This is a genomic window from Pseudomonas sp. SIMBA_068 (assembly GCF_046534705.1).
Classification (GTDB): domain Bacteria; phylum Pseudomonadota; class Gammaproteobacteria; order Pseudomonadales; family Pseudomonadaceae; genus Aquipseudomonas; species Aquipseudomonas putida.
This window is the reverse complement of sequence record NZ_JAWRYI010000002.1, coordinates 341,028-397,945: the sequence shown is the minus strand read 5'-3', so window position 1 is coordinate 397,945 and position 56,918 is coordinate 341,028. Positions and strand designations below refer to the sequence as shown.

The 56,918-nt window shown below is 62.2% G+C and carries 57 protein-coding genes (2 of these 57 cut by a window edge); 12 read left to right on the top strand and 45 right to left on the bottom strand.

Annotated elements, in window-relative coordinates; all coding sequences use genetic code 11:
* The 10 genes from pnuC to SB756_RS07980 all read left to right on the top strand — a co-directional run.
* On the top strand, nt 1-295 hold the 3' portion of the coding sequence (gene pnuC, locus SB756_RS08025) for a nicotinamide riboside transporter PnuC (RefSeq protein ID WP_410910614.1). 272 nt of this gene lie to the left of the window's left edge; 295 of the gene's 567 nt are visible here — the last part of the coding sequence; its start codon lies beyond the left edge, outside the window; its stop codon occupies nt 293-295.
* A complete protein-coding gene (locus tag SB756_RS08020) occupies nt 292-861 on the top strand; it encodes an AAA family ATPase (protein WP_229609060.1) in 570 nt (189 codons plus the stop codon). The genes pnuC and SB756_RS08020 overlap by 4 nt, the downstream gene beginning before the upstream one ends.
* Nucleotides 862-1,158: 297 nt before the next feature.
* Nucleotides 1,159-1,596 (top strand): hypothetical protein, encoded by a 438-nt coding sequence (locus SB756_RS08015; RefSeq protein WP_410910613.1) that lies wholly within the window; start codon nt 1,159-1,161, stop codon nt 1,594-1,596.
* A 1-nt stretch (nt 1,597) separates the two neighbouring features.
* A complete protein-coding gene (locus tag SB756_RS08010; protein ID WP_410910612.1) occupies nt 1,598-2,176 on the top strand; it encodes an adhesin in 579 nt (192 codons plus the stop codon).
* Between the two features lie 50 nt (nt 2,177-2,226).
* Entirely contained in the window at nt 2,227-3,678 is a 1,452-nt protein-coding gene (locus SB756_RS08005) for a heme utilization protein (RefSeq protein WP_341795775.1), read from the top strand.
* A 61-nt stretch (nt 3,679-3,739) separates the two neighbouring features.
* Nucleotides 3,740-4,420: a C39 family peptidase gene (locus SB756_RS08000; protein ID WP_341795776.1), complete on the top strand. Its 681-nt coding sequence runs from the start codon at nt 3,740-3,742 to the stop codon at nt 4,418-4,420.
* Between the two features lie 45 nt (nt 4,421-4,465).
* Complete coding sequence (locus SB756_RS07995; RefSeq protein ID WP_016500030.1) at nt 4,466-5,218, top strand: hypothetical protein; 753 nt, start codon at nt 4,466-4,468, stop codon at nt 5,216-5,218.
* A 46-nt stretch (nt 5,219-5,264) separates the two neighbouring features.
* A complete protein-coding gene (locus SB756_RS07990) occupies nt 5,265-6,542 on the top strand; it encodes a hypothetical protein (RefSeq protein WP_410910611.1) in 1,278 nt (425 codons plus the stop codon).
* A gap of 136 nt (nt 6,543-6,678) precedes the next feature.
* Nucleotides 6,679-8,880 carry an LTA synthase family protein gene (locus tag SB756_RS07985; RefSeq protein WP_410910610.1) on the top strand — a complete coding sequence of 734 codons (2,202 nt, stop codon included), beginning with the start codon at nt 6,679-6,681 and terminating at the stop codon, nt 8,878-8,880.
* Between the two features lie 95 nt (nt 8,881-8,975).
* Nucleotides 8,976-9,704 carry a DUF899 domain-containing protein gene (locus tag SB756_RS07980; protein ID WP_410910609.1) on the top strand — a complete coding sequence of 243 codons (729 nt, stop codon included), beginning with the start codon at nt 8,976-8,978 and terminating at the stop codon, nt 9,702-9,704.
* Between the two features lie 160 nt (nt 9,705-9,864).
* Here the strand turns inward: SB756_RS07980 and ureG are convergent, their stop codons facing one another.
* The 29 genes from ureG to SB756_RS07835 all read right to left on the bottom strand — a co-directional run bounded on the left by ureG (nt 9,865) and on the right by SB756_RS07835 (nt 42,376).
* The gene (gene ureG / locus SB756_RS07975; protein WP_010953755.1) at nt 9,865-10,488 is read right to left on the bottom strand and encodes an urease accessory protein UreG; all 624 of its coding nucleotides are present in this window, start codon (nt 10,486-10,488) and stop codon (nt 9,865-9,867) included.
* A gap of 11 nt (nt 10,489-10,499) precedes the next feature.
* Nucleotides 10,500-11,174, bottom strand: coding sequence for an urease accessory protein UreF (locus SB756_RS07970; RefSeq protein ID WP_410910608.1), 675 nt, complete (start codon nt 11,172-11,174; stop codon nt 10,500-10,502).
* The gene (locus SB756_RS07965) at nt 11,174-11,719 is read right to left on the bottom strand and encodes a HupE/UreJ family protein (RefSeq protein WP_063423951.1); all 546 of its coding nucleotides are present in this window, start codon (nt 11,717-11,719) and stop codon (nt 11,174-11,176) included. Before SB756_RS07965 ends, SB756_RS07970 begins: the two co-directional genes overlap by 1 nt.
* Before the next feature lie 18 nt (nt 11,720-11,737).
* On the bottom strand, nt 11,738-12,235 hold the full coding sequence (ureE, locus tag SB756_RS07960; RefSeq protein WP_063423950.1) for an urease accessory protein UreE: 498 nt from the start codon (nt 12,233-12,235) through the stop codon (nt 11,738-11,740).
* 10 nt (nt 12,236-12,245) lie between these two features.
* The gene (ureC, locus tag SB756_RS07955) at nt 12,246-13,949 is read right to left on the bottom strand and encodes an urease subunit alpha (RefSeq protein WP_197864260.1); all 1,704 of its coding nucleotides are present in this window, start codon (nt 13,947-13,949) and stop codon (nt 12,246-12,248) included.
* Entirely contained in the window at nt 13,946-14,263 is a 318-nt protein-coding gene (locus SB756_RS07950; RefSeq protein WP_016500038.1) for an urease subunit beta, read from the bottom strand. The genes ureC and SB756_RS07950 overlap by 4 nt, the downstream gene beginning before the upstream one ends.
* A gap of 19 nt (nt 14,264-14,282) precedes the next feature.
* Nucleotides 14,283-14,585: an urease subunit gamma gene (locus SB756_RS07945; protein ID WP_016486440.1), complete on the bottom strand. Its 303-nt coding sequence runs from the start codon at nt 14,583-14,585 to the stop codon at nt 14,283-14,285.
* 9 nt (nt 14,586-14,594) lie between these two features.
* A complete protein-coding gene (locus SB756_RS07940) occupies nt 14,595-15,428 on the bottom strand; it encodes an urease accessory protein UreD (protein WP_341795782.1) in 834 nt (277 codons plus the stop codon).
* A gap of 278 nt (nt 15,429-15,706) precedes the next feature.
* The gene (xerC, locus tag SB756_RS07935; RefSeq protein WP_341795783.1) at nt 15,707-16,621 is read right to left on the bottom strand and encodes a tyrosine recombinase XerC; all 915 of its coding nucleotides are present in this window, start codon (nt 16,619-16,621) and stop codon (nt 15,707-15,709) included.
* A 306-nt stretch (nt 16,622-16,927) separates the two neighbouring features.
* On the bottom strand, nt 16,928-19,189 hold the full coding sequence (locus SB756_RS07930; protein ID WP_410910607.1) for an ATP-dependent DNA helicase: 2,262 nt from the start codon (nt 19,187-19,189) through the stop codon (nt 16,928-16,930).
* Nucleotides 19,186-20,835, bottom strand: coding sequence for a VRR-NUC domain-containing protein (locus SB756_RS07925; protein ID WP_410910606.1), 1,650 nt, complete (start codon nt 20,833-20,835; stop codon nt 19,186-19,188). The genes SB756_RS07930 and SB756_RS07925 overlap by 4 nt, the downstream gene beginning before the upstream one ends.
* Nucleotides 20,836-20,955: 120 nt before the next feature.
* Nucleotides 20,956-22,263, bottom strand: coding sequence for an MFS transporter (locus SB756_RS07920; protein WP_410910709.1), 1,308 nt, complete (start codon nt 22,261-22,263; stop codon nt 20,956-20,958).
* A 99-nt stretch (nt 22,264-22,362) separates the two neighbouring features.
* Nucleotides 22,363-23,580 (bottom strand): fumarylacetoacetate hydrolase family protein, encoded by a 1,218-nt coding sequence (locus tag SB756_RS07915; RefSeq protein WP_410910605.1) that lies wholly within the window; start codon nt 23,578-23,580, stop codon nt 22,363-22,365.
* A gap of 20 nt (nt 23,581-23,600) precedes the next feature.
* A complete protein-coding gene (locus SB756_RS07910) occupies nt 23,601-24,659 on the bottom strand; it encodes an Ldh family oxidoreductase (RefSeq protein ID WP_341795787.1) in 1,059 nt (352 codons plus the stop codon).
* Between the two features lie 35 nt (nt 24,660-24,694).
* Nucleotides 24,695-26,236: a UxaA family hydrolase gene (locus tag SB756_RS07905; protein ID WP_341795788.1), complete on the bottom strand. Its 1,542-nt coding sequence runs from the start codon at nt 26,234-26,236 to the stop codon at nt 24,695-24,697.
* A gap of 285 nt (nt 26,237-26,521) precedes the next feature.
* Nucleotides 26,522-27,505, bottom strand: coding sequence for a LysR family transcriptional regulator (locus SB756_RS07900; RefSeq protein WP_410910708.1), 984 nt, complete (start codon nt 27,503-27,505; stop codon nt 26,522-26,524).
* Between the two features lie 138 nt (nt 27,506-27,643).
* Entirely contained in the window at nt 27,644-28,003 is a 360-nt protein-coding gene (locus SB756_RS07895) for a LexA family protein (RefSeq protein WP_410910604.1), read from the bottom strand.
* Nucleotides 28,004-28,319: 316 nt separating this feature from the next.
* On the bottom strand, nt 28,320-28,928 hold the full coding sequence (locus SB756_RS07890; protein ID WP_410910603.1) for a hypothetical protein: 609 nt from the start codon (nt 28,926-28,928) through the stop codon (nt 28,320-28,322).
* A gap of 50 nt (nt 28,929-28,978) precedes the next feature.
* Nucleotides 28,979-29,641, bottom strand: a complete 663-nt coding sequence (locus SB756_RS07885; RefSeq protein WP_410910602.1) for a hypothetical protein — start codon at nt 29,639-29,641, stop codon at nt 28,979-28,981.
* Nucleotides 29,642-29,860: 219 nt separating this feature from the next.
* On the bottom strand, nt 29,861-30,085 hold the full coding sequence (locus SB756_RS07880) for a hypothetical protein (RefSeq protein WP_371039853.1): 225 nt from the start codon (nt 30,083-30,085) through the stop codon (nt 29,861-29,863).
* Nucleotides 30,086-30,098: 13 nt separating this feature from the next.
* Nucleotides 30,099-30,629, bottom strand: coding sequence for a DUF2514 family protein (locus SB756_RS07875; RefSeq protein WP_410910601.1), 531 nt, complete (start codon nt 30,627-30,629; stop codon nt 30,099-30,101).
* The gene (locus SB756_RS07870; RefSeq protein WP_410910600.1) at nt 30,626-31,072 is read right to left on the bottom strand and encodes a structural protein P5; all 447 of its coding nucleotides are present in this window, start codon (nt 31,070-31,072) and stop codon (nt 30,626-30,628) included. The genes SB756_RS07875 and SB756_RS07870 overlap by 4 nt, the downstream gene beginning before the upstream one ends.
* Nucleotides 31,073-31,130: 58 nt before the next feature.
* Complete coding sequence (locus tag SB756_RS07865) at nt 31,131-31,361, bottom strand: hypothetical protein (protein WP_410910599.1); 231 nt, start codon at nt 31,359-31,361, stop codon at nt 31,131-31,133.
* A 61-nt stretch (nt 31,362-31,422) separates the two neighbouring features.
* A complete protein-coding gene (locus SB756_RS07860) occupies nt 31,423-32,025 on the bottom strand; it encodes a tail fiber assembly protein (protein ID WP_410910598.1) in 603 nt (200 codons plus the stop codon).
* Nucleotides 32,025-32,546, bottom strand: coding sequence for a hypothetical protein (locus SB756_RS07855; RefSeq protein ID WP_410910597.1), 522 nt, complete (start codon nt 32,544-32,546; stop codon nt 32,025-32,027). Before SB756_RS07855 ends, SB756_RS07860 begins: the two co-directional genes overlap by 1 nt.
* Before the next feature lie 9 nt (nt 32,547-32,555).
* Nucleotides 32,556-33,611: a hypothetical protein gene (locus tag SB756_RS07850; RefSeq protein ID WP_410910596.1), complete on the bottom strand. Its 1,056-nt coding sequence runs from the start codon at nt 33,609-33,611 to the stop codon at nt 32,556-32,558.
* Nucleotides 33,611-41,323, bottom strand: a complete 7,713-nt coding sequence (locus SB756_RS07845) for a DUF1983 domain-containing protein (protein ID WP_410910595.1) — start codon at nt 41,321-41,323, stop codon at nt 33,611-33,613. Before SB756_RS07845 ends, SB756_RS07850 begins: the two co-directional genes overlap by 1 nt.
* A 56-nt stretch (nt 41,324-41,379) precedes the next feature.
* Entirely contained in the window at nt 41,380-41,976 is a 597-nt protein-coding gene (locus SB756_RS07840) for a tail assembly protein (protein WP_341796154.1), read from the bottom strand.
* Between the two features lie 55 nt (nt 41,977-42,031).
* Nucleotides 42,032-42,376: a hypothetical protein gene (locus SB756_RS07835; RefSeq protein ID WP_410910594.1), complete on the bottom strand. Its 345-nt coding sequence runs from the start codon at nt 42,374-42,376 to the stop codon at nt 42,032-42,034.
* 177 nt (nt 42,377-42,553) lie between these two features.
* Between SB756_RS07835 and SB756_RS07830 the strand changes: the two genes are divergently transcribed.
* Complete coding sequence (locus SB756_RS07830) at nt 42,554-43,027, top strand: hypothetical protein (RefSeq protein ID WP_410910593.1); 474 nt, start codon at nt 42,554-42,556, stop codon at nt 43,025-43,027.
* Nucleotides 43,028-43,286: 259 nt separating this feature from the next.
* Here the strand turns inward: SB756_RS07830 and SB756_RS07825 are convergent, their stop codons facing one another.
* The 14 genes from SB756_RS07825 to SB756_RS07760 all read right to left on the bottom strand — a co-directional run bounded on the left by SB756_RS07825 (nt 43,287) and on the right by SB756_RS07760 (nt 54,127).
* Nucleotides 43,287-44,042: a C40 family peptidase gene (locus SB756_RS07825; RefSeq protein ID WP_410910592.1), complete on the bottom strand. Its 756-nt coding sequence runs from the start codon at nt 44,040-44,042 to the stop codon at nt 43,287-43,289.
* A gap of 2 nt (nt 44,043-44,044) precedes the next feature.
* On the bottom strand, nt 44,045-44,794 hold the full coding sequence (locus tag SB756_RS07820; RefSeq protein WP_410910591.1) for a phage minor tail protein L: 750 nt from the start codon (nt 44,792-44,794) through the stop codon (nt 44,045-44,047).
* Between the two features lie 9 nt (nt 44,795-44,803).
* The gene (locus SB756_RS07815; RefSeq protein ID WP_410910590.1) at nt 44,804-45,142 is read right to left on the bottom strand and encodes a phage tail protein; all 339 of its coding nucleotides are present in this window, start codon (nt 45,140-45,142) and stop codon (nt 44,804-44,806) included.
* On the bottom strand, nt 45,142-48,597 hold the full coding sequence (locus SB756_RS07810) for a phage tail tape measure protein (protein WP_410910589.1): 3,456 nt from the start codon (nt 48,595-48,597) through the stop codon (nt 45,142-45,144). Before SB756_RS07810 ends, SB756_RS07815 begins: the two co-directional genes overlap by 1 nt.
* 3 nt (nt 48,598-48,600) lie before the next feature.
* Nucleotides 48,601-48,852, bottom strand: coding sequence for a DUF1799 domain-containing protein (locus SB756_RS07805; RefSeq protein ID WP_110160006.1), 252 nt, complete (start codon nt 48,850-48,852; stop codon nt 48,601-48,603).
* Nucleotides 48,853-48,914: 62 nt separating this feature from the next.
* A complete protein-coding gene (locus SB756_RS07800; protein WP_410910588.1) occupies nt 48,915-49,298 on the bottom strand; it encodes a phage tail assembly chaperone in 384 nt (127 codons plus the stop codon).
* Nucleotides 49,299-49,307: 9 nt separating this feature from the next.
* A complete protein-coding gene (locus tag SB756_RS07795; protein ID WP_084966431.1) occupies nt 49,308-49,967 on the bottom strand; it encodes a phage tail protein in 660 nt (219 codons plus the stop codon).
* A gap of 39 nt (nt 49,968-50,006) precedes the next feature.
* The gene (locus SB756_RS07790; protein ID WP_410910587.1) at nt 50,007-50,435 is read right to left on the bottom strand and encodes a phage tail terminator-like protein; all 429 of its coding nucleotides are present in this window, start codon (nt 50,433-50,435) and stop codon (nt 50,007-50,009) included.
* The gene (locus SB756_RS07785; RefSeq protein ID WP_410910586.1) at nt 50,432-51,106 is read right to left on the bottom strand and encodes a hypothetical protein; all 675 of its coding nucleotides are present in this window, start codon (nt 51,104-51,106) and stop codon (nt 50,432-50,434) included. The genes SB756_RS07790 and SB756_RS07785 overlap by 4 nt, the downstream gene beginning before the upstream one ends.
* A gap of 1 nt (nt 51,107) precedes the next feature.
* Nucleotides 51,108-51,500 carry a hypothetical protein gene (locus SB756_RS07780; RefSeq protein ID WP_410910585.1) on the bottom strand — a complete coding sequence of 131 codons (393 nt, stop codon included), beginning with the start codon at nt 51,498-51,500 and terminating at the stop codon, nt 51,108-51,110.
* Between the two features lie 3 nt (nt 51,501-51,503).
* On the bottom strand, nt 51,504-51,881 hold the full coding sequence (locus SB756_RS07775; RefSeq protein WP_410910584.1) for a hypothetical protein: 378 nt from the start codon (nt 51,879-51,881) through the stop codon (nt 51,504-51,506).
* Nucleotides 51,882-51,884: 3 nt separating this feature from the next.
* Entirely contained in the window at nt 51,885-52,325 is a 441-nt protein-coding gene (locus SB756_RS07770) for a hypothetical protein (protein WP_410910583.1), read from the bottom strand.
* Between the two features lie 47 nt (nt 52,326-52,372).
* Nucleotides 52,373-53,350, bottom strand: a complete 978-nt coding sequence (locus tag SB756_RS07765; protein ID WP_220633919.1) for a major capsid protein — start codon at nt 53,348-53,350, stop codon at nt 52,373-52,375.
* A gap of 3 nt (nt 53,351-53,353) precedes the next feature.
* Complete coding sequence (locus SB756_RS07760; RefSeq protein ID WP_410910582.1) at nt 53,354-54,127, bottom strand: hypothetical protein; 774 nt, start codon at nt 54,125-54,127, stop codon at nt 53,354-53,356.
* Nucleotides 54,128-54,220: 93 nt separating this feature from the next.
* On the opposite strand from SB756_RS07760, the gene SB756_RS07755 reads away from it, so the two are divergent.
* Nucleotides 54,221-54,691, top strand: coding sequence for a hypothetical protein (locus tag SB756_RS07755; RefSeq protein ID WP_410910581.1), 471 nt, complete (start codon nt 54,221-54,223; stop codon nt 54,689-54,691).
* On the opposite strand, the gene SB756_RS07750 is transcribed toward SB756_RS07755, so the two are convergent.
* Together SB756_RS07750 and SB756_RS07745 are read right to left on the bottom strand one after the other, a co-directional pair.
* Nucleotides 54,648-55,739 (bottom strand): minor capsid protein, encoded by a 1,092-nt coding sequence (locus SB756_RS07750; RefSeq protein WP_410910580.1) that lies wholly within the window; start codon nt 55,737-55,739, stop codon nt 54,648-54,650. The genes SB756_RS07755 and SB756_RS07750 overlap by 44 nt on opposite strands.
* A protein-coding gene (locus SB756_RS07745) for a DUF4055 domain-containing protein (RefSeq protein WP_410910579.1) crosses the window boundary here: on the bottom strand, nt 55,666-56,918 show its 3' portion. 199 nt of this gene lie beyond the right edge of the window; the window shows 1,253 of its 1,452 coding nt (coding positions 200-1,452); the start codon falls outside the window, past its right edge; it ends in the stop codon at nt 55,666-55,668. Before SB756_RS07745 ends, SB756_RS07750 begins: the two co-directional genes overlap by 74 nt.

Sequence of the window (56,918 nt, the reverse complement as noted above, 5' to 3'; positions counted from 1 at the left end):
GGTCGCCGGGCTGCTGCTGAGCGCGGCGCTGGGCGCGGCCATGGCCAACTGGACCGATGCCGCCCTGCCCTGGCTGGACGCCACCCTCACCGGCTTCAGCCTGGTAGCGCAACTGTGGATGGCCCATAAGCGCCTGCAATGCTGGCCGCTGTGGGTAGTGGTAGACATCGTCTATGTAGGCCAGTACCTGCACCAGCAGCTGTATTTCACCGCAGGTTTCTTCGCCGTGCTTACCCTGATTGCCGTGCGCGGCTGGCTGGAATGGCGCCGTGACCCGGCGTTGGTGCAGCCATGAGCGCAGAACAGGCCATGAAGGTACTGGTGCTGTGCGGCCCCGAATCCAGCGGCAAGAGCTGGCTCAGTGGCGTGATTCAGGCGCATTTCGGCGGCGTGGTGGTAGCCGAGTACGTGCGGCACTTTATCGACCAGGAGTGCCGCGATACCTGCTACGCGGATATCCCCACCATCGCCCGGGGCCAACTGGCCTGGGAGGACCGGGCCCGCGAGCAGGCCCCACCGCTGCTCATCCTCGACACCCACCTGCTCAGCAACATGCTCTGGAGCCACGCCTTGTTCGATGACTGTCCGCCCTGGCTGGAACAGGCATTGCTTGCAAGACGTTACGACCTGCACCTGCTGCTCAGCCCGCAAGGTGTGGACTGGGTTGCCGACGGCCAGCGCAGCCAGCCCGATCTCAACGATCGCCAACGCTTTTTCGACGACAGCCTGGCCTGGCTGAAGCGGTATGATCAGGCACACCAGATACTTGAGGGCAATTGGCCGCAGCGCCAATTGCGGGCACTGCAGGCGGTTGCTATGCTGCTTAATATCGATGCGCCATCATGCCCTACCGAGTGTTAAGCCACTGAGACAGACCAGTGGGGCAAAGCCCCCGAAAACGCGGGGGTTTCCCCCGCATCGGGGACAGTGTCAAGCCATTGAAACACCCCTGCAAAAACCCTTCCAGTCAAAGCCACTGCTGGCTTGCACAGCAATACCCACGGCTACCTGTATCAACCCTGAGACAGAATACGCCGCAGATTCTCATCCATTTGCCTTAACCCGTTGATCTGAAAACGATTCTCAAAAGCGGCACACCTTCTGCTCTGTTGTTCGCATCGCTGAACAGGGCCAGCGCTCAAAGAAGGAGTTGCCGTCGTGAGGAAAAGTGACAAACGCCTCTATCACCTCGTACTAGTGGGTTGTGTATTGGGGTCACTGAGCCTGGCGGCCCAGGCGGAAAACGGGATCATCATCATCAAGCGTGACGTGCAGGTGCGCAACGCGACGATCCCCCCCCTGATCCCTGACCCGAGCCCGACCACGGTCAACGCCAACCCTTCTGCCTACGTGCTCAAACAGACCAACGAGCTGAGCGATGGCGACTTTGCCAGCATCAGCAGCGGCGCGGGCATCAGCAACATGATCACCCAGCAGACCAACAACCTGGGCGGCAACCTCGGCAATCAGAACCAGCTGCCCAACCTGGCGGGTGGCCGGGGCACCGGTTCGGGCAACGGCATCTCGAATATGGTCAACTCAAGTGTTCAGCGCGGGCTCGCTCCGTTGCAGATCCTGACTGGCGGGGGCAAGTGAGATGAAGCACATGCTGCTGATTCTGGCCACCCTTTGCAGTGCGCCAGCCCTCGCCGATTCACTCGTTCCCGTCATCAATAACGCCAACATCGACAGCTCCGGCAGCCGCTACCAGGGCAACCTCTCTGTCAACCAGGCGGCTGGCGACAAACAGCAACAGGTCAATGCGCGCGCCATCGCCGTGGGGCCTGAAGCGAACGCCAGCACGCAGGTCCGGCAACGGCTGAACACGCCTGCCGACCCCACAATGGATGCCCGCTCGACCATTCAGGGCAGCGCCTTCAGCAACGGCAGTGGCGCACTGGGGGTCAACCAGAGCGCCGGTGCCAATACCCAGCAAGCCAACGCCTTGAGCATCACCCTCAGTGCTCAACCGCAAAGCATCGACGACAGCGTCCTCCTGCAACAGAACGTGGCGCTGATCAACAACTCCGGAGCAACTGACATTCCAGCCGGCTATCGCCAGGTCACCACCAGTGACCAGGCATTCACCGGTAGCCGTGGGGTGATTCAGTTGAACCAGAGTGCCGGGGTGGGAAACCGCATGGCCAACACCTTGAGCATCCGGGTCGCGGATTGACCCAATCAGTTAAGAACAACACTTAACCTAATAAAGTACGGAGAATCACCATGAAACCCTCGATGGCAATCAAGCCTCTGGTGTTCGCAATTGCTGCGGTCATGGCTGTTGCTGTACAAGCTGGGCAAAACGATCGGCGTAATGACCACCATAACGGCCACCATAACAATGGTCAGCACACGCCTCCACCCACCAAGATCCCTGTGTATGCAACGGCCAATGCCTGGGATACCCAAACCAGCACCGATAACCACATCACCAATCAGGGCACCATCAACGAAGCCGAAATGAACCAGTCGGGTGAAGGTTCGAGCGGCAACGTCGGCATCAACGTGGCGGCCGGTAACGGCAACCAGCAGGATAACGCAGCTGCCATCGCCAACGCCGGCTCCGAGTCGAGCCTGGACAACAGCTTCGTGTTCGGCATGGCCAATGCCACTGCCGATGTCGTTCAAACCAGCTCAGACAACCGTGTCGACAACTATTCGACCCAATCGTCGGCTGTGATGAGCGGCTCGGCCAGCGGGGCTGAGGGCAATATCGGCATCAACGTCGCCGGTGGGGACCTCAACCAACAAAAAAACACCATGGCGATCGCCAACACCGGTGCTCCGCTGGGTAATGCCACTGCCACCGCGTCCGCCGAGCAGGATGGCCCAGGCCTGACGGTGAACAACTCCGCCGACCGTACCTATCGGGTGGATACGATTACCATCACCACCTCGGCAAGCGGTTCGAGCTCGCGTGATGGCACGTTCAACTCCACCGATGACCGCAACTCGTCGTCGAGCTTCAGCGTGGCCGGCGCGCAAAGCGCCAGCTCCAGCGGCTCCAGTGGCTGGAATTCCAGCGGTTCGAAAACCAGCAACGCCAGCGGGTCCAACAGTTCGAGCGCAAGCGGCTCGAACAGCTGGGGTGCCAGCGGCTCGGCCAGCGGCAGCAACAGCTCGTCGAGCAGCGCCAACCTGAACGCATCGCTGGATGCAGCCGCCAACGCTACGCGTACGCTCACCACCGATGATGGCCGTCGCGAGCGCACCCGCTCCAGCACCTTCGACGGTTCGCTGAGTGCATCGCTGGATGTATCGGTCGACAAGTCGCACGAAAGTGCATACGACTCGTCGTTCGAAAAAGCATTCGACTCCAACTACGACAAGTCGCGTGAATCGTCGTACGACAAGTCCAAAGAGTCTTCGTACACCAAGTCTCACGACTCTTCGTACGAGAATGCTTCGGCGTCTGATTTCTCGAAGTCTGGCGAGAAATCAAAACAATCCTCGAACGACGTTTCGAAGAGCTACAGCGAAAGCAGCGCTTACGACTTGAGCAATACCGTGTCCTTCCAAGTGCTGACCCCGACCGGCTGGGCCAACCCTGTGACCAATACTGCAACCCTTAGCGGTTCGGTAAATGGTGGCAGCGGCAACCTGGGCGTGAACGTGGCGGCCGGTGTGGGCAACCAGCAGAGCAACTCGCTGGCCATCTCCAACACCTCGTTCTAAACGCTGCGCTTGAGGCCCCCTCCGGGGGGCCTTTCTTCAACACACCGGAAGGCAACCGATCATGCGTATTTTCGCCTTGGCGTTTTTGCTGTGCCTGGCCAGCGTGAGCGAAGCTGCACAAATGCCGCTGTCCGTACTGCCGGGCGGCGCCGTGGTGTTCAAACCCCTCCAGAGCCTGCGCGAACGCAAATTTGCCGACCTGGTGCAACAGAAAACCGACTTCAGCTGCGGCGCCGCCGCGCTGGCCACCATCCTGCGCCAAGCCTACTGGCTGGATGTGGACGAACATCAGATCATCGAAGGCATGCTGGCCCACGCCGACCAGGACCTGGTGCGCACGCAGGGCTTCTCGATGCTCGACATGAAACGCTACGTCGAAAGCCTGGGCATGCGTGCCCGCGGGTATCGCGTAGCACCCGACACCCTGCACAGCGTGCGTATCCCGGTCGTGGTGCTGATGGACGTGCGCGGCTACAAGCACTTCGTGGTCATGCAGAAGGTCGACAAAGGCTGGGTGTACATCGGTGACCCGGTACTGGGCCACAAACGCTACAAAGTCGAAGACTTCCTCAAGGGCTGGAACGGCATCATTTTCGCCGTGATCGGCCAGGGTTACGACAAGAACAACATCCTGCTCGACCCGCCCCTGCCGCTGACCGCCAAGGGCCGGGTGGACACCTTCACCCCCGTGAAGGACAACGAGCTGCTGGACTTCGGCTTCATCAAAAGCGACTTCTTCTAACGACTGTTCTAATGACAAGGAGCATGATGCTCCAGGGAGCATTTCATGAAGACTTCTTTGTGGCTGGCCATGGCCTGCCTGGCTGCCAGCCTGCCAAGCCACGCCGAGGCGTTGAAACCCATTGAGCTGAAGGACCAGGAGCTGGCGAATCTGCGTGGCCGCTACGTGATGCCGGGACGCATCGTCAGCTTCGGCATCGTCATGAGCAGCACCTGGCAAAACGCCAAGGGCGACGTGATTGGGGCGACGTCCACGCTGCAGGTTCAGCAGTCGACCATCAAGCCCCAGTTCTATGTATCGATGATTGATGAAAAAGGTACAGGTACGGCGCCGGGCAGTGCGCCTTCTGCCGGGACTGGCGTGGTGACGGGCGGCAATGGCCTTGCTACTACCGAGGGTGTGACCCAGGTGGTACGTGCGGCCGGTGACAACAACGCGGCCTACAACAACGTCGATATCAACGTCACCAAGGCCAACCAGGCCCCCGCCGTGCAACAGCAAGGCCAGGTGCTGGCCGCCGGCCAGACCCTGGTCGGGGAAAACGGCGCAGGCGCGCTCAGTGTGTCTTCCAGCGGTGTAGGTGTGCAGCTCAATATCAATGCCAGCAACAACCAGGGCAGCAGCGTGCAACGCCTGGCCCAGGGGGGCCTGATGCAGAACTCGACATTGCTCGGCAACGGCAACCGGGTCAGCAACATGACATCCTTGAATGTCGTCATGCGTGAGAACGTGCCGACAGCGGCTTCGCTCAACGGCAGCCTTGACCAGCTCAAAGGTCTTCGCACCTTCGGATACTGATCTACGCTCAGTCTCATCAAAAGTAGTTGGAAGGGACGGCAACTCCATGTACCGATCTTTTACGCTCAGAGCTTTTGTGTGTTTGACTACCTTGGCACCCACAGCACTCTACGCAGCCGCCGATCCACAGGTCGAAGCGCTGAAACAGGAACTGATCGAACTCAAACGCCGTTACGAGGCCCAGCAACAGGCGCTGATGGTACTTGAACAGCGCGTGCGTCAGGTCGAGGAGGCCCCCGCAGCAGCGCCGCCCAAACGCCTGGTCAAGTCCCCCGCCGAGGGGGTCAAAGGTGCGCAGACCGTCGCCTCAGGCGCGCCAGGCACCACAGGCAGCTCTTACGGCCAGGCGCTCACCGCCGATTCCGAGCCGGCGCAAAGTGTTTCCAACCTGTATGACGAAGCCAGCGGATTCTTTGGCGGCGGCAAGTTCAGCTTCGAAACGGGTGTCACCTATACCCATTACGATACCCGTGCCCTGACGCTCAATGGCTTCCTGGCACTGGATTCGATCTTCCTCGGCAGTATCAACCTTGACCGGATCAAGGCCGACAACTGGACCCTGGACATGACCGCGCGCTACAACCTGGCGCAGCGCTGGCAGTTCGACATCAACGTGCCCGTGGTGTACCGCGAATCAACGTATTCGTCCGGCGGTGCGGGAGGCGCCGGGGCGACCACCTCCGATGCGACCGTCACCCGCGACCCGGAAATCGGCGACATCAACGTGGGCGTGGCCTACAAGTTCCTGGACGAGGACGAGACCTGGCCTGACGCGGTTGCCACCCTGCGGGTCAAGGCGCCGACCGGCAAGGACCCATACGGCATCAAGCTGCGCGAGGTCGACGGCAACAGCAACCTGGCAGTCCCGGACAGCCTGCCGACCGGCAACGGCGTGTGGTCGATCACACCGGGCATCTCGCTGGTCAAGACCTTCGACCCAGCCGTGCTGTTCGGCAGCCTGTCGTACACCTACAACATGCAGGACTCGTTCAGCGATATCAGCCCACAGGTCAACAGCAAGGTGCCGGGTGACGTGAAGCTTGGCGACTCCTGGCAGATTGGCGGCGGTATTGCCTTTGCCCTGAACGAAAAGATGAGCATGTCGTTCTCGGTGTCTGACCAGTTCGCCCGCAAGAGCAAGATCAAACCCGATGGCGGCGACTGGCAATCGATCTCCAACAGTGATTACAACGCGGCCAACTTCAACGTCGGCTTGACCTTCGCAGCCACTGACAAACTGACCATCGTGCCCAACCTGTCCATTGGTCTGACCGATGATGCGCCAGACTTTTCCTTCAGCCTGAAATTCCCCTACTACTTCTGACACTTGCCCTCTGCCGGGCCCGCTAGCGCGGGCCCGGCTTTTGGTTAACAGCCTTGTAGCAAACCGCTTTCCCTTCCCCGGCCTGTTATCATCCAGCACAGATGCATGACGATTTAATGGCAAAAGGGAAGTTTTTGTGAAGAACCTGTCAGACCACTCACGTACCCGGCTTGCCGCGTTGGCAACCCTGGTACTGGTGATCCCACTGGGTACGCGCGCCATGCTGGGCTGGTCCAACCCGCTCGGTTACCTGTCCGACCTCGCTCTTGGCAGCCTGCTGATAGTGCTGCTGCACCGTCGGCCATGGTGGCTGGCCCTGCCTGTGCTGCTGGCCTGGGCAGCCCTGTGGGTGGCTTCAGCCGAGTTGGTAAGCGCTGTGGGCCGGTTACCCACCAGCGCCGACCTGACCTACCTGGTCGACCCGCAGTTCATGGAGAATTCAACCGGTGGCGGCCTGGCCCATGCCTGGCTGCCCTTGACCATGGGTGCCGGCCTGCTGGCGTGGCTGGCCACCGCCTGGCGCAGCCGCAGCCAGCGCAGCATGCCGCTGCCACGTACGGCCTGGGCCATTCCGGTACTGCTGTTTGGTGCCCATTGGGGTGGCCAGCAGCTGGCACCTACCGACGCCGACCAGTGGCGCCAATACAACCTCACCCACCAGCTGATGTCGGCCGGGGTCGGCAGCCTGGAGCGCACGGTCGAAGGCTGGATGGGCCATACGCAAACGTTCACACCGCTGGCCAGCAGTGGCCTGACCCAGTCCGACCTGCACGGGCAGCGGCTGCTGGCCGGGCCAGGCAGCGCTCGCAACCTGCTGGTCATTACCGTGGAGGGCATCCCCGGTGCCTACCTGCGGCCCAACCGCCAGGCCCTGCACAGCCGCTTTGACGAAGATCTGATGCCCAAGGTCAGTCAATGGGCCGAGCGGGGAATGAATACCCCGGATTATGTGCTGCATACCCACCAGACCATCCGCGGCCTGTACGCGATGCTGTGTGGTGATTACGACAAGCTGGCCAATGGCACGCCAAAGGGCGTAGAGCTGCTGACGCAGAACGAACGCAACCAGGCCTGCCTGCCAGCGCAACTGCGCCAGGCCGGCTTCACCACCCACTACCTGCAAGGTGCCGGCCTGCGCTTCATGGCCAAGGACCGCATCATGCCGCATATCGGCTTCGACTCGGTACATGGCCTGGAGTGGTTCCGCAACAAGAACTACCTGGATTTCCCCTGGGGCAAGGATGACCGCGCCTTCTTCGAAGGTGCCCTGGACTACGTCGGCCAGCTACAGAAACAAGACAAGCCGTGGATGCTGACCCTGCTCACCGTGGGTACCCACCAGCCCTACTCCGCGCCAGCCGAATACCTGGAGCGCTATGACACGCCAAAACAGGCAGCGGTCGCCTACCTGGATGACGCGCTCGGGGCCTTCCTCGACAACCTCGAACGCCAGGGCGTACTCAAGGACACTCTGGTGGTGGTGACCTCCGACGAGTCCCATGGTATCGACGGCGTGCGCCTGGCCTCATCCTGGGGCTTCAACCTCACCCTGGCGCCGGAGCAGGCGCAGCTGCCACGTATCAAACGCGGCACCTATGGCCATATCGACCTGGCCACCTCCGTGCTCGACTACTTTGCGCTGCCCATTCCCATGGCGCTTGGCGGCCGCTCGCTGTACCGCGACTACAACACCGGCCGCGAGATGATTTCCTACACCAACGGCATGCTGCGTTACCACAATGGCCAAGGCGTGTTCACAGAGTGTGACTTCCAGCAACGCTGCCGACGGTACGCCAGCGAAGGCTTCATTGCCGATCAGGCCCGCTACCTGGGCCCGGGCGACAGCCTGCTCGGCCAGCAGATCGGCGCCCTTGCCGGGGTGCTCGACCAGTCACTGCTGCAAACCCCGCTCAACCTGCGCTACCAGTTCGGCGGCCCTTCGCCGATCAAGTTGCGCAAGCGCATTCACGATGACTGGGCCGACAACCTGATCGGCGCCCAGTACCTGGAAATGCCGGAAGGCTCGCATACCCGCGTGCGGGTCAAGGTTCGCTCGCTGGACCCCAAGCGTGTGGCCTACATCCAGCTCAAGGCCAAGCAACTGGAGCAGGACGTACCGTTGGGCTTGCCTGCTGAAGTGAAGGTCACCGCCGACGAGCCGCTGGAAATGGAGTTCAGCTTTGACAACCCGACCGAGCGCAAAGCGTTTTCCTTCCACTTGCTGGGCTACGGCGGCGGCAAGGTGGAGGTCAGTGACTTCAGCGTGATCACCGCGCTGCCCGGCGAGGAAGACGCAGCGGATGAACTGACCGAGGGGCATATCGCCCATTCGGGCTGAGCGCCTTACCGCTCATCAGCCGGTCACCGGTGCCTGTCGATTCGACCTTAGCGTGCTCGACTAGTGTGTGAATCCCCCAGCGTGGAGACAGCACCATGAGCACAAGCGAAAGCAGGCACCCGGTGGTTTCACGTAGCCAGTGGCTGGCGGCCCGCCAGCAACTGTGGCTGCACGAAAAAGCCTTTACCCACCACCGCGATGCGCTGGCAGCAGCCCGCCGCGCCCTGCCCTGGGTCAAGGTCGAGCACGACTATCAGTTTCAGGGGCCGGACGGCGGGCTGAGCCTGGCCGACCTGTTTGCGGGGCGCAGCCAGTTGTTGCTTTACCATTTCATGTTCGTCGAGGGCTGGAGCGAGGGCTGCCCCGGCTGCTCGTTCCTGGCCGACCATTTTGACGGTGCCAACCTGCACCTGGCTCACCACGACGTGTCGCTGGTGGCGGTATCGCGGGCACCGTACGCCGAGTTCCAGGCGTTCCGCCGGCGCATGGGCTGGCAGTTCCCCTGGTACTCGTCACACGGCAGCGGGTTCAACGAAGACTTTGGCGTCAGTGTCGGCAGCGCGGGTGAGCGGCAGTACAACTATGAGCCGTATGAGGGCAGTGAAAGCGAATTGCCCGGTTTGAGTGCGTTCTACCGCGAAGCGGATGGCAGCGTGTACCACACCTACTCGACCTATGCCCGCGGGCTGGACATTCTGGTCAATACCTACAACTTCCTCGACATTGCGCCACTGGGGCGCAACGAAAGCGGAACCATGGACTGGGTGCGGCACCATGACCGCTATGAAGGGCAGCCAGACAAGCCACCCTGCTGCCACAGATGATCGAGGCAAGGCACGGTCGTTGTAGGAGCGGCCTTGCGCCGCGAAAGGGCCGCAAAGCGGCCCCGGCAGTCTGTGTTGAATTTGCGATCTTGGGGCTGCTCTGCAGCCCTTTCGCGGCGCAAGGCCGCTCCTACACAGACCGCGCATGGCTGTCAGCTCTTTAGCCGCGCACACCCAGCATCCCGCGCTCGACAATGAAATCAATCACTGCCTGCAACCCCTCACCCTTCTTCAGGTTGCTGAAGGTCCACGGCCGCTGCGGGCGCATGCGCTGGGTGTCGCGCTCCATCACTTCCAACGAAGCCCCTACATAGGGCGCCAGGTCGGTCTTGTTGATGACCAGGAAGTCCGACTTGGTAATGCCAGGGCCGCCCTTGCGCGGTATCTTCTCGCCTTCGGCCACGTCGATCACGTAGATGGTCAGGTCGGCAAGCTCCGGGCTGAACGTGGCGCTGAGGTTGTCACCGCCGCTTTCGACGAAGATCACCTCCAGGTTGCCAAACTTGCGCGCCAGCGCCTCGACGGCAGCCAGGTTCATCGAGGCGTCTTCGCGGATCGCCGTGTGCGGGCAACCGCCGGTTTCCACGCCCACAATGCGCTCGGGCTCCAGGGCGCCGGCCTCGGTGAGGATGCGCTGGTCTTCCTTGGTGTAGATGTCGTTGGTAACCACGGCGATCTGATAGTGGTCGCGCATGGCCTTGCACAGCGCTTCCAGCAGTGCAGTCTTGCCAGAGCCGACCGGGCCGCCGACCCCGACGCGCAGGGGTTGTTGATAGCTTTGCATGAAGGCAGTCCTCAGGAACGGAACAAACGGGTGTATTGGGTTTCGTGACGTGATGACGCAATGGCCAGCAATGGCAGGCCGCCACCGATCTGGTCGTCGCCCAGGGCCAATGCCTGGTCGAGGGCCGCAGGCAAGCCGGTGCTCAGGTCGCGCAGCAAGGTCTGGGCAGCCTGCTGGCCGAAAGGCACCAGCTTGACCCCGGCCATGACCGCGCCCTCCAACCAGGCAAAGGCATAGCCAAGGGCCAGCTGGCGCAGCGGAATTGCCCAGTGCACTGCCAACCAGGCCATACCGCCCAGCTGAGTCAGTTCAAGGCTGGCGCGCCAGGCCGGGGCCTGGCCCAGTTGCCAGCCATCAAGCAGTCGCGCAAACGCCGCGCCACGTTGTTGCTCTTCAAGGCGCAGCTCGGTGGTCTCGCGGTTGGCCAGCAGGAAGCGGCTCCAGTGGGCGAACGTCTGGGCATTTTCGGTCTGGCAAGCGTGGTACAGGCGCGCCAGCAGCGGCCAGTCGAGGCAGGCCAGGGTGTCGTCGACCTGCTCGCGCTGCCAGGCAGCGAAACCGTCCACGCCTTTTACCCAGCCCGCCTCCACTGCCCACTCCAGGCCCTGCGAGTAGGTGAAGCCCCCTACCGGCAGGCCGGGGCTGGCCAGCTGCAGCAGTCGCAGCAATGCCATGTCGCTGTCCATCAACCGGCCAGCACCAGCGCGGCGCTGGCCAGCAAGCCGCCGCCAAAGGCCTTCTGCAGGCCACTGTGACGGCGCAACAGGCAACCGACCGCAAAGCCCGCTGCCAGCAGCAGGCCGCTGACCGCGACAAAGCCGGCGCTGAATTGCCAGAACGCACTTGGCGTGGCTTCTACGCCATGGGCCCAGCCATGGAACAGAGCGAACACCGGCATGGCCATGGCCAGCAGCAACTGACGGCTCGGCAGCAATACCGCCCCGCCAGCCACCAGCAGCGACAGGGCGATCAAGGTTTCCATGCCCAGCACGTCGCCAAACAGGTGGCCACACACTGCCCCACCAAACATCGCCGCCAGGGTTGCCAGGGGCAGTGTCAGGCTGCGTCCGGTCAATGCAGCGAGTACCCCGGTGCCCAGCAGCATCAGCAGGTGATCAAGGCCGGTCAGCGGGTGCAACAGGCCGTCCTGCAGCGGGTTGCTGTCATGGCCAGGGTGGGCGAAGGCTGGGAGGGCCAGCATCAGCAGAAACAGGGCGAACGTCTTTTTCATAGGTTGCTCCGAGGCAGTTCAGGAATGGGCAGGCAGGCGCACGAACGGGTGATCGTGGCCGTGGGCATGGCTGTGGCCGTGCGGTGCGCTCTGGTACGCCCCCGCTTCAGGCTCGAATGGTGCCTGTTCCGCTTCTACCGTCAGGCCCAGGCCACGCAGCATGTCGTCCAGCACATGGTCATGCTGGAAGCGCAACAGGCCAGGCTCGATCTGCAGCGGCACGTGGCGGTTACCCAGGTGATAGGCCGCGCGGGCCAGCAGGTGCGGATCGGCGCAGCGCACCGTCGACACGGCCTCGGGCGCCGCCAGTACGCGAATCAGCTGGCTGCCTTCGGCATCGGCAAGCAGTTCACCGCCACGCAACAGGTGGCCGCGCTCGAGCATAAGCCCGGCTTCGCGCCCATCGTCCAGGGTTACCCGCAGGCGGCTCTTGATGCGGCTGTCCACGTCCAGGGTGACGGTGCCGCTTACAGCAAGCGTGCCGGTGTCGGTGATACGGCGGTTCAAGACAATCATTGGTGCTCCTTTAAAACAGGAAGTAACGCTGGGCCAGCGGCAGTTCGCTGGCAGGCTCGCATACCAGCAATTCGCCATCGGCGCGCACCTGGTAGGTCTGCGCATCAACCTCGATCAGCGGTTGCAGGGTGTTGTGGACCATGTCCGGCTTGCGCACCCGGCGGCAGCCGTTGACCACGCCAATCAAGCTGCGCAGGTTCAGCTCTTCGGCCAGGCCACGGTCCATTGCCGCCTGGGGCAGGAAGGTCATGCGCGTGGCATGTCGCGCGGCACCGAGGGCGCCGAACATCGGCCGGTAGTGCACCGGCTGCGGCGTGGGGATGGACCCGTTGATGTCGCCCATGGGCGCGGTGACGATCATGCCGCCTTTGATCACCAGGGCCGGCTTGACCGCGAAGAACGCTGGCGACCACAGCACCAGGTCGGCCAGCTTGCCCGCCTCTATCGAGCCCACTTCGTGGCCGATGCCGTGGGTCAGCGCCGGGTTGATGGTGTATTTGGCGATGTAGCGCTTGACCCGGAAGTTATCGCTGTAAGCCGTGTCTGGCGCCAAAGGCCCACGGCGCAGCTTCATCTGGTGGGCAACCTGCCAGGTGCGCAGCACCACTTCGCCAACCCGGCCCATGGCCTGGGAATCAGACGAGGTCATGGCAAAGGCGCCCATGTCGTGCAGTATGTCCTCGGCAGCAATGGTTTCGCGGCGGATGCGCGATTCGGCAAAGGCCACGTCCTCGGCGATGCTCGGGTCCAGGTGGTGGCAGACCATGAGCATGTCCAGGTGCTCGTCCACGGTGTTTACCGTGTACGGCAGGGTCGGGTTGGTCGAGGATGGCAGCACGTTGGCCTGCCCGGCAGCGCGGATGATGTCCGGCGCGTGACCACCACCGGCACCTTCGGTGTGGAAGGTATGGATGGTGCGGTCGCCGATGGCCGCCAGGGTGTCTTCGATACAACCGGACTCGTTGAGGGTGTCGGTATGGATCGCTACCTGGATGTCCATTTCCTCGGCCACGCCCAGGCAGCAGTCGATAGCCGCCGGGGTCGAGCCCCAGTCCTCATGCAGCTTCAGGCCCACCGCACCGGCCGCTATTTGCTCACGCAGCGCGTCTGGCCGCGAGGCATTGCCCTTGCCCAGCAGACCGATGTTGATCGGCAGGCTGTCAGCGGCTTGCAGCATGCGCGCCAGGTACCAGGGGCCGGGCGTGCAGGTGGTGGCATTGGTGCCGGTTGCCGGCCCGGTGCCGCCGCCGATAAAGGTAGTGACTCCGCTGTTCAGGGCCTCATCCACCTGCTGCGGGCAGATGAAGTGGATATGCGAGTCGACACCGCCGGCGGTGACGATCTTGCCCTCGGCCGCGATCACTTCGGTGCCGGGGCCCACCGGTACGTTGACGCCAGGCTGCACATCCGGGTTGCCGGCCTTGCCGATCACTGCGATTCGCCCGTGCTTGATGCCGATATCGGCCTTGACGATACCCCAGTGGTCGATGATCAGGGCGTTGGTCAGCACCAGGTCCATGGCCTGGGCGGCCAGCATCTGGCCCTGCCCCATGCCGTCGCGGATGACCTTGCCACCGCCAAACTTCACCTCTTCGCCGTAGATGGTGTAGTCCTTCTCCACCTCTACCCACAACGCTGTGTCGGCCAGCCGCACACGGTCGCCCACGGTGGGCCCGAACATGTCGGCATAGGCCTGACGGGAAATGCGGCTCATACCCTGCCCTCCAGCGGGCCCATCACCTTGCCCTGGAAGCCATAGACTTCACGCTTGCCGGCGTAGGCCACCAGGTGCACGGTGCGCGCCTGACCCGGCTCGAAACGCACGGCGGTGCCGGCCGGGATATCCAGGCGAAAACCCAGAGTTGGCGCACGGTCGAACACCAGCGCGTCGTTGACTTCGTAGAAGTGGTAGTGCGAGCCGACCTGCACCGGCCGGTCGCCGTGGTTGGCCACACTGACACTGACCGTTTCGCGGCCACTGTTCAGCTCGATATCGCCAGCGGCGACCTGGATTTCACCTGGGATCATGCGGGGCTCCTGGGCTGTTTCAGACGATGGGGTCATGCACGGTCACAAGCTTGGTGCCATCCGGGAAGGTCGCTTCGACCTGCACGTCGTGGAGCATTTCGGCGATGCCGGGCATCACTTGCTCGCGGGTCAGCACTTCGCGCCCCTGGCTCATCAGTTCGGCAACGGTGCGGCCATCGCGGGCGCCTTCCAGCACGGCAGCACTGATCAGCGCCACGGCCTCCGGGTAATTGAGCTTCAGGCCACGGGCCAGGCGCCGTTCCGCCAGCAATGCGGCGGTGAACAGCAGCAGTTTGTCTTTCTCTCTCGGGGTCAGCTCCATGGCGCTCTCTCAGGTAGCCCAGATACGCGGTGGGCAGGCTGGCAGGCCGAGGACGGCCGGGCGCAGCACATGCCACAGGCGTTGCAGGGTGCGTTGCAGGTGTTGGTTGTCATGGTCAAGCACACGGATAACCAGCAACGACCCCAGCAGGGTCGCGCCGGCCGGGTTGGCCAGTTCGTCGAGCAGTGGACGTACCTGCTCCAGCACCGCCTGGTCGGCCGGTGCCGCACAGAACGTAGCAAGCAGTGGGTGGCCGCCAAGCTTGTCCAGGCGCCCGCCTTCGATACGCAGGCGTTCATGCAGGCCGACTTCGTCGGGTAATTCGATGTGCAAACGACTGTCCAGAGCGCCCTGCTCGAAACGCTCGTTCATCACAGGGCGCCCCAGGCACAGGGTTTCCCAGGCCAGCAGGCGCGCCCCGGGCTCGAGGGTAAAACGGCTGTGCAGGCTGGCGCGGGCGCCGGAAAAGAAGATGCTGTCTTGCGGCAGCCATTCCAGGGTGCTGCCGGCGGCCAGCTGAAAACGTTGGGTCAGCCGCGCGGTGGGGCCGATGCTGCGGTAGAACTTGCTGGCACCGGGCATGGTCAGCAGCGCATGGCTGCCGGGATCCAGATGGATATCCAGGTCAAGACGGTCGCCGGCGACGATGCCACCCGGCGGGTGCAATACATAGACGTGGCACGGTGCACCTTCCGGGTAGAAAGGCCGCTGCACCAAAAGAGGTCCGAAATGCCTACGCGCACCAAGGCGGGTCACATCGTCGCGCCTGACAAAGCGCAACTGCAGGTGGGCGCTCCAGCCTGCATCGTCCTCTAGTTGTTCGATCTGCTCCGCGAGCGACATCCTGCGGCCCCTGAAATCCGTGGCCTGCTGGCCGTTTAGAGGGTCCGGCGCGGGCACCAGCTAGCACGCGCGGCCTGACCACTCGATCAAATTCGCAGGCTGGATATAGCAGGTTGCGGGCCAACTCCGCAGGTGAAGGCAAATGAAACTTTCGCCTCGGCCGCTCTGGCATCGGGCATACGAGGGGATGGCGCACAAAGCAGGGGCGTGGGTTGGCCCTGTTTCGGTGCCGGCAGAAGTGCAAAAAGGGCCGCAACGCGGCCCCAAAACATCAAACCTCAGTAATCGAAACGGTCAACCGCACGCCTACGTTCGTTGTCGTCACGCCGGTCATAGATCGCTGTGGTCTGGATGTTGACATGGTGCGCCAGCTTCTGCGCGATGGACAGGTCGTGCTCTTCGATCACCCGGGTAATGAACGCCCGGCGGAAGTCATGCGGCATGATTTTCACCCCCACTTGCGCACCGCGCTGGCGGGCAATGTAGTAAATCGCATGCTTGGTGATACGCGCCCGGGTAATGTGGCTACCGCGGCGGATGCGGTTGAACAGGAACAAGTCGTCTTCTGCCCCTGGTGGCAGGTCCTGACGGCGCAAATCCAGCCACGCCTGGAGCTTTTCGAACGCCCAAGGCGGGGCGTACTTGATCAGTTGGTGGTTGCCCTTGCCCACCACCTGCAGGCTGCGCGCCTCGAAATCAACCTGGGCCAGGTCGATGTCCACCGACTCCGACTTGCGCATGCCGGTGCCGTACAGCAAGGCGATGATCGCCGCGTCGCGTACCCCCTGCGGCCGCGGGTCGGATGCGCACACATCCATCAGTTCGCGAATCAGGCTGCGGCGCAGGTTGCGCCCTGGCGGCAGGCGGCTGCCAGTGGCCGGTTTGACCTCGCGAATGCGCAACAGCTTCTCATGGTCGATCAGGCCCTGGCGCCAGGCCTCGTTCATCACCCCGCGAATGGCGTTGACGTACAGCGACGAGCTGTTGGGCGCGTAACCATCGGCACGCAGGGCCGACACCAAGGCGATCACGTGCCCGGGCTCTAGCCGATGCCAGGGCACGTCGACGACATTGCAGTCGACAAAGCCCAGCCGGTCGGCGGCGTCCTGAAGGATGTAGCGCATGGTTTGCTGGCTTGATGGGGCCAGACGGGCCATGTACTGCAGCAGCGGATTTTTCGAGAGATCGGACAAAACGTGAATCCTGTAGCGAAGCGGCCGCCGGCAGCGAACCGGCAAACGCTCAAGCGAGTCAAAACGACCTGCAAACAAGTCCCAATGACCGGCAAGCGCGCATGCCATCAGGACCCTGAACGGTGCCATCACCTTGATATTCAAGAGCTTTGCAACTGGCACGGTTCGTAATCTTACCCCAATTGAAGCCTACCGAACGAACCGAGGATCGCCCATGGCAAGTGCAACCCATCGTTCCTGCTGTAGCCCAGACAGACGGCATGCCCGGCTGACGCGTTCATTTGTGGCAGCGCGAGACAGGGATTGCTAGAGGATGGCTGCCGGCCACCATGTCGGAAACATCTGCTGCACGCGGGGTTCGGCAAAGCGTTCGTCTATCAATACCAGCACGCCTCGATCCTGGTCACCACGGATAACCCGGCCCGCCGCCTGGATCACCTTGCGCACTCCAGGGTACAGGTAGGCGTAATCGAAGCCCGCCCCAAACTGCTGCCCCAGCCGCTGTTTGAACTGTTCGTTGACCGGGTTGACCTGCGGTAAACCCAAGGTGGCGACAAAGGCGCCGATCAACCGGGTACCTGGTAAATCCACGCCTTCGCCGAACGCACCGCCCAATACGGCGAAGCCCACGCCTTTGCCATCGGCGACAAAGCGGTCAAGAAACCCTTGGCGGGCCGCCTCGTCCATCCCCGGTTCCTGGGCCCACAGGGGAATCTGCCCATGCCGCTCGGCCAGCAGACCGACCACTTGTTGCAAGTATTCGAAGCTGCTGAAGAACGCCAGGTAGTTGCCCGGCATGCGCTCGTACTGTTGGGCAATCAGCTCGACGATCGGCGCCAGGGAGGCGTGGCGCTGCTGGTAACGGGTGGACACCTGGCTAGCAATCCGTACCTCCAGCTGCTCTGCGCGAAACGGCGCAGCCACTTCCAGCCACGCGGTATCGGCCGGCATGCCCAGCAAGTCGCTGTAGAAATGCCGCGGGCTCAACGTGGCGGAAAACAGTGTCACGCTGCGCGCCGCCTGCATGCGCGGGGCCAACAGGCGTGCCGGGGTGACATTGCGTAGGCACAGGGTAGCCAGCCGACGCTTGCGCGGGGCCTGACGCTGGCTGATGTCGAACAGAAAGTGCTCATCGAACAACTCGGCAACCCGGCTGAACTGCAAGGCCTGGAAGAAGAACTGCAACACCTGCGGGTCCATTTGCGCAGGCGTCTGGTTGATCTGCTCCTGAATCAGCCCGATGCATTGCTGCAGGGCGCGCAGCAGGCCGTCTGGCAGCGACTCGCTGGCTTGATAAGGCGCGCGCTGTTCTTTATAGAGGGCGTTCCACTGCCGGTTAAGGCGGTCCAGCGCACTGACCAGCCCAGGCGGTTTGCTCTGACGCAGGGCCAGCAGCTGCCCTTGGTCAAGGGTGGCGCTGTACATGCTGCGCCCACGCTCGACAAGATTATGCGCTTCGTCCACCAGTACTGCCACGCGCCACTGGTTGAGCTGAGTGAGGCCGAACAGCAAGGCATGCGCATCGAAGTAGTAGTTGTAGTCAGCGACCAGCACGTCGACCCAGCGCGCCATCTCCTGCCCCAGGTAATACGGGCAAACCTGATGCGCCAAGGCCACTTCGCGCAGGTTGGCACGGTCAAGCAAAGGCAGTGCTGCCGCAGCCTCACGCGCTGCCGGCAAACGGTCGTAGAAGCCTGCGGCCAGTGGGCAGGATTCACCATGACAGGCCTTGTCCGGGTACTCACAGGCCTTGTCGCGGGCGATCAACTCCAGGGTGCGCAAGGCAGGTTGAGGCGTGGCATCGGTGATCTGGCTCATGGCATCGAGGGCCAGCGCCCGGCCCGGGGTCTTGGCAGTGAGGAAGAACAGCTTGTCCAGCTGCTGCGGCACCATGGCTTTGAGCAGCGGGAACAAGGTACCGAGGGTCTTGCCAATGCCGGTGCTGGCCTGGGCCATCAGGCAACGCCCGGTACTTACCGCCTTGTACAAGGTTTCGGCCAGCTGCCGTTGGCCCTGGCGGAACTGTGGATAGGGGAAACCCAGCGCCTGAAGCCCTTGGTCACGCTCGGCCAGACGCCGTTGCTGGAATTGGGCCCAGCCCAGAAAGCGCTGGCACTGGGTTTCGAAGAAGGCCCGCAATTCAGCAGCCGTGTAGTGCTCACTGAACAGCGTCTGGTCATCGCTGTCCACGTCCAGGTACACCAGCGCCACCTCGATGGCTGGCAATTGCCGTGCCTGGCACATCAACCAGCCATAGACCTTGGCCTGGGCCCAGTGCAACTGGCGGTGATTGGCCGGCTGACGCGCCAGATCGCCACGGTGCGTCTTGATCTCTTCCAGGCGATTGCTGCCAGGATCATAACCATCGGCGCGGCCTCGCACCTTGAGGGTTTCGAACTGGCCTTCAAGGGTGATTTCCGACTCGTAGCCCGCAGCACGCCGTGCCACTACCCGCTGGTGCCCTTCGATGCCCTCCTGGGCGGTGGGCGACGGCGTAAAGCGCAGGTCCAGGTCACCGACCTTGGCGCTGAACTCGCACAAGGCACGCACCGCCACGCTGTAGCTCAAGGCGTTTCGCTCCAGCGCACATGGCACACCGCAACGGGCAGGCCGTGTTGCCTGCAGAACTCCAGCCAGCGCAGCTGGTTGTCCTGCAAACGGTCACCGGGCCCCTTGACCTCGACCATGCGGTAACGGCCCTGCTCGGGCCAGAACTGGATCAGGTCGGGCATGCCGGCGCGGTTGCTGCGAATGTCCTGCAACAAGCGCAGGAAGCACTGTTTCAGCTGGGCAGCCGGCAAGCAAGCCAAGGCCTGTTCCAGCAGTTCCTCGCTGAGCATGGACCAGAACACGAACGGCGACTGCAGGCCTTGCTTGCCCTTGTAGCACTCGAGAATCGCCTGACGATGGCTGCCATCGTCGAGCCGCCCCAGGCAAAGATCGAATAGCGCACTGCGCCGCTGCTGGAAGTCACTGTCGTGCAGGTCCTGTGGCGCGGCCTGGAACGGGTTGAAGAATGCGCCAGGCACAGGGGCGAAGATGGCCTCCCAGCACAACAGGCCAAACAGGCTGTTGAAGAGGGTGTTCTCCACGTAATGCGCCTGCCCCCCCTCTTGCGCCAGGTGTTGACGCACAGCTTCCTCCACACCCAACGCAGCGTACTCGCGGGGCAGCTCGAGCTCGATCAGCTCCAGCGGTGTGGCACGCTGGCGTCGCTGTGGCGGGCCGCCGAGCTTGCGCGCGAGGCGTGGCAGCATCCGTTCCAGTGCCTGCACTTCCAGCGCGTTAGCCGGTGCCGCCGCGAGCTGTAGTGCCAGCGCATGGGCCTGGGGCCACTGCTCAGTGCGCTCAAGCACCCGCACCTGGCGAATGCGTGCCTGGGCATGGCTGCACTGGCCGTACACGGCCATGGCCTGGTCCCACTCCCCCAGGCGCTCGCATTGCTGGCCCAGGGCGAACTGCAGGCGCGCATGGCGGCGGGCCAGCCACGGGTTGTCACTGTGCAGGCCCTGCAGGGTACCCAGAATCGACACGGGTTCGTCGCCCTGCTCCAGCCGCTCGGCGCACTGGTGCAAGGCCATGGCCAGGTCGACTTCGGCACGTTGCTGCAGGGCTCGCGAGCCCGTGCTGAATGGCACCTGCTCGTAACGCAGCACACCGAGGTCGGCGAGGACGAACTCTGACCAGTCCTGGTACAGGTTGCCGAAGAACAACAGGCGCATGCGGTCGCACAAAGGTTGCAGGCACCACTGGAGGATGCGCACCTCGCTGTCGGGAAACCATTCGGCCAGTGACCGGGCCACCAGCCCCAGCGGTTGCAGCTGTGCCAACAGCTCATGCTTGGTGGCACGCGGGCGGCTCAGTTGCAGGGCGAAGCAGCGGGCCAGTTCGTCTTTGCGCAGCAAGGCGAACAGCTGTTCCAGGCCCAGTTGCTCGGGTTCCCGCACCCAGCCGAGTTTCTGCAAAGGCTGCAGCGCCAGCGCCGTATCGCCGATTTCGGCGTAGTCGAGCCGGTCGCTGCGAAACAGCTCGCCTTTGCGCATGACCATGCGCACCATCAAGGCCTGAGTTGGCGCTTGCAGTTGATTGAAGGCACGGATGAAGGCCAGTTCCTGGTCATCGAGCAGGTCCTGGTAGCGCTGTTCGACCCACAGCACTACCTGGCGGAAGTTATGCAGGTAGTAGAACGGGTCGTCGACGGAATGGGCGATCACTGGCGGAGGTCAGGTTGCGGTAACAGGCACTGTTTATACATACAGATAACCATGCCTGACAAGAGCCGTGGGTCGCGTCACGATCAACGATCCGCTTGGGGCGCAAAGCGCCCCCAGGATTTATGCCTGTTCAGTCGCTCCAGTAATCTCCCCTGCTTCGTCCTTGGCACTGCCAATCGGCGCCTGCAGCAACAGGAAGTACGCCACCGCCGAGCACAACGCCACCACCGCACTGATCATGAACGCCGTAGTGAACGAGCCCGAGTACTGGATGCTGAAGCCAGTAGCGATCGGCGCCACGGAGCCGGCAATGTAGCCGCCGAAGTTCTGGATCGAACCAAACGAGGCCACGCGCGGGCTGTCAACGATGGTATTGACGATCATCCAGGCAGTGGCACTGGCCATGTTGATGCTGAACAGTGCCAGGCACAGCAGGATGACGCAGCCTGTCAGGCCGGTGACGAACGACAGCGGCAAGGTGAACAGCGCCGCCAGCACCAGGCCGGTGATGACGCTGAACTTGCGGCTGCCCAGCACAGTCATGCCACCCTTCACCAGCCGGTCGCAGAAGCGCCCGGCAACGATTGTACCCGCCGCACCAAAGCCGTAGGCCAGCGACACGACCCAGGCGGTCTTGTACAGGTCCAGGCCGTGTTCACGCTCGAAGTAGCCCGGCAACCAGGTCAGGTGCAGCCACAGCATATAGATCACACCCATGAAACCCAGCACGGCACCCCAGGTGCTGCGGTGCTTGAACAGGTCCAGCCAGCCGGCGAAGTACGAAGCCTTCGGCGTTTGCACCGGGGCCACAGGCGCCTTGTGTTCCGCTGGCAGCGGCTTGCCTTCGGCCTCCAGTTCCGCCAGGTAACGCGCCTTGCTCTTGTAGAACGTCAGCCAGCACACCGCCAGCACCACGCCGATCACGCCGGTAATGATGAACATGCCGCGCCAGCCGAAGTTGACCATGAACAGCGTCAGCAAGGGCGGCGCCAGGCACGGGCCAAGGCAGGTCGACGACCAGACCACGCCGGTCGGCGTGCCGCGCTCATTGGCATCAAACCACTCCGACAGGGCCTTGGCCGCCGACGGGAACATGGGCGCCTCGCCAATCCCCAGCAGCACCCGCAGGCCCATGAACCCGGCAAAGCTGTTGACCATGCCAAACGCCGCCTGGGCCACCGACCAGCCCAGCAGCGAGGCGCCGAGCGCGACCTTGCTGCCCAGGCGGTCGATGATCATGCCCATTGGCAACTGGGCAAAGGCGTAGGCAATGGAAAACGCCGACAACAGGATGCCCATCTGCGACGGGCTGATCATCATGTCTTTCTGGATGGAGGTGTTGGCGATCGACAGCGCACTACGGTCCAGGTAGTTGACGATGCCGATCAGCAGCAGGAACACAACGGTGATGCGCTGGTACTTCTTCATAGGGTTCATGTGTCGACCTTTATTATTATTGTTGCCGCGCTGTCAGCGCTTTGGCGATCCATCGATGTTCCTGCGCCCCTCCCTTGCGCAGCGTGCCGCTCAAGGCTGGCGTGCGGTAGCTGCAACCTCCAGCAGGCCACGCCGGCCGAGGTTGTCGATCAACGCGCGCAGGCCAAACGCCCACTGCGGTGCCTGGTCGCTGGTGGTCACGCGGTTGCACAGGGTACCCAGTTGCGGGTTGCTGATGGTCACAACATCGCCCGGCTTGTGGGTAAAGCCATTGCCCGGCTGGTCACGGTCCTGCTTGGGGGCGAACAGGGTACCGAGGAAGAGCACCATGCCGTCGGGGTACTGATGGTTTTCGTTGAGGGTTTGCTGCACCAGGTCTTGCGGGTCGCGGCTGATCTGGCGCATGGAACTGCGGCCAGACAGTATAAAACCGTCCTGCCCCTCAACCCGCAGGTCCACTTCGGCGTTGCGCACATCGTCAAGGCCGAAGCTTTCGTCAAACAGCCGCAGCAGCGGGCCCAGTGCGGTGGAGGCATTGTTGTCCTTGGCCTTGGACAGCAGCAAGGCGCTACGGCCTTCGAAGTCGCGCAGGTTGACGTCGTTGCCGAGCATGGCGCCCTTGATGCTGCCATCGCTGGATACTGCCAGCACCACTTCCGGCTCAGGGTTGTTCCAGCTGGACTTGGGGTGGATGCCGATATCGGCACCGTGGCCAACTGCCGACAGCGGCTGGGCCTTGGTAAACACTTCGGCATCAGGGCCAATGCCCACTTCCAGGTATTGCGACCACAGGCCCTGCTCCACCAGCACCTTTCGCAGCGCTTCGGCCTGGGCCGAGCCTGGCACGATCTGCGACAGGTCGGCGCCGATGCGGCTGGCCAAGGTGTCACGGATGGCATCGGCCTTGGCCGGGTCGCCCTTGGCCTGCTCTTCCACCACACGTTCCAGCAGGCTGGTGGCGAAGGTTACGCCAGCGGCCTTCACCGCCTGCAAGTCGACAGGCGCCAGCAGCCATGGCTGACTCGGGTCGCGCTGGGTGGGGTCGCTGTTGTCCAGCAACACCGATAGCGCCACCAGCGGTTCGGCCAGCGGCAAGGCGCGCAGGTAGGCCACCGGGTCGGCCACTTCCAGCAGGGCCGAGACAGTCGCCACGTGGGTGCTGATGTCGTAGACCGCGCCGGCTTTCACCAGCACCACCGCCGGCCCCTGGTCCGCCAGCCACACCCGCCCTACCCAGCTGCCGCTGTCGAACACACTGGCATCCTGGCTCAGCGGCAGCGGTTGATTGGCGTTCGATCGGTCAGTCATCTGTGTACCCTTACTGTGCATCATTGGGAAAGTGCCGGCAGTTGCAATTGGCCGGCCAGGCGATCAAGGTCAGCCAGCAGCTGTGGCGAGAGGCTCACGCCCTGCTGCAGGGCCTGGCGGCGCAGGGCAAGGCCAGCCTGCCCAGGCAAGCGCACCGGGCGCGCAGGGTCGAGCGGGCGGCTGGCGAGTACCAGTCGGCCCAGGAAGCTGGTTTCATCGGTGAACGCTTCCAAGCCACCGAAGAAGCGCGGGTCGATGACCACGGCAGTGGCCGAGGCGCCCCACTGCTCAGGGGCATCCTTTCGCCCATGGCCGGCCAGGCCGGACGTCAGGGCTTCGACCAGCAGCGCCAGGGCAAAGCCTTTGTGGCCAAAGCCCTGGCCGCCGAGGGGCAGGATGCTGCCTTGCGGGCGGGTAAAGAAATCGACCGGGTCGTCGCTCAGCTGCCCGTCATTGCTCACCAGTACCGGGTGCGGCAGGCGGCTGCCGGCATCGCGGCACTGGCCAACCAGCCCAAGGGTAACGGTCGACATGCTCACGTCCAGCAGGATCGGCTCGCCCTGGGTCGGGATACCGGCAGCAATCGGGTTGGGGGTGTAGATCGGGTCGATGCCACCGTGGGCGCAGACAAGCCCCACGGAGGGGTCCGATGAATAAACCATGGCCACCAGGCCCTGGTCGGTAAAGGGCTTGAGATAGGCGGCCAGGCAGCCAATGTGCGAAGCACGGCGCACCACCGCAATGCCGATGCCCTGCGCAGTCGCACCTTTTGCCGCGCAGTCCAGGGCACGGCTGACGCAGTAAGGCCCCAACAGGTAATGGCCATCGAACACGCTGGCGATGCCACTGTCCGACACCTGTTCCAGTGCCTGTGCGCGGGCCTTGACCTTGCCTTCCTGCATGCCACCGATGTAGCGGCTGACCAGGTTCAGGCCGTGGGTACGGTGCCCGAGCAGTTCACCTTCGAGCAGAACCCGGGTCACCACCTGGGCGACTTCGGTATCGGCACCGGCTTTTTCGAACAGTTGCTCGACAAAAGTGGTGAGCGCTTGCACGTTGTGGTGTGTGGGTTGAGTCATTGTTGTTATCTCGTAAGCGGGACGGGAGCGGTCAATCAGGTCACGGCGCCGATCTGCCAGGGCACGAACTCGTTCTGCCCATATCCGTGCTGTTCGCTTTTGCTGCGTTCCCCGGAAGCAATGCGCAGCATCTGCTCGAAGATGAACGCGCCACGCTCCTCGATGCTGGTGGAGCCATCGGCAATACCGCCGCAATTGACGTCCATGTCCTCTTCCTGGTGTTCGAACACCCGGTTGTTGGTGGCCAGCTTGATCGACGGTGCCGGGGCACAGCCGTAAGCCGAACCACGCCCGGTGGTGAAGGCGATCAGGTTGGCCCCGCCAGCCACCTGGCCAGTGGCCGAGACCGGGTCGTAACCAGGGGTGTCCATGAACACCAGGCCCCGGGCACGCACGGTCTCGGCGTACTGGTACACATCGACCAGGTTGCTGGAACCCGCCTTGGCCACTGCGCCCAGGGACTTCTCGAGGATGGTGGTCAGGCCCCCGGCCTTGTTGCCGGCCGAAGGGTTGTTGTTCAGCTCGGCGTTCATGCGCTGGCAGTAGTCTTCCCACCAGCGGATGCGCGCCACCAGCTTTTCGCCCACCTCACGGCTGACCGCGCGGCGGGTCAGCAAATGCTCGGCGCCGTAGATTTCCGGGGTCTCGGACAGAATTGCGGTACCACCGGCCGCCACCAGGCGGTCCACGGCGTTGCCCAGTGCCGGGTTGGCGGTGATGCCGGAGTAGCCATCGGAGCCGCCACATTGCAGGCCGACCACCAGATGCCGTGCGCTGACCGGTTGGCGCTGGACGTGGTTGGCCTCGGCCAGCAGGCTCTTGACCTGCTCGATGCCGGCAGCAATGGTTTTCGACGTACCGCCGATGCCCTGGATGGTGAAGGCCCGCAGCTGCGCACTGGCTTGCAGGCCCTGGGTTTCCAGCAGGCTTTCGATCTGGTTGGTTTCGCAGCCCAGGCCAATGATCAGTACGGCAGCAAAGTTGGGGTGCACGGCGTACCCGGCAAGGGTGCGGCGCAGCAAGCCAAGGGCTTCGCCGCTGGGGTCTACTGCGCAGCCAGCACCGTGGGTCAGGGCGACCACGCCGTCGATATTCGGGTAGTCGGCAAGTGCCTCAGGGTGGATGTCACGGCGGAAATGGTCGGCCACCGCCCTGGCGACGGTCGCCGAGCAGTTCACCGAGGTGAGAATGCCGATGTAATTACGGGTGGCAACCCGCCCATCGGCGCGCACGATGCCCTGGAACTGCGCTTCGCTGCCAGGCTGGCTGCGAGTGTCGACACCAAACGCATAGTCACGGGCAAAATCCCCCATTTGTACGTTGTGCACATGCACGTGATCGCCGGCATTGATGGCCTGCGAGGCAAAACCGATGATTTGCCCGTAACGGCGCAGCGGCTGGCCCTGCTCCACGCGTTCGGTCGCGAGCTTGTGGCCTGAAGGAATCGGCTGGCGCACGGTAATCGCCTCGGCATCCAGGTGCAGGCCTTGCGGCAAGGCCTGGCGGGCGATAAGCACGTTGTCCAGCGGGTTGAGGCGGATGACGGCAAGGTCACCGGACTTGGCAATCAGTTGCATGGGACCTCTCAGGGCGGTGCGGCGGGCTTCTTGTTATGGCTGTTGCCACTGTAAGAAGCCTTGCGCAGCATTCCCAATGAGATGATCCGATCAATTGATAACCAGTGGTTATCGGAAGTTGTGATTGGGCGGTGATCCTTGATCGCCTAATAGACTGCCCAAGTGCTCAAGCCAGCACATATCCTGTGGGAGCGGGTTCACCCGCGAACACCGGCGCAGCCGGTGCCATGCACCGCGTCGACTGCTTCGCAGGTAAACCCGCTCCCACAGGGACCCCGTGAACCATCAGGTCTTGTCCAAGGCAGTTGCAGACGTAACTTCCTTCTGTCGCTGTTTGGCGCCTTCCAGCAAAATCTCGACAAACGCCCGGGCCGACGCGCTCAGCGGTTCATCCTTGCGGGTGACCACGCCATACTCCAGCGCGGGTACATGCAAGGGGCTGCGCAGCTCCTTGAACTGCCCGCTGGCCAGCTGCGCGGCAACCATCGAACGCGGCAACATGGCAATCATCGGCGCCGATTGCAGCAGCTGCAGGAACATCGGCATGGAGATGGTCTCGACGCTGTCGACGGGCGTGGCAATACCGGCCACCCGGAACGCCTGTTCCAGGCGGTTGCGGATCGGCGTGCCCACCGGGTACAGCACCCACGGCCAGTCGCCCAGCGCCGACAGTGGCGGGCTTTCCAGCTGGTTGAGCGGGTGCTCGCTGTTGACCACCAGGCTGAACGGTTCGGGTTCGAGGGGCTGGAAGTCGAACAGCTGGCTGAAGCGCTCTTCGGTGAAGCGGCCAATCATGATGTCGAGCTTGTTCTGCTCCAGCATGGTCAGCAGGTGATCACTGGAATGCTCCACCACTTCGATCGACAGCAGCGGGCTGCGTGCCTTGATCGCGGCGATGGCCTGGGGCAGTACCAGTGCAGTCGCGGCAAAGATGCCACCGACGCGGATAAAACCGTGCCCGCCGTTGCGCAGGCGGTTGACCTGGTCGACGAATTGCTGCGACTCGGCCAACGCACCCTGGGCATAACGCACCACGTATTCACCCAGCTCAGTGGGCGGCATGCTGCGTGGCAAGCGCTCGAACAGGGCAAAGCCGAACTGCTCTTCGAGATCGCGCAGCATCTTGCTCAGGGCCGGCTGGCTGAGGTTCATGCGCGTGGCGGTTGCGTGCATGTTGCGGGTGCGCGCCAGGGTGTCGATCAGCACCAGGTGCTTGTAGCGGATCCAGTTGCAAAAGCTTGCGTGACTAAGTTGCAGCCCTTTAACCATGGGGGCTGCATCATTTCGGGAAGACATCCTTTAGGTCCTATTGGGGCCTGTATGGCTCGATAATGCCAGCTTTATGACAACGCAGCTATTCCAGCCCCCGGCGCTCTGCCGACCATTCCCCTTCCTTTATATAGCTACTCACAGTCGACGGTCATGACCCCGAATGCTGTGTGTGACCACGCCCCACACCTCGAACCGGTCTCCCTCGAGAATGTACCGGGACGGGTACTTCGGGTTTTCCGACATCAGGACTACCTGCCCGTCACGAATGACCATGCGCTTGCAGGTGGCCTCGCCGTTCACTGCGGCGATGATGATATCGCCCGACCGGGCATCGACCAACCTGTCGACCACCAGCAGGTCACCGGTGTAGATGCCAGCACCCTGCATGCTTTCGCCGTCCACCTTGACCAGGTAAACGCTGGGTGCCCGCAGCTTGAGCAGTTCGTCTACCGACACCTGCTTGTCGTCGGCTTCGATGGGTAGGGTTGCGGTCATTTCGGCTGGCCATTAACTGTATATGGATACAGTATCTTATGGCGGCACATGCCGGGGCAACTGCCGATCGACAGGCTAGTGAAGGGGCGGAAAGCTCCTTGCTCAGGGCCTAAGCCATCACACGAAGCTGGCAAGCGGAGACCGTCTAGCGACTTGGGCGGCAAGCCCATGCAGTCGATCTCCTCCGTCAGCGCGCCCGATCTTGGGTCTAGTACTTGCTATAGCGGCCTAAATATGCGCAGCGCTTTCGTTATTATAAAACAGTTGCTGAACCCGTTTTATATGCAGACATTACTATACCTTATGACCAGACCCATCAAACCAAAAATCTATGTCCAGACCCAAAGAGCTTATAACCAGATCCAAAAAAATACAAAAGAAGTATCATTGAAACCGAAAGAGTCAAAACAAAAGCAAGACCCAACCAAGCAGCACGACTGCTTGCTATAACCTTGAACTGCAGCGAGATAATAAGATTGAATCCGACCAGCAAACACCAGAAAATCGTCACAAGAACTGCTGCAGAAAAAACACTATCAGCCTTACCAAAAACATTTATTGTTACAGTAATGAACGCGAAAAAAGAAACAAACAACGACAAAGCAGAGATAGCATTGCCTTTAATATTAGCAATATCAGCCTCTAGCTGCGCCTGCATCCTAGAAGAAGTCTCAAGCCCGCTTTTAATTGAATTAAGCATGGCTGTAGCTTCATTCAACATGGAGGCTGTTTTCTTTTGCGCTTGGTTTGCTGCCGAAAGTCTAGCACTTACCGCCTGCTCTGCCTTTGCTGCCGCAATATTTGCTGCCACGGCAGCCAACTCTTCAAATTTTAGTCTTGAATAATCTGCAGGCTCCGTCGCATCAGCAGAATACTTCTTCTCCCCTACAGTAGAGCTTGAGGAAATTATTGTTGAGCTACTCACACTACTACTAATAGTACCACTACTTCCTTCAGTCCTTCCCTGAGACATCTCTATCCCCCAACAAACTCGTCAAAACTTTCTACACCAAGGATGCTCTCAGCCTCAGCCATAAAACTTAAAACATCATCCTTAACTATAGAACCCTGACCAGGAACAATATTTACATCGCGCAAGGCAACTACCCCCACCTCTCCCCCACGAATGACTCCACTACCCACATTAAATATATTATTACACTGCTTACCGGCCACTTCGATACGCTGCGAAGCATTTACACTGAAATCAGTCAAACTACTCCCACCCACCCCTCCAAACAAGCCCGACAAAAACTTACCTGCATCAGGCATAACTTTTAGATACTTCTTTACAAACCCAACTCTGGAATACACAAAGCCTCGCTCATCAAGCAACTCCAAAAGACGCCTTGCATTCTCAATAAACCCCTCCCTATCTTTACTATCAAGCCCAAACGGGAGATCAATTACGAAATCGATCCTAATGTTACTCATTCCAACTTGAAATCCTCGATCTGTCTGTATCTGAAGCCGAGGTATTTCGTCTGGCATGCCTGGCATTTCTGGAATGAGCGCAGGCGTGTATGCGCCAATATTCATTTTATTTCTACAAGCAACACTCAGCTCATCAGCCATTATCTTTCCACTCTCGGTGAAAAGAGCGAGCTGGTAGGAAAAATTCGTTAAATCTTTGAACATGATAACTCTCTACGTTCCGAATTAGAGGCTTGCTCGACCCCAAGTCATGGCAACAAGATCTCATACAAGCGCTCGCAAGCCAACATCTGCCGTAATCACCCCTTTCGTCAGCTCTCCAGCCCGCTTGTCAGGCCGTGCGAGCAGGTCAGAAAGCACCAGCGTCGCGCGGCTAAGTGTCTGGCGTTTGCCGACAGAAGGGTAGTCCTCGCGGTGGCTGGCTCAGTGAAGAGGCGGCAGCTCCTTTCCACGGGCCTTGGCCACAGCGCGAAGCTGGTAGTCGGAGACCGCCTGGAACAGCGACTCGGCTAGCAGGCGAAGGCGCTCGATCTCCTCTGCAGGCGCACCGCGATCTTGAGCTTGGTGATACTCACGCATGGCGTCGATAGCCTGCTGAATCAGCGGCTCGCCGGCCTCGACCATCCCTATAAACGTGCGCTTGTCCACTTCGATGACCTGTTCACTTGGTCAGCCCATTATAGATCGACTCGCACGCCAACCCAGCTATTCGGCTTCGCTCAAGCGCTGCTGAGCAGCTTCCCGCCATTCGGTCAGCGTCTTCAAGCAATCCCCCGAGCACCACGACGGCAGAGGTTCCTGCCTGGCGCTGCTGGGTAGCGATGGTATCGCAGGTGGCTCGGTGGCCATCCCGCAGTCTGGCGATTTCCCCGCGCAGCCCACCAGCAGCAGACTCAGCAGCAGCGGCGCGGCCTTGGGCCAGTTCCAGTTTCTGTCGTGCACTCTCACCCTCCTCGTCCGCCACGGCCTGGCGGCGTTGTTCTTCGGCCCTAGCCTGGGCCGCGGCGCGCCGGTCGTGCTCGGATACCTCAAGGCGGTAATCGGTCAGGGCTTTGTCTGCCCTGGCAGTTTCCGTCCGCGCATCGGCCGCCGCCTCGTCAGCAACCACCACCCGGTACTGCTGCCCGCCGGCGACCAGGACCAGGGCGATCAACCACCAGCACCAAGCCGGTACCGCGCCGAGCCAGGTCACGCCAGCGCCCGCCGCACGCCTTCATTGATGATTGCATCGGGGTATGGATTCCCGCCGTTCTCGTGGATGATGATGCTGAGCACCATCCCGCGCAGGGTGGCAGGGTCCTTGATATTGATCGGGTCGGTGGTGCTCACGCCCAGACGCTTTGCCAAGGCTGAAGCGTAGGCCTGGGTATCGTTCTCGTTGCTCGGCGCCCACCGGTTGATGGTCTCGAGCACCGTATCGATGCCCTTCCCACCCACGCCGGGCATGCCGTCCTTGCCTCGGTAGTTGATCAGCAGCTTGCCCAAGGCGCGGATGCCGTTTTCGGGATGGTCGAAGCGAGCGAATCGCGGTTTGGCTACTCCCTCTTCCAGGCCGAGCTGGCCTTGCCAAGCGTTACGGGGATTGAAATCAATGTTGCCGGGGTTGTTGTTCCGGACGCCGCGCGGTGTGGTCATAGGTTTTCTCCAGGCACAAAAAAGCCCGCACCGGGGCGGGCTGGGATAGTTGTAAGGGTCAAGCGGCGGGTTCTTCGGGCGCTGGCGCGGCCTCGGGCTCAGCCGGCTCTTTCGCAGTGATCGAAACCTTGGCGCTGTAATCCTTCAGCACCTGGGCGGTGAACACCTGCGCAGTAGGAAACTGGTTCAGGACCGCTCGAGCGCGAGCATCGGCTTCTTCCTGAGTGGCGAAGCGGGTGTTGTTCTCGGCGTCGTAGGCGTTGGTGAGATTGATGGCGATGAAAGGCATGGTGTTCTCCAGGCAAAAAAATACCGCCGGTGGCGGTTGGATTTGGGGGGGAGGCGCTGGGTCAGGCCGGCAGTGCTGGCCAGTCGATCGCGCTGGGGTAGTCGGGTTGATCCTGCAGGCGGTTGAGCGATACGCGGTAGCGCTTCCAAGCTATTAAGGCTTCCGCCTCAGCCGGGGTCGCGTCATCCAGGTCCACTGCATCCTGCAGCGGGGCGATGGCCAGGTCGGCCGCCGCCCGGCGTTGGGCAATCTCGGCCATGGCCGTCGTCCGCAGTTGCTCAATAGCGGCTTGGGCCTTGTCCTCAGCGGTGACTACCTGGCTCCAATCGATGGCCGCATAGCCCTGAGCAGGCGCGGGCTGTTCTGCGTCAGGGATCGGCAGCGCAACCAAGCCGTCAGCCGGTGTCACGATATCCGCTGGATATCGCGCCGCCTGGTCCGCTTCGTCAGGAATAGGTAAGAGCAGTGTAAGTACCAGATCGCCACCAATACGCTCCACCGGTGAAACGATCCATTCGGTCCCAGTAGCGGCGGCAGGCAGCGTGGCGCCTTCTGGCAGCTGGGTGAAGTCCAGCGTCAAGCCATTGATTGTCAGGCTGTCGCCCTGCTTGTAGACGGTTAGCGCCTGCCCCAGGAAGAACACGGGGGATAGTTGCAGCCTCATCAGTACCACCTCCCGGTAGCAGTCCACCCTACATAGCACGATTGACCAGGCGACCATGCGCCCTCAATCAGCATCCCGGAATTGCTGGTCGCGCAGCCACTGAGCCGGTTGATCTGAACACTGTTGTTCGAAACGGGGTAAGCCATGGTGACCTGCGTCGAAATCTTCGGGTTAGCTGTGCTGACATAACCAGTGAATGCTGCCGGGAACGTGATGCCTACACTGGTCGGCGCAAGCGACGCTCCGTTATGGGTCATGTTGGCCATCCCCCAGCAGATTTGAGTGCCATCTGCAAAGCGGATGAATTCACCATTGGCATTGCTGCCCCGTTGCAGCACGGCGCCAGTCGGAACTCCGGAGGCCTGTCCTACCGAACCAACGATATTGGCTCTGTTGAAGGCAGTTGCAATGAAGTTGTAGAGCTCATCGAAGTTGGCGATCGCCTTCAGCCACGCGCTCCGACGGTCATCCCCACCAGCGCCGGTGGGCGCTGTCCCGAGGTTGATTGTTTGTTTTGCCATAGTAGGTCCTTAAAGCGGCTTCATTGGCCGGGAGGCAAACAGCGTTCGCCCGTTGGCTGTGAGTGGATTGATCCCCGAGGCGTTGTCGCAATACATCTGCAACAACGACCTATTGCCTGGAAGGAAACCTCCGAAGTTGGCTCGGAACGGCTGGGCCGTCTGTTCAATATTGGTTACCGAGAACAGCGCATTAGCCAACACATAGTCCTCGTAGCTACCCGTCCACGGCATCTGCTGGCTCGGCGCATAGTAGGCACCGCCTGTGATGGGATTCCCTGCCTGGATAAACTGGTTGCTGGCCGGTTGGCCGTTTAAAAGCGCCAAGTTCGCCGATGTCACAAAGGTTCGCGCTCCGGAAGCGTCCCTCACTGAAGCCCCATAGATACCCGCCGAAACAGCAGGTGTTTGGTAACTGGCGCAGAACCACTTGATATTCATCGGGTACAGCGCTACTTCACCGTGAGCCACTTGGTTGTTGTAGGCCTTGAGCCGGAATCCGGTCCAGTTCCCCGGGCTCCCTTTGACGTAAAAGTTCCCCACCATCATGTAGTTCTCGGCATTCAGAAATATCAGTGGCCGCTCATACGTGGTGATGGGGATCGGAAATGTCACATCCCCCCACTGAATCTGATTACCGCTACCAGGTCCCTGAAAGCCGATGTTGAAGCCCCCATTGGAGTGGACGGTCAGCACCTTGTTGATGGCGTCAATTTGCGTTCGAATGCCGTTGTTAGCCGCCTTGATGCCGTATGATCCGGAAGCCGCGAATGGCTCACCGCCCTGGGAGAGAATCATCACCTGCCATGTCCGCGTGCCGGGCTGCCTTAGTTGCAACTGCCCCGCGGAGTACCAAGCTTGTGGAGAGAAGGTGTTTTCACCGGCGTCAAACAGCGCATCCACCACCACAAACGACTGGGCCTGAATCTCGGGAATAGCTATGTATTGGTCGAACGCGCCATTGCCAGCGACCTGCATCATTTTCAACGAGCGCACGGAGGTGATCGTTGTGTCCAGCGTAATGGCCCCGGCCGCATCCCTCGTCCGGAGCCCATACAAATCAGCCATCAGGTAAGCCTCCCTACTGCTGTACGCTCGGTGCCATTGGCGTCGTAGACGTACAGACCGCCGTTGTTCAGCAACGTCGATCCGTTGGCATCCTGGCCGCGCACAGTGAACGATCCTGAAGCCAGATTGATTTCGATCAGTGGCAGCCCCTGCGAGTTGACCGCCTGGGACCGAAGCGTCATACCCACAACCAGACTCTGGATGAACGCTTGGTTGATCAATGCAGAGTTCAAGAACAGCTGGCCATCCTGGAACACGAACAAACTCGCCTCTGGCCCGTTCAACCCGTTGATGATTGCCACACGGTCGGCCGACAGCAGGATCTCCCCAACCGACCCATCACTTCCTTGGATGATGCCGGTGGCCACCTTCTTACCATTGGCATTGGTCTCGGTCTTCCAAGAAGACATGGCCGACACCCTGCCATCAACACCTGCAACCACTTCACTGACCTGCTGCACCGAAGCATTGGTCTGGCCCATCTGCGCCTGGACAGTTTCGACCTGCCGCCCAATGGCAATACCATCCTCGATCCGGGCCGACTGCTCAGTCCACACCCCCACCAGACCACCCGTGGCGCCGGCCAGACCGGTGCTGTCGCCTTCCATTTCCGGGTTCACCTGGACATACAGCCCGTCCAAGCGGGTGGCGGCCGCAGTGATCGCCGTGCCCTGCTGCTTGACCGTCGTGTCCATCTGGCTGATGGCCGTTGCCTGGGCACTGTTCACGCCTTCGGCATCGGTCATGCGATTGGTCAGGCTCAGCAGCGATTGCCCTTGGCTGGTAAGCGTCGTGCCCTGCTGCGTCACCGTGGTGCCCAAGGTGCTAATCGCTTCGCCGTTGGCCGCATCAGCTGCGGTTACCCGGCGGGCAACGATGTTGCACCACAGCGCCCTCCCTGTGCCGTCTGCCGGCTGAATCCGCGTGACGAAGCGCGCCGATACAGCCGCAGCCGGCGCCGTGAGCCGCCCGGAGAACGTCTGGAAGCCGCCGCCCGCCGAAAAGGTGAAGGCGTTGAAGTAGCCCAGATTGGTGTCCGTCTTGTCGAAGAACTGCACCTGGAAGTTGCCGGTCTGCCCAGCCGTCATGTAGGCGCGATACACGTCCGCCGACAAGTCGAACTGCTCGCCTCCCGAGACGATGAATCGTCCGGTACCACAGAAGCTGTTTGCATAGAACGCGATCGCCTTGCCGGCGGACGGGTGGGCGGTCAGCCCTGCAATCCCCGGGTTACCCGTCCACGGGTCGACCAGACCATCTTCGAACGTCCCACGCAGCACCAGGTTGTCCGGCTGCTGGCTCAAGGAAGCCTTCAGCTGGGTCAGCGCGGTGCCTTGGCTGTTGATCGTGCCGCCCTGGCTGGTGACGGTCGACTGAAGCGTCTGCAAGGCCGATGCATCTGCCTTGGAGGCCAGTTGCGTCAGCGCCGACTGTGCAGCCGCAGCCGCGTCCGTGGCCACTTTGTCGGTCACCGCCACCCACGCCGAACCGTTCCATCGTTTCGGGGTGTTGGCCGCAGCAGTCGTGTCGATCCACAGGTTCTCCGCTTGCCGATCAGCAACGGCCGGCGCGGCAGTCTGGTAAAGCACCTTGCCCTTGCTCCACGCCAAGTCAGCAGCCGCCTGCGCCGCCTGTTGCGCGGTGGTGACGTTGCCGTTGGTGGTTTGCAGGCTGTTGCCCAAGGTTGTGACAGCCGCGCTGGTCGAGGACAAGCCGCTCTCTGCTTGCGTCACCCGCACATCCAAGGCCTGGTTGGCCGCCGCCAGCACGCCGGTTGCACGTGCCGACGGTCCCGCCACAAATGGCGACGGGGCGTTGCTCTCGCCTACCCGCTTCTCGACCATGATCGAGTCCACCACGATCGCGGCACTCGCAGCGTTGTGGCGGTTCGGGTAGATCAGCAGGCCGACTTTGGAACTGCCCGTGATCGTGATGACAAAAGTCAGACGTTGGCGGTCGGTGGTGTAGTTCAGCGTGGCCGAGCGCGAGGTGACGCCGTCGTACAGGTTGGCCATGACCTGGCCGGCCGTGTCTCCCTTGACATACATCGACACCAGGTAGGTGCCCGCTTCCACCCGCATGTTGAATCCGGCCGCGTTGTTCGACGGCGCCAGGGTCACGTAGGCGAAGATGTTGTTCGCCTCTGTGGTCACCAGGCGCAGGCCGAACCCGGAGTCGGCTTCCGCTACAGCCACGCCAGTGCGGGCAAGCAACTGCCCGCTGAGCTCCGGCAGCGTGATCGAGGCCAGCCAGCTGTACGCGCTGTCGAGCAGGTTGGCCCCGTTCCCGGCCAGGCTGCCGATGGACGCCTGCAGCCCGGTGAGTGCATTGCCCTGGCTGGTCAGCGTATTGCCCTGATTGGTAACGGTGTTGCTCAGGGTTTGCAGCGCTGAGGCCTCGGCTTTCGTGGCCACCTGCGCCAAGGCGCTGGCTGCCGCCGCGGCGGCGTCCGTTGCCGCCTTGTCCGTCACCGCAACCCAGCCAGAGCCGGTCCAGCGTTTGGGTGTGTTCGCCCCTCCTGTGGTATCGATCCAAAGGTTCTGCGCCAGGCGCTTGTCGGCGGCCGGCGTGGCAGTGCCATAAATGACCTCACCCTTGGCGCCAGCCTTGTCCGATGCCGCCTGGGCAGCCTGCTGCGCTGTGGTCACGTTGCCGTTGGTGGTTTGAAGACCACTGTTCAGCTGGGTGATGCTCGCGCCCTGGCTGCTGAGGGTGTTGCCTTGGCTGGTGACCGTATTGCTCAGCGTCTGCAAGGCCGAAGCGTCTGCCTTACCCTGCGCAACGCTCTGCAGGTCATTGCTCAGCTGGGTCAGGGCCTGGCCATGGCTGGTCAGGGTTGTGCCCTGCTGGGTGACCGTGCTGGTGAGGTTGCTCACCGCATCCGCGTTGGCCGCGTCAGCCGCCGTCACCCGGCGCGCCAGGATGTTGCACCACAGCGAGCGGCCGGTACCGTCTGCCGGCTCAGTCCGGGTCACGAACCGCGCCGAAACCGCTCCCTCCGGCGCGGTGATGCGGCCGGCTTGCGCCTTGAAGCCTGTGGACGCTGCCGACACCGTAAATGCCGTGAAATAGCCCAGGTTGGCCCCGGCCTTGTCCTGAAACTGCATCTGCAGGCGGGTGGTCTGCCCCGCCGTCATGTAGTTCGGCCAGACATCGGCCGCCAGGTCGAACTGCTCGCCGCCCTTGGTCAGGACATTGAAGCCCACGCCGCAGAAGCTGTTGTCGTAGAACGAGATACCCTTCCCGGCCGATGGGTGCGCCGAGATATTGGTGATGCCCGGGTTGTTCGTCCAGGGCTCGACCAGACCATCCTCGAAGCTACCGCGGAGGATCAGGTTGTCAGGTTGCTGCCCGATCGAGGCCTTGAGCTGGGTGAGCGCCGCACCTTGGCTAGTCAGGGTGGTGCCCTGGCTGATTACTTCGGAGTTCAATGCCTGGAGCGCTGAAGCATCGGCCTTGTTCGCCACCTGCGCCAGCGCGCTGGCAGCCGCTGCGGCGGCGTCGGTCGCCACCTTGTCGGTGACGGCCACCCAGGCACTGCCGTTCCAGCGCTTGGGCGTATTCGCCGCCCCAGTCGTATCGATCCAGAGATTTTCCGCCTGACGGTCGGCCACCGCCGGCGCCGCCGACTGATACAGCACCTTGCCCTTGCTGCCGGCCAGACTGGCTGCGGCCTGGGCCGCCTGCTGAGCCGTGGCAACGTTGCCGTTGGTGGTCTGCAGGCTGTTGTTGAGCTCGGTGATGCTGCTGCCCTGGCTCGACAACGTGTTGCCCTGGTTGGTCACCGTGGTGCTGAGCGCCTGGAGCGCCGAAGCATCAGCCTTGCCGGCCAGCTGCGACAGTGCCGACTGTGCAGCCGCTGCGGCGTCGGTGGCCACCTTGTCCGTCACAGCCAGCCAGGCGGTACCGCTCCACCGTTTCGGGGTGTTGGCGTTGCCGGTGGTGTCGATCCACAGGTTCTGCGGGAGACGATCCGCAGCGGCCGGTGCAGTCGCCTGCACCAGCACCTTGCCTTTGCCACCCGCCAGCGTGGCCGCGTCCTGGGCGGCCTGCTGGGCGGCGGTGACGTTCTGGTTGGTAGTGGTCAGGCTGCTGCCCAGCGCGGTGACGGCAGAGGCGTTCGCCTCATCGCCACTGATCCGGGCGGTACGCTCATCCACAACCGAAGCGACCGACGCCGACGGCGCGATCTGGCCAACAGCGATCCAGTCGATTTCGAAGACATCACCCGCAGTGCCGCTGATCCACAGGTAGAACCTGGTGATCGTGCTGTCCGACCAGTCGCTGCCGCCATTGGTCAGCTGCGACATGTCCCACTCGAGCACCATGGTCTGCCCGACCGCCAGGCCAGGGTTGGGGATGATCTTGTTGTACGCGGTCGACGAGCCGTGCCCGGCCGTGGCGTAGGACACCTGGCCAGTCCAGCCGGTGCCCGCACGCCGGGTGATCCGGCAACGAATACGGTCGTGGTCCCGTCCTTTGATCGAGACAGCCGGAGCGTTGAGGTATGCCCCAGCGCCGTCATTCGTGACGATCAAGCGGCCGTTCTCAACCGCCAGCGTGCAGCGAGTACCAGACCAGCCCTCAGTGGTGGAGGCAAAGCCGTAGTTCAACGTCGAGTCAAACCCTCCAGATTCGGCGCGCAGCGTGGCGATCTGTGAGGCCAGGGCCGAGTCAGCATTGGTCCGTGCCGTGGTCTCATTGCCGATCGCGGCGGCGTTCGACGCGGTGCTTGCCGCCACTGTAGCGATACTTTGACCCAGCGCCGAATCGGCATTGGCCCTGGTGGTGGCCTCTGCCTGAATCGCCGCGGCATTATTGCCGGCGGACGCCGTGACGGTGTCGATCTTCTGGCTGAGCGAGTCGTCTGCCGACTGACGGGCCTGCGTCTCGCTAGTGATCGCTGCCCCGCGCGCCTGCGCTTCGGACAGCAAGCCCTGTGCACGGGCAGCTGACTCATCGCTGATCGCCTTGGTGCGCGCCTGGGTTTCGACGGCGATCGCCTTGTTGCGGTCCACCACCTCCGTCGCGATCGCCTGGTTACGGGCCGATGTTTCAGCGGCAATGGCTTGACCCCGGGCCGTGGCCTCAGTAGCGATGGCCTGGGCACGAGCAGTCGCCTCAGCTGCAAGACGCTGGGCTACCGAACCTGCCTGGGTTGGCGGCCCCGAAATCAGCGAAATTTCCTCCCGGAGTGCGGGATACAAGGCACCATTGCTGATCTTGTCCTTGAAGTACTCCTCATATTCGGACTGGTTGCTGCTGGACTGCCCGTTTACCCCGACGCCCGCCGGATACCAAGGCCCCACATTGCCGCTGCGGTCCACCAGGCGAGCCCAGTAGTAGAAGGACACGCCCGCAGCCAGTCCGTGAATCTCGTGCTCGGCCTGCGGATAGGCATAGTCGCCCAGCTTGGCGGCGTCATCATGGGAGGTAGTCGGGCTCTGCCAGATTTCCGTGCGCTGGGTATCTTCCGCACCGGGAGGAAAGGCCCAGTTCAGCCGAGTGCCATAAACCAGCGGAGTAGCCGACAGCGACGCGACGGCCGGTGGCAGTCCGACCTTCCCTTGGAGCTGGGTGAGGCTGGAGTCGCGCCAGATCGAGGTGATGTCGAATGAGCTAACCGCGCGCACGCGAGCCAGATACGCACCGGCATAAATCCCCACTACCTCAACGGAGGCAGCGCCGGTGCGCTGCACACGGACCCAGTTGCCGTTGTCCTTACGCCACTCGACGTCATAGGCCACGGCCCCCTGCACTGCAGGCCAGGCGATGGTCATGGTGTTGACCCCGATTCCCTGGTCCACGGCGTAGGTCGAGGTCAGGGTAACGCTGGCAGGTGGCAGCACGGTCGTCACAGGTATGACGCTGATCGGACGCTCATCCAGCTTCGCGCCGGTGTCGATCGCCGCAAACTTGCTCGGGTTGAACTCGAGGGCGGTGATCTCGTAGTCGCCTTCCTGGGTGCGCGTAGTCTTCAGCACCCGGAACAGCTGGACAGCCAGGTCGTGGTAATCGATTGCCCACTGCAGTTCCGGCTCGGGCTGCACGCCATACGCGGTGGTTACCGTCACCGCGCGGCCGGCGACTGACTGCACCGTGCGTGCCTGGGCAGTGCCGTTCGGCAGGTTCAAGATCAGCCGGTCGCCTGCCTTGATCGGCGTGTCACGGTCCAATGTCACAACGCGCCCGGCAGCCGCCGAAATCCGGCCGCCGTTTGGACGGCCCGCCACCAGCTCGTCTGCGACGGGAATCACGTAGCCAGGCAGCGGAATGCGCCCTTCCATGCCGGTCTTGAAAGTGACGGTGCGGTCTTGGCTGTTACTCAGCAGCGCCCACTTGCCGCGGCGCTGAGCCTCGGACGCACGGGTGCAGCCGATGGCCGAAATCTCCACCGGACGGTCTCGGTAGCGGCGCTGGAGAGCATTGTCGGTGACCGGAATGACATCGGTGTCGTAGTTGTTAGCCGGGTTGTCGTAGCTGACCAGGGCGCGGCTGTAGTGCGTATTGCGCTCGGCGCCGCCATAGACGAACTCGCCATCGATGACGTTGGCCCGGGTGAAGACGTAGTCGATGTCCTGGGCGCGCGGCATGTCCGCCTGCATGAACAACGAGCCGTGAGCCCAGTACACCATGCCACGGTAGATAGCCGACAGGTCGCGCAGCAGCGTCCAAGCCTCAGCGCGACCCTGCAGGTTCATGTCGCACAAAAAACGCGGCTCCTGGCCGCCCTGCCCGTTCGGCACCAGTTGGTCGCAGTACTGGGCGATGCGGTACATCTCCCATTTGTCGACCATCCACGACTTGATGCGCTTACCTAGGCCGAAACGATCCTCGACGCACAGGCCGTAAGTCACAAAGGCCGGGTTGTTGGTCCAGGCCTGCTTGAAGGTGCCGTCCCATACGCCGGTATAGGTGCGTGCAACGGGATCGTAGTTGGTCGGCACCGGCCAGCGCTTGGCCTTGCACTTCACGGTTACCGCAGGGATGTTCTGGAACTGCTGGGCGTCAAACTCGATGTACAGGAGCGCGGTGTTGGGGTAGCGCAGTTTCTCGTCAATGATTTCGGTGTAGCCGGCGATAGTCATAGTGTCGGCTACAGTGCCACTGTTCTGGTTCGGCGTTATCCGACGGACACGGAACATCCAGCCCGAAGTGCTGGCTGGAAGGTCGACGCTGACGGAGCGCTGATAGCCGTTGGTGGTCTTGCCGTCCACTGCGCCACGGTGAGCCTCGACATAGGCACCGCCGTCGGTAGCGATGTCGATCGCATACTCGATACGATACCCGTTGGTGTTGCCACTACTGTCCTGGCTGGCCAAGCGAGGCCAGGTGAAGCGAAGGCGTAGGCGCGAAAGCTGGGTGTTGCTCAGAGCGCGCGTGAATGGGTTGTCGCTACGCAGCTCGACGTTAACCGTGTTCTCGTTCTCGATTGCAGGAATACCCTTGATGTATTCCTGATCGATGCTGCCTGTACGCCACTCCCAACTCACGCCCGGGAAGTTCACGTTGCCGCTGACATCCATGATCGGTGTGTTGTCGAGGTAAATGTCACGGTCAGTTGGCGTGCCGTCGAATTCCCCTTCCCCCACGGCTAGCAGGATGCTCGCGATGTTGGTCGACTGTAGGCTGTCCGGCGCCTCAACAGGCGTCTTCGGCTTGCTGCTGCCGCCTTTCGCGCCAGCGATGTCCAGGTGCTGTGCTGCGCCCATACTTATCTCCAAGCAATAAAAAACCGCCCGGAGGCGGCTTGTTCGTTCAGCCGTGGCTACTTCTTGTCTTCGGCACGAATCGACACAGAGATGATCGCCCCGCCCCAGCGACGTTCGCCGATGCAGATCGGAACAGGGTTGCCGCTGGCCGTGGTGTTTTTGGCGCTGCCGAAGGCGTAACTCGGTAGGTTTTCAGGGGCGGCGCTCTGGGATAGGCCCTTTGCTTGGGGGCTTAGCATCTGGATGACGCCGCCCAAGGCGAGTGATGCTCCGAGGGATTGCCCCCACCCCTGCATCCCAGGAACGAAAAACGACGCGGCGAAGATTACGGTTCCAATGATCGTCTGAAGAAGACCTCCGCGCTTGCTCCCGCCGATCACGGGAACAATGCGGATTTCTTTGGTGCCACGGCGCCCAAGGTCATCGGCGCCTACATTTTTTCGGTTGCGGAAGACGGCGAAGCGGACTCCCAGGGCATCAAGCCGTCTGATCTCCTCCACGAAGCCGGGAAGAGTAACGCGCAACGCTTTGAACGCTTCCCACCCCTCTCCACTATCCAACTGGCGGCAATGCGCACGGCCAAATTTCTGAGCCAGCGAGCCGGAAAGCTTGATCGTTGTCATCTGCGCGTAATGCGCAACCGTTGCAGCCATACTTTCCTCCGGGCAATAAAAAACCGCCCGGAGGCGGTTGATAGGTGGTGTTACATCAAAGGCACGATTTTACTGCACCCTCTATCGCGGAACGCCCGACACCTGGCATCCATGGAACCCGCTGATAGAACACAACCGAGCTACCCGTGCCCGTCTTAGAGACCTCAAGCAATTCGTCTGTCAGGTTCATCGCAGCAATGACTAGACGGTAGCCATTCTGAGTCTCTGACATGGTCGCTTCAGATCGAGCATCCTGCCATTGAGGGAATACACATAGCGCGTACTCCTTTGGCGACTTCTTGGTAACAGCTTTGGTCGTTGGAGAATTACCTTTCAGGTCGCTCGGCGACACGCACCCCGCCAGCAACGCCAGCCCCACCACCCCGAACAGAATTCGCATGTGATCCCTCCCTTGAAACCAGCGACTGTAGCAGCCGAACTGGTCGGGCATCCAGCGTGGATGGAAAGCCAGTAACGCGCCAGCATTTCGCCATAGTAGCTTTGCACCTCCAATGAACCGCCCTGGTCCATTGCCAGAAAGCCCATGGACTGGGGCCTTATCGAGCCAAGAAACACAATGTCAAGCTATTCACTACCCGAGGGGCTGAGCTATGTGCCGGTCAAATTTATGGACGACAATGGGGTGGTGCGGGATCGTCGCCCAGGGCGCCCTGTGGTCCAAGTAGTTTTGCGGTACGCACAAGATGCTCAGGCGAAAGCGCAAGCGCCGGAAAACCCGAACCCAACTTACGCACTTTTAGATACCGGCGCTGACTACAACTACGGAACGGCAGAAGCTATCAGCATGGCCCAATGCCCACAGATCGGGACGTCCACCATAAGATGCAACGCAGGCTCCATCGCTAGCACTCAACATAGATGCCACATCTACTTCCCTGAAGCGAAAGTACAGCTGGAGACGGACATTTTCTCTGTACCGCTTCGTAATAGCAGCGCGACCGAGGATCTAGTTGTCGGAATGCTGACGATTGAATGCGGGGCACTAGTGCTGGATTTCAAGAAAGATATTTATCGCCTTTACTTGGGCTAGTCACCACTCTGGTTGAAATGGTCCTGATGCGTTCCACCTTGGTGCCTTCAAGCGAGCACCACCCAACAAACAGCAACTCTCGTGAATCCCACGGCCCATCCTGTGGCAATGGGACGACTTCGCTGTCGTCCCATCTGCAGGGTGTCGCCGGCTTCACGGGAACGACTTTTGCCCTTGGGTCGATCCTGGTTTCAAGCCTGCTCACGGCCACGACATCCGCCTTCTGATTGCTCATAGCCACTCCTGCGGCCTGGCCGCTTCACTTCGCGTCCCGGTGACGCAACACAAGGCGCGTCCGGTCGAGCCAGGGCCCGCCGAACACGATGATTTCTGATGGCCTGCCGAGCAGGTGGTGCAGCATGAAGGGGCCGGGGCCGAACACCTGGACATGCTCTTCTGGCAGCTGCGCTTCAGCGCCCAGGTAGATACCTGCGTGGTTCGGGTGGGCGGTACGGCCAACGGCCATGACGATCATGTCGCCACGCTGTGGTTGGCTGACTTGGTAGAACCCAGCGGCCTCGTAGGCCTGCTCGTAAAGGCTCGGGCCATCCTCCTGCTCCCACCACCCCTCCTCCCGGGCGTAAGCCGGAAACTCCAGCCCCCACTCCCGCTTGTACCAGTCTGCGCAGACCTGCCAGCAGTCCCAAGCGCCGTGCACGAATGGCCTACCCAGCAGCGGCGCGTGGCCGGTAGGGGTAATGCTGCGAAGATCACCTTCAGGCCACGACAGGATGTGCCAGGGCAAGCCTGTGGCCTCACATATGGCCAAGTCACGCGGCGAGGGCCTGCTGGTAGCGTCCGGGTGCGAGTGCACGATGCCGATCACCTGGCCTTGGTCTTCGGCTGCTGCATACTGCTCCGGGGAGATACGGAACTCCTCGGCGGGATCGATCGCGGTGTTGTCGCATGGGATGTACCGCTGGGAGCGCCCCACGGTGATGATCAGCCCGCAACACTCCCGCGGGTATTCCGCCGCAGCGTGCATTTGCACGGCGGCGAGGATGTGCTTTCGCATGGTCAGCTCCGCGTGATCAGGGAAACAGCTGGAAAGCCGCCGAATGGGAGTTGATTGCCCTGCCCGAAGCGAACGGTGCAGCCCGAATCCAGGCAGCCGTTGCACTGATCCTTGGCCGGATCGTCTGTAGCGCTCCCGTCCAGGTCAAAGTAGGGGCCGGTGTAACCGCAATTGGGGCCGCGGTAGCCAGCAGTCATTGCCCAGTGGCACAGTTGGGTCATCTGCCGGCCAATGGTTTCGCCGCCGACATCACCGGGGCTGGCCAGCTCCCAGGAAACCGTGGTGCCGTTCTCGGAAACCTTCTGGTCGATGTACCAAACCTCAATCGCTTCCTCGGTAGGGTCGGCCTCCGGGTTACCAGCGGGGAAGTTGGCCGCATCTAGGTAGCGGGCCATGGTGTGGCGCATGGTCAGTTTGAATTCGAGCAGATTATCGAAGGCCAGGCACAGCGCTGTGATCCTTCCGTTGACATTGCCAACCGTCAGAGTCGGGCGTACAGCGGTGCCGTCCGAGTTCGCTTCAATGCCCTCGATCTGCATGGGCCAGGCGCCGTACTCGTTGCCCTGCCACCAGATCGACTTCGCCGGAAGCTGATCAGCGTTGACGCCAGCCGCTGCCAGCTCTTCGGGCGTGTGAGGGATTGCGTGCCCATGGAAACGCAGCGTATCGGCGCCAAAGTCAGAGCCATCCAGCTCAAACAGCAACACCTCGCTGCCAGGCTCCAGGGTCTGGATGTCCTTGATGAATGGCATGGTGAATCCTTACGGGTGAAATGCACGCTCGAAGTTGGCGGTGACTTTGAATCGGCCACCCCCGACGGGCGTGGGCTTGGGGTCAGTGCAAGTGAAGAGCCCGAGATCCCCGAGCGGCGTCGACCAGAGAAAAGCCTTGGCGCCGCCGTGCCGGTCGAAGAACTCCATGATCTTGCGGACCTGGGCCTTCGTGCCGGTTACGGTGATCGGGTAGCTGTCCTCTTTGTTGTTGGGGCCGTCACCCACCGTTTGCCGGTAGCCTCCGCCGAAACGGGACTCGCGGACCCGGTAACTGATCTCTGGCGTTTCGCCGCGCTGGGTGGGCCAGCTGAACTTCTCGATGGCCATCAGCGCCTCCCTTGTGCGTTTCGGTAGCTCACTCCGCCCGGGCGCCACGAATCTGCGACCGCCTTTTCTGCAGCAATCTGCAACTGCTTCTGCATGTTCTGTTGAAGCAGTGCTTGATCGAGCTGCATCCCCTCGTTACTTCGGTCCTCCATGACCAGGCTGATCGGAGCCGACAGGCTAATAGCGGTTCCAGATCCTCCTCCGACCGCCCTGACGCCTAATTGGCCGCCGGACGTGCGGGTCAGAGGCATGACAGCTTCGTCGCCAGCCTCCCCCATCACACCGAGCTTGCCCCCGGCCATGCCGAAGGCCGTGGGCGTGCTCACGATGGAGTTAGTGAACGCACCGCCATTGGCGAACAACTGCACACCATTGCTCCAGGCGCCGCCATCAGCCTGGCGCGCGGCCGCCCATGCGTCGATGATCTCAGGACTGTAACCGGCTTGTGTTGATCCAGCAGATGAGGCCCCACCGCCAAACCATGCAGAGGCTGCGGTAGAACCCCAACTCACTAAACTACCTAGCAGCCCTGATGCAGCCCGCTGTGTCTCGATCCTCACCATGTCGGCCAGAATCGACCTGGTGAAGTCTGCGAACGAGAACTTGCCGGTCATGGCGAAGTTCACGACCGCGTCCTCCATCGAGCTGAAGGCGTTGGTGAACAGGGATCTTGTCTGCCCGGCGACATCCCGGGCCTGTTCCAGGTAGTTCTGGAAGGCCGACGACGCCCCCTTGCGCCAATCGCCCTGGGCGGCCGTCATCTGGTCGTAGTTGGCGATGGTGGTTTCCTGCAGGTCCTTCTCGGTCTTGCTCAGGGCAGCCAGCTTCTGGTTGTACTCATCGAGGCTCATGCCACGGGAGCCGTCACCGTACTGGTTGGCTAAGTCCAGGCGCTGCTGGTTCATCCGGTCAGTGATGCCGTTCTGCTGGTCCTGCAGGCTGCGCTGACGATCGCCAAGCCCAAGGCCATCAGCGGAACGCTGCCCCTGCAGCCTAAGCGCCAGCACCTGCTGGTCAAGGGCATCGGTGTAGGTCTGCACGGCCCTGGCCTGTTTGGCCAGCCGGCCTTGCTCATTTGTCGCCAGCACCGAAAGCTCGGTATCGGCGTCCTTTTGCGCCTTAACCATTGCGGCGCGGGCGTCAGCAATTTTCTGGTCGAGCTGGATTCGCTGCTGAGCGCTGGTGCCGCTTCGCCCCTTGGCATCCTCCAGCGCCTTGATCTCTGCCTCGTAGGCGTTCGTGACCTCGGCCTTTTGCTGCTCGAGGATTGCGGCCCGCTGGGCTGCGTACGACTCTTGCGAGATCAGACCGGCCTTCTGTGCCGCGTCCAGCTCCTTCTGGTGGTTCTTGTACTCGGCCAGGATGGCATTCAGCGCGTTCTTCTGGTCGTTGAACCCGGAGAGGTCGACTGACGTGGTACGCCCGGCAGGATCCTTGAACTGCTTGGCGATGTCGGCCTCTACCCTGGCGATACGCTCGGGCTTCAGACGCTCATCGTCGGGATTCTTTAGCCGGATGGCGTCGAGCGATTTCCGGTATTCCTTTAGTTTTTCTGCGCGCTTCTCAGCGTTCGTCCATGCAGATTTTTCCAGTGCGTCTACTTTGTCTGTTGCGACGATTGCTGCCTGCTGACTGCGCGCCTCGTCCTCACGCGCTTTTGCTATACCCTCCTGCTCTTTTCGGTAGAGCTTGAGAGTGCGCAGACGATCCTCATCTTCCTCGCGGGTTCGGCCGCGCTCCATTAGGTCAGGATTGTCCTCACCGATCATCGGAGTTGAGCTGTAGGACTGGGGGTCCGCCAGCTTTCGCTCAAGCCCTTCGATCTGCTGGGCCAGCGTGACCTCTCTGCCGACACCGTACGTTGCATCAAGAGCTCCTGCCGCTGCAGCCTTGATTCCCTTCCAGGCCTTCTCAATCAGGCCAAGATTTTCAGTTATTTGCCCAGACCGCTCCTTGACGGTATCCGCGTAGGTGTCTGTGAGCAGCTTGGCGGCTCCGATGGTATCGCCCTGTTCCTTCAGGGCAACGATCTGTGAGTAGGTCGAAGCGGTCAGAAAGTTGTACTGCTGGTTAAGCTCCTTGGCCGCTGCCACTGGGTCTTTGCCGATCTTCACGAACTCGGCAACGGTATCCTCGACTGCCTTGCCGGTCGCTGAACGCCACTCTAGCGCGGCCTCAGTGATCTCGACGAAACTCTCGGAGGCGACCTTGCCGCTACCGGCCAGCTGAGTGAGCACTTCAGCGGCAGCGCCCGTGGTGCCGACAGTGGACGAGACCTCCCGTGCCATTGCTGACAGTCTATCCGACGTTGTGCCAGCCGCATTACCAGTGGTGATCAACGCCTTCTGGTATCCGACCGCTTCTTCGCTGCCCTTGTAGTAGGCATAGCCAAGCACACCTACCGCTGCTGCCGCGACAGTGAATGGATTCACCAGCCCCATGACGTAGCCGCCCAAGGCCTGGGCGGCAGGACCTATGCCGCCGAACATGTCCTTGAGCTGCCCGCCCTGCTGAAGCAGGACAGTTAACGGGGCCTGGCCGCCCTGCAGGGACACAACGATGTCAGTGAACTGCGCCGGAACGCCGCGCAATGCAGCAGCCGTAGCCTTGGCCGTCATACCCGTCTTGTTCAGCGCAGTGTCGGCACCGCCCAGCGCAGTACGCGCCTGATCGATTTTCGCCTGGTACTCGCCGAAGGTATCTGCATCGAGCGACCCACTGGTGCGGAAGCCCTTCAGCTTCTGCTCCATCTGGTCCAGGCGGCTCATTGCCGCGACGGTCGGGTCGATCTTACCCAGCAGCTCCTCAAGAGCCTGACCTTCTTCCCGATGCGCGCCGGCGGCCTTCTTCGCCGCCTCAGCCTGGCGCTCTTCTGTGGCAATGAGGGCCTGGGCCCGGCTTTTGATGGCAGCCTGCCGACTTGCGCTCTCGGACAGGACACCGTTAGCCTGAGAGGTGACCTCGACTGTGTGCTCGGTGGCCCGGTTGAGCGACTGAACGAACTGGCTGGCCTCCATCGAGGCTTTGGCCACGGCCAGAATCCTGGACTGCTGCTCGTCGGCGGATTCGGCAGCGCGCCGGCCGGCTTGGGCGCCCGCATCTGTGGCACTGGTCAGCGTTTCCTGAACCTTACCCGCCTGAGCGGCTTCGGTTCGGAACGCCCCCATATTCACTGCGGCACTGCTGAACGCCGTTGAGGCGCTGGTAACAGCGCGCCCCACGGTAGCCATCTGCTGCGCCAGCTCGGCCTGCTTGGCGTTGAGTGACTGCAGCTCCTGGACGATCTGGCGGGTGTCACCTTGCAGGCTGCCCAGGGCAGTCTCCCAAGCGCGCCCAGTTCGCCCAGCCGACTCCTCGCTGCGCTTGCCGGCGTCCGTCAGCTGGTCGAGATTGTCCTTGGCCTCAACGGCATCACCGGAGTCGATCTGAAGACCGAGAGAGGCAATGGTGGTCATGATCTACTCCATGGATTCGGCCATGACGGCCAAGGCCTCGACCTCCATAACGCGGAGATCGGGAAAAATGTCGGTGAGGTCGCGGCGCTTGATGCCGAGCATCGAGGCTGTTGCGGGGATGGCTGTGTAGTCCAGGCCAGACGGGCCGCCCGTTCCAACCCGCCACTGCGTGCCCATCGCGTCGAAAAGCCGAAAGGCTGGCCAAGCGTCTGGCCAAACCTCCACTTCCTCTTCAGGGATGTCCGCCAGGGTCAGCCCCAGCGGGGCCAGTTGCTCGGCAGATGGCCCACGCTCATAACAGGCCCGGGCCGCCGCCCTCAGTTTCCCAATCGGGCCGGGCTGTAAGCAGCTTGGAAGGCGTCGATGACGGCCTTAGGTGCACGCGTGCAGGTACGGACCAATTCGAGGATCGCCTTCTGACTGAACTTGTCCTCCAAGTCCCACCCTGTGACGATTTCGCCCAGTTGCTCGGCCTGCAGAGCGATTTCGCCAGCGGTCACCTCTTCCCACGTAGCGTTGTCGGCCCTGGCCTGCTCCGCCCAAGCGTCGCGAGCCTTGTTCCAGCGATCAAACATGCCGGCCAGCTTCACGCGATCCATATAGCGGAACTCAAATTCCACCGGCACTGGCTCTCCACCGATTCGAGGAACCTGCACCTCGGCAGTGAACGTCGGGTTCTGCGCGATTTTGATCTTCGCCATGGGGGCTCCTTATGCGCCTGCTAAGTAACGGACCGGACGACCCGACAGCGCGATGCTGATGGTGCGGGTCATGAGGTTGTTACGCTCCATCGTTGGGGTGGTGGTGATGCTCACGTAACCTGGGTAGAGGATCTGGTCGCCATTTGGCAACTTCAGACGCACTACGGTCAGCTCCTTGCTATCGCCATAGGCCTCGACCAGGCCCACGTAGGCAGCCGCAGGCTGATCCTCGACAGTGATCGAAAGCGTGATCGGGTTACGATTGGTGGGGAACTGGCGATCGTCGTCGTCCTCAAGGTACCCGACCGTGAGGTACTGCTGCTCACCGCCCGAAGAGGTGAAAGCGGTCACCTTCGAGATCTGAGCCCAGTTGGTCACCGGGATAACAGAGCCCACACCCGCCCCGGCCGTGTACTTATCGGTGTTGGTGGTGTTCAGTCCGGCCAGCGAAAACTTGTCAGCGGCAACACTGGCCGCGCGAACAGCGCGGTCGTTGATCAGCGACCAACCTGAGCTGACGACAAGAACATCGCCGTTCTTGATGGTGTGTCCTGCCGCGCTGGCCACAGGCGGCGCAGCGTTGGTTAGAGCGGTGTAGGCTACGGCAGCGGCGAGTACGCTGGCGATTTCCAGCACGGAGCCGTTCGGCAGCGGGAAGCGTGCGGCCATGGGTTGTTTCCTCTTGATAGCCCGCCAGGCGGCGGTTGGTTATGCCCCAGCGGGCGATTGGTCCGCGACACCGCGGTAGGTGAAGCTGGCCGGCACCGTATAGGTTGCCGACTCGGTGATGGTTGGGCCCTGGTCAACAGGTTCGGTAACCAAACCCTCGAAGCCGTTGCGGCTGAGCTCCGAGTCAGCCCGGAAGAGGCTCGAAAGCTCACCGACCAGGGCCTCAGCGGTAGCCAGTGGCTGGCCCGCCGGGCAGACGATGCTCACTTGGTAGACACCGGTGTACTCGTAGGCATCGCTGCCCAGATAGCGGCAAGTGGTGCCCGCTGGCAGTTGGAACGCCTGCAGGTAGGTTTCGTCGGCCCCGGCCACGAACCCCTGCTCGAAGTTCGCGATCCGGATAGGGCGCGCCGTGGCCCAGGCCATCAACTTGATCTCGATGGCCTGCCTGGCTCGTGCTTGGCTCATAAGCTGTTGTTCCTGATGGCTTCGTCAACGATGCGTTGGAAGTTGGCCAGGGTGACCCTGACTATGCCGGCCGGCGCCTGCGTTGAATGTCCGTACTCGAGCGGAATGGCGTAAGGCAGGTTGTTCACGATGTACGCCGTCTGGCCGATGGTCAGCGCCTGCACTTGGGTGATGAGCGCGGCAATGGCCTCGCTGCCCGACGGGTCTATGCGGTCGAGTTCCTCAGTCGCCGGTGAATCGATGGAGAACTGCCAGTTGCCCCGGAACCGTCCGCCGACGTAGCCCTGGCCTGCAACCATCCCGTTCACAGCGAAGTTCCGCACACGCTCGGTCGTGGTCAGCGGCTTCGCGTACTTCACGCCCTTACGCAGCTTGCCGGCCTTGGTGAAGTTGTCCTGGTTCAGGTTGATCAGGGTGTTGCGCACCGCGACCTTGAAGTCGTAATCGTCGGCGGCCTTGTTGGCCTTGGCCCGGTGTGCAACGTTTGCCGCCCACAGCTCCGGATTGCCTACTGGCGAGATGCGGATAACGCTGCTGCCGATCTCGATCACGATCTCGCGGAAGGTCGCGTCCAGGGCTTGCTCCGCCTGCTCGGCGAATGCCCTGATAGCTTCGGCAAAGTTGCCCTGCTGCCCACCGTATCGCTGAGCCATGTGTGAGCCGCGCGCCATATCACTTCCTCAGCTGGACGGTCCAAGTCGCCTGGGCCGGGTCCTCGGACACATTGAGTGCGCGGTAGCCGCTCACTTGGTCTCCGATCTTGGGCGTCGCCGGGACATCGGTGACAGCGCCAGCCTGCCCCTCGAACAGTTCGTTCTGAAGCAACAGCAGCTTCACGTCCTCGGTCTGGATGCGCGAACCATCGATTTCCTTGGCCAGGTAGCTGCCGAACACGCCGCGGCCGGCGTAGTAGATAGTCGAGGCCGGGACGGTGCCGCCAATCGCGGGGTCATACCCACCCTTCACGACACGAGATCCGGCCACCGGCTTCACCGCATCGGCCAGGCCGTCCGGATCATCGAACGCTTCCGCCAGATCGGCCTGGATTTCTTCGCGCATACCCATGGGTCAGATCCTCTTGAGCATTACTGTGCCGGCGCGGCGGGTCCAAGGTGCGATAAGGTCGAGAGCGAAGTTCTCGCCGGTCGAGCGATCAAAAGACCCCGCGACGTAGGTCTTACTGGTCGAGGTGCCAGCCTGGGCGGACACGGTCTTGCTTTGCACCTCACGCTGGGTGTCCTTATAAAGCTTGCCGGCTGCCGCCAGCTTGGCCACCTGCGCGCCAGCACTCACGATGGCGTCTGGCACGGGGTCTGGCACCGGTCGCTTGATCTTGGCCGTGAGCCAAGCATTGGCCATGGCCACGGCAAGGACCGCATCACCGGTGCCGGCCCAGCCCTGCCCGAGCTTCTGGTCAACATCAGCAACAGTGATGAAGTCGGTCATGGCTTATTCCTTCGACGGGATCAGTGCCTGCAGCTCGGGCTTGTTGAGAGCGGGATCGAAGGTGATGCCCTGGGCCATCAGCCACTCTTTGAGCTCCGGAACCTTCATCTTGTGAGGATCGGTCTCGGGATCGCCACCACCCTCCTCCTCAATCGCCTTGTCGATTTCCGCTTGGCTGCTGACCGAGGCGTAGCCGTTCGGTGGGTAGGCCGACGCCTTGTAACCCTCTCCCACCCACTGAGCGACGGTAGGGCCATCCAGGCGCAGACCTTCCTCGATCTCGCTCACGCTGATGCCCTGGCGCTGGTAGGCCTCGCCGATGTGCGGGGCATCGCCCTGAACGGAAACCGAGGTAGCGCCGTCGATCACGCCGAAGAACTGATCCAGGCGGCGATAGCAGGTATCGCGCTCGCTGCCCGGGGTGTTGGTGTAGATGACTTTCATGCTGAGCTCCTGCGCGGGGCGCCAGGCAGGCGCCCTGCATCATGGGGTCAAGGGGTGGCGGTGCCGCTGATGACCGCGGCGAACGGAACCTGTTTGCGGTCGAACACGCGCTTCCAGTTAGCCGCGGCGGCGTACTGGGTGGCACTCGGGCTCAGGTTGCGGTTCTCGCTGCCCTGCCAGCTGAAGCCGGCCGGCTGGAGGATGTAGGTCTTGCGCTCCCACAGCACCTCAGCGCCGCCGCCGTTACCGCCATCCGGCTTGCGCTGCATCTCGACAGGCATGTGCGGGTCGCCCTCGCCATAGCCGAAGGCGCCTTGGCCGAAGAACAGCGACAGGTACTGGCCCGGGGCGTAGATCAGGCCGTCATCCATGAACACCGGCTTGCCCAGGTAGGTGGCCAGGATGACCTTGCCCTGCGAGTCGCGCAGGTACTCGATCATGTCCTGCTTCACCATCTGGTTCATCACGACTGAGTGCACACCGATCGCGGCGAACATGTCGGCGGCGTCACCAGCGGTGAAGGCAGCGTCTTGGAAGGCGTTCGCGCTGATGGACGCGCCCGCATCTTTCACCATGTCCCCGCCGTTGTTGGCGATGTTGGACGCAATCACGCCGCGGGCCGCCCCCATCAAGTAGCGCTGCCATTGGCGGGTCCAGTAGGTGCCGAAGCGGTTGCGGATGTGCTGCATCGGCTCGGAGTTGGCCAGCTCAGCAGTCAGGTCGGATACGCCATAGCCCTTGTTGAGGTACAGGGTGCGGGCCCGCATGCTGCCCTGCTCGGCCTTGCCGACGGCGCCCAGGTCATCAGGGTCATCGTTGGAGATGTTCGGCGCCTCATCGGCGTCGAGATCCTGCCAGTAGCTGATCTCGGAAGTGCCTTGGCCGTTCTTGGCGATGCCGTCCAGAGTCGCGGAACGGGTGATGATGCCCGACTCATAAACGGCGGTCTTCTCTGGGGAGTTCACCGGCTCCAGAGTGCCGTAGTAGTCGGCAACGAAGATGTCCGACAGTTGGGTAGATGCCATGGGTTAGGTTCCTCGGGTGGCTTGGAGTTTTTTGAAAGCGTCGGGGTTGTCACGAGCCATCGCAGCACGCTCGGTCTCGGTGTACTCGCCCCATTTCTTCGTGGCCTTGCCACCGTTGTCGCCGGTCTGCCCGGCCCCCTGAGCCCTTGGCCACAGGTGGGTAGCGGTTTCGCGCAGCGATTCCGCCCATTCGAGGGGAGACAGCGGGGTCTTGCCGTCCTTCCCGTACACGACTTCGCCGGCCCGGTCAGTGGCAACGGGCTCGCCGTCTTCGCTCAGTTTGAAGGTGCCGCGGGCGCGCAGGATGATGTCCTCGGCAGCCTCTGGCAGCGCGCCGGCCTTGATGGCAGCAGCGCGGATGGAGTCGGCCAGTACCTTGTCGCTGTACTTGGCAGCGAAGGCTTCGGCCTTGTCAGCACGCTCATTGGCGGCCTGGACCTGCTTGCCCAGATCGGTGCGCAGGCGCTCGGTACGGCGGCTTATGACCTCGTCCAGTTTGCCCTCGGCGATCAGCTTGGTCTCTTCGTCCTGGCCGGCCTTGGCCAGCAGACCCTTGACCGCCTCGAGGTCTAAGCCATCGAACTGACCTTTCAGCTTGTCCAGCTCGGTCTTGATGGCCTTGTTGGAGCCGATCAGCTCGGTGTTTTTGGACTTGAGGCCTGAGACCTCGCCGTCCAGAAATTTCTGTACCTCGCCGCCCAGCGCTGCCTTCAGCGCGGCGGTTTGGGTTTCGTCGAGGGTGAGGCCATGGGCGGCCGGGTCGAAGTCAAAAGGCATGTGGCTATCCCCTGGGGACTGGTGGGCCCGCCTGGCGGGCATAAAAAAACCCGCTATAAACAGGTTGTCATTGAAATGGATAGGGACTGATTTATGCCGCGCTTGGATACAAGACTTGAAAGCGAGGGGGCCGAGTTCCTCGTGCTGGGACATCTGCTCATAAACCGGATAGCGGCGTACAAAACTTATACGAACATGCCCGGCTACGACTTGGTGGCCACCAACGCCGAAAACCACACGTCAGCAAGGATCCAGATCAAGAGTCGCTGGAGGACTGGAGCCAGCGGCTTTCCAATTAAGAACTTTGACTGCGATTTTGTCGTGGCTGCTTTCCTGAACCGAGGCTCTAAGGATCAGGCGAAAGAGGTTTTAGCGCCGGAGTTCTACGTTTTCCCTGTGGCCGTGATCAGTGCGCTCCCACGATCAGCAGATTGGGGCAAGGTCTCTGTACGTGGATTGCCAGGCCTTAGCGATTACAAAGAGGCCTGGCACCTCATTCGGGACTTTCTCGACCAGCCGATCATAATCTCGCCCGCTCGAACGCCAAGGGCTCTAGCTCCTTAAGCTGGTCCAGCGTCAGCGGCTTGAAGTTTTTGTCCAGTTGCAAAGCAGCAAAACGCTCGGCCGTCAGCCCGCCATCGCGAAACAGCTTGCCGCGTACCGGCCCCAACGTGGCGTCCTGGAAAGCCGCTGGTTGAGTTTTGAGCCACTGGTAGTAGCTGAGGCTTGCGGAGACCTGCCCGCCGCCATCCGCGCCCGCTGCGGCCCTTGTGGCACCTTTCCCGAACAACGCCGACAACCTTGTAATCGGCGTGATGGTGGTTCGGCAGTGGATGTGGAACGGGGGCACAGGCCCCTTGCCCATCTCATACTCGCGGCCATCCAGGCTCCTGCACTGCACGCTGGTTTTTTGGTCCAGGGTGGCGACGATCCGATAGCCCGGCACCACCTCGGCATTAGCCTTGAGCGTTTCCATGCGCGCCGTGGTGGCCACATGCTGGACTGCGGTCTGGACAACTGCCCGGGCGCTTCGGTTCGTGACCGCCAGCACGCCATCCGTGAAGTTCTGCGCGGCGGTGCCGCGTATGGCCTGTGTGATCTCGGCGTTGGTCTGGCCCTGCACGACACCCATCCGGATGGCGTTGGTTACCCGGTCCGACTCGGTGCGCGTCCATCCGGTCAGGAAGGGCTTCAGCAGCTTGCCGCCATCCACGCCTGCCACCTGCAGGGGCTGCGTGTTGATCGCCGCCCGGAGCAGCGAGTCTACCGGCATGGCCGCATCGATCAGCAGCGCCTTGGCCAGGCTGCGACCCTCGAACGCTGCCTCGTACTGCGCGATGTCCACCAGGTCGGACTGCATTCGGTCGCTGAAGGCCTTGTAGATCTCCAGCAGCTTGCCACCTACCCGCCCAAGGAACTCTTCCAACCTGCTCCGGCCGTAGGTGGTCAGTTCTTTGCGCGTGAGCTGGTCACGAACATGGCTGTCAGCCCGGCGCAGATAGGTTTCGAACTTCTTGACCTCGCCGGCCTTGAGCCGCTCAAGCAGCACTGAGTGGCGGCTTACCTGCTCCAGCAGCTTCTCGTCCGCTGCCTGGTCCGGTTTCGTCGCCATCGTCTTTATCCAAGTTGACGCCGCCGGCGCCGTGGTCGTCGCCGATCAGTCCGGCCTCTTCGTCGTAGGGGCGCTCTGGCAGCGTTCCGGTGGTCAGGTACTGCCAGTAGGTCTCGGCGCTGATGGTGCCGGCCATGACGCTCTTCTGCAGCTCGGCCAGCACCTGGGCATTGACTTCAGGGATCACGAACTCAGGTTTGACCGTGAAGACGATCTCGTCCGGGTCGTAGCCTGTCCACTCTGCCGCATAACGCAGGGCCTGCTCGATGGCCGCCGCCGCAGTGATGACGATGCTATGCAGCGTGGCGTGCTGGTCGTTCTGGCGGGTCTTGCGGGCCTCGCCCGACTCGGTGCCGGAGACGTCCATCACTTTGGCGCCAGCCTCAAGGGCGGCGTTCTTCTGGTCTTCCATCGCTGTACGGACGGCTTCGATGCCGGCGCCCTGGAACTCCAGATAGCCGCACGAGCCGCTTGGCCCCAGATCCCATGCCGCCGACGGACCGGTCACGCTGAGCTCAACGCTCTCGTCCAGGCCGGACACCCATGGCTGCGGGTGGCTGGTCTGGTGCAGCGCGGTGAAGTAGTCGGCGCTCAGCTGATAGGACTTCAGCGCGGCCCGGGCCATGGTCAGGAGCGGGATCTCGTCCACGTCGGGCGAGTTGTCGGTGGAGCCGCAGTAGATGACCGGGATGTAGTCCAGACCGCGCACCAGGTTGTTGCTGCCGTCGACCGTGCCCAGCGGCCGGTCGTCCTCGATCAGCTCGCCGGCCTCGTTGCGCACGCCCGTGCGGCAGACCGCGCCGTCCATGTAGAACTCGCGGTACACCGTCTCGCACTCGTGGCTGTAGCGGTCCTGCTCCTTGCGCCTGAATTCGCGGAACACTGACAACACTAGGTCCTGGCGGCCGCCTTGGTCGGCAGTGTCCCAGTTGATGGCGTTGCGCACCGCGTAGGTCGCGAAGTACGGCTGGCCCGCGTCATCGATGTTGACCACCAGCGGCACGCGACCATGGGAGATGGCCTGGCGCACGATCCGCAGGAACAGCTGGGTCAGACCGAAGCCATCGGCCGTGGCGTTGTCCTCCAAGCCCTTCAGTCCCGAGGGTAGCTTCACCTCAGGGATCAGCCGGGAGACCAGCCCCATCATCGAGCGCAGCGAATCCCGCACCCAGTGCTCGT

Coding starts and splice junctions, on each gene's coding strand:
- SB756_RS07765 (WP_220633919.1), bottom strand. CDS start 53,350: ATGGCATCTACCCAACTGTCGGACATCTTCGTTGCCGACTACTACGGC.
- SB756_RS07970 (WP_410910608.1), bottom strand. CDS start 11,174: ATGGACAGCGACATGGCATTGCTGCGACTGCTGCAGCTGGCCAGCCCC.
- SB756_RS07785 (WP_410910586.1), bottom strand. CDS start 51,106: ATGGCGCGCGGCTCACACATGGCTCAGCGATACGGTGGGCAGCAGGGC.
- SB756_RS07910 (WP_341795787.1), bottom strand. CDS start 24,659: ATGACTCAACCCACACACCACAACGTGCAAGCGCTCACCACTTTTGTC.
- SB756_RS08000 (WP_341795776.1), top strand. CDS start 3,740: ATGCGTATTTTCGCCTTGGCGTTTTTGCTGTGCCTGGCCAGCGTGAGC.
- SB756_RS07990 (WP_410910611.1), top strand. CDS start 5,265: ATGTACCGATCTTTTACGCTCAGAGCTTTTGTGTGTTTGACTACCTTG.
- SB756_RS07845 (WP_410910595.1), bottom strand. CDS start 41,323: ATGGGCGCAGCACAGCACCTGGACATCGCTGGCGCGAAAGGCGGCAGC.
- SB756_RS07835 (WP_410910594.1), bottom strand. CDS start 42,376: ATGCGAATTCTGTTCGGGGTGGTGGGGCTGGCGTTGCTGGCGGGGTGC.
- SB756_RS08020 (WP_229609060.1), top strand. CDS start 292: ATGAGCGCAGAACAGGCCATGAAGGTACTGGTGCTGTGCGGCCCCGAA.
- SB756_RS07870 (WP_410910600.1), bottom strand. CDS start 31,072: ATGACCACACCGCGCGGCGTCCGGAACAACAACCCCGGCAACATTGAT.
- SB756_RS07905 (WP_341795788.1), bottom strand. CDS start 26,236: ATGCAACTGATTGCCAAGTCCGGTGACCTTGCCGTCATCCGCCTCAAC.
- SB756_RS07850 (WP_410910596.1), bottom strand. CDS start 33,611: ATGGCTGATTTGTATGGGCTCCGGACGAGGGATGCGGCCGGGGCCATT.
- SB756_RS07825 (WP_410910592.1), bottom strand. CDS start 44,042: ATGCGAAAGCACATCCTCGCCGCCGTGCAAATGCACGCTGCGGCGGAA.
- SB756_RS07995 (WP_016500030.1), top strand. CDS start 4,466: ATGAAGACTTCTTTGTGGCTGGCCATGGCCTGCCTGGCTGCCAGCCTG.
- SB756_RS07940 (WP_341795782.1), bottom strand. CDS start 15,428: ATGTCGCTCGCGGAGCAGATCGAACAACTAGAGGACGATGCAGGCTGG.
- SB756_RS07830 (WP_410910593.1), top strand. CDS start 42,554: ATGTCAAGCTATTCACTACCCGAGGGGCTGAGCTATGTGCCGGTCAAA.
- SB756_RS07775 (WP_410910584.1), bottom strand. CDS start 51,881: ATGACCGACTTCATCACTGTTGCTGATGTTGACCAGAAGCTCGGGCAG.
- SB756_RS07770 (WP_410910583.1), bottom strand. CDS start 52,325: ATGAAAGTCATCTACACCAACACCCCGGGCAGCGAGCGCGATACCTGC.
- SB756_RS07965 (WP_063423951.1), bottom strand. CDS start 11,719: ATGAAAAAGACGTTCGCCCTGTTTCTGCTGATGCTGGCCCTCCCAGCC.
- SB756_RS07815 (WP_410910590.1), bottom strand. CDS start 45,142: ATGGCCATCGAGAAGTTCAGCTGGCCCACCCAGCGCGGCGAAACGCCA.
- SB756_RS07900 (WP_410910708.1), bottom strand. CDS start 27,505: ATGGTTAAAGGGCTGCAACTTAGTCACGCAAGCTTTTGCAACTGGATC.
- SB756_RS07860 (WP_410910598.1), bottom strand. CDS start 32,025: ATGAGGCTGCAACTATCCCCCGTGTTCTTCCTGGGGCAGGCGCTAACC.
- SB756_RS07820 (WP_410910591.1), bottom strand. CDS start 44,794: ATGCCATTCATCAAGGACATCCAGACCCTGGAGCCTGGCAGCGAGGTG.
- SB756_RS07895 (WP_410910604.1), bottom strand. CDS start 28,003: ATGACCGCAACCCTACCCATCGAAGCCGACGACAAGCAGGTGTCGGTA.
- SB756_RS07915 (WP_410910605.1), bottom strand. CDS start 23,580: ATGACTGACCGATCGAACGCCAATCAACCGCTGCCGCTGAGCCAGGAT.
- SB756_RS07800 (WP_410910588.1), bottom strand. CDS start 49,298: ATGGCGAAGATCAAAATCGCGCAGAACCCGACGTTCACTGCCGAGGTG.
- SB756_RS07840 (WP_341796154.1), bottom strand. CDS start 41,976: ATGGCTGCAACGGTTGCGCATTACGCGCAGATGACAACGATCAAGCTT.
- SB756_RS07950 (WP_016500038.1), bottom strand. CDS start 14,263: ATGATCCCAGGTGAAATCCAGGTCGCCGCTGGCGATATCGAGCTGAAC.
- SB756_RS07755 (WP_410910581.1), top strand. CDS start 54,221: ATGCCGCGCTTGGATACAAGACTTGAAAGCGAGGGGGCCGAGTTCCTC.
- SB756_RS07865 (WP_410910599.1), bottom strand. CDS start 31,361: ATGCCTTTCATCGCCATCAATCTCACCAACGCCTACGACGCCGAGAAC.
- SB756_RS07780 (WP_410910585.1), bottom strand. CDS start 51,500: ATGGGTATGCGCGAAGAAATCCAGGCCGATCTGGCGGAAGCGTTCGAT.
- SB756_RS07810 (WP_410910589.1), bottom strand. CDS start 48,597: ATGACCACCATTGCCTCTCTCGGTCTTCAGATCGACTCCGGTGATGCC.
- ureE (WP_063423950.1), bottom strand. CDS start 12,235: ATGATTGTCTTGAACCGCCGTATCACCGACACCGGCACGCTTGCTGTA.
- ureG (WP_010953755.1), bottom strand. CDS start 10,488: ATGCAAAGCTATCAACAACCCCTGCGCGTCGGGGTCGGCGGCCCGGTC.
- SB756_RS07945 (WP_016486440.1), bottom strand. CDS start 14,585: ATGGAGCTGACCCCGAGAGAGAAAGACAAACTGCTGCTGTTCACCGCC.
- SB756_RS07795 (WP_084966431.1), bottom strand. CDS start 49,967: ATGGCCGCACGCTTCCCGCTGCCGAACGGCTCCGTGCTGGAAATCGCC.
- SB756_RS07855 (WP_410910597.1), bottom strand. CDS start 32,546: ATGGCAAAACAAACAATCAACCTCGGGACAGCGCCCACCGGCGCTGGT.
- SB756_RS07980 (WP_410910609.1), top strand. CDS start 8,976: ATGAGCACAAGCGAAAGCAGGCACCCGGTGGTTTCACGTAGCCAGTGG.
- SB756_RS08005 (WP_341795775.1), top strand. CDS start 2,227: ATGAAACCCTCGATGGCAATCAAGCCTCTGGTGTTCGCAATTGCTGCG.
- SB756_RS07920 (WP_410910709.1), bottom strand. CDS start 22,263: ATGAAGAAGTACCAGCGCATCACCGTTGTGTTCCTGCTGCTGATCGGC.
- SB756_RS07885 (WP_410910602.1), bottom strand. CDS start 29,641: ATGTTCAAAGATTTAACGAATTTTTCCTACCAGCTCGCTCTTTTCACC.
- ureC (WP_197864260.1), bottom strand. CDS start 13,949: ATGAGCCGCATTTCCCGTCAGGCCTATGCCGACATGTTCGGGCCCACC.
- SB756_RS07760 (WP_410910582.1), bottom strand. CDS start 54,127: ATGCCTTTTGACTTCGACCCGGCCGCCCATGGCCTCACCCTCGACGAA.
- SB756_RS07790 (WP_410910587.1), bottom strand. CDS start 50,435: ATGAGCCAAGCACGAGCCAGGCAGGCCATCGAGATCAAGTTGATGGCC.
- SB756_RS08010 (WP_410910612.1), top strand. CDS start 1,598: ATGAAGCACATGCTGCTGATTCTGGCCACCCTTTGCAGTGCGCCAGCC.
- SB756_RS07750 (WP_410910580.1), bottom strand. CDS start 55,739: ATGGCGACGAAACCGGACCAGGCAGCGGACGAGAAGCTGCTGGAGCAG.